Origin of the sequence: Shewanella sp., assembly GCF_048265805.1 — a bacterium.
Classification (GTDB): domain Bacteria; phylum Pseudomonadota; class Gammaproteobacteria; order Enterobacterales; family Shewanellaceae; genus Shewanella.
Map to the genome: position 1 here is coordinate 56,975 of NZ_JBLXAT010000020.1, position 41,016 is coordinate 97,990.

The 41,016-nt window shown below is 47.9% G+C and carries 39 protein-coding genes (1 of these 39 running past the window's edge); 23 read left to right on the top strand and 16 right to left on the bottom strand.

What is annotated here, in order from left to right; genetic code table 11:
• Window positions 1-1,183: the 3' portion of a dipeptidyl-peptidase 3 family protein gene (locus tag ACN0TT_RS14175; protein WP_417762803.1), read on the top strand. 473 nt of this gene lie to the left of the window's left edge; only the last 1,183 of its 1,656 coding nucleotides appear in the window; the start codon falls outside the window, past its left edge; the stop codon is at window positions 1,181-1,183.
• A gap of 161 nt (window positions 1,184-1,344) precedes the next feature.
• On the opposite strand, the gene ACN0TT_RS14180 is transcribed toward ACN0TT_RS14175, so the two are convergent.
• The 3 genes from ACN0TT_RS14180 to ACN0TT_RS14190 form a co-directional block, all read right to left on the bottom strand.
• The gene (locus ACN0TT_RS14180; RefSeq protein WP_417762804.1) at window positions 1,345-1,812 is read right to left on the bottom strand and encodes an EVE domain-containing protein; all 468 of its coding nucleotides are present in this window, start codon (window positions 1,810-1,812) and stop codon (window positions 1,345-1,347) included.
• 267 nt (window positions 1,813-2,079) lie between these two features.
• A complete protein-coding gene (locus ACN0TT_RS14185; RefSeq protein ID WP_417762805.1) occupies window positions 2,080-2,415 on the bottom strand; it encodes a hypothetical protein in 336 nt (111 codons plus the stop codon).
• A gap of 349 nt (window positions 2,416-2,764) precedes the next feature.
• Window positions 2,765-3,181, bottom strand: coding sequence for a YccF domain-containing protein (locus ACN0TT_RS14190; RefSeq protein WP_417762806.1), 417 nt, complete (start codon window positions 3,179-3,181; stop codon window positions 2,765-2,767).
• A gap of 402 nt (window positions 3,182-3,583) precedes the next feature.
• Here ACN0TT_RS14190 and ACN0TT_RS14195 point away from each other — a divergent pair, with 402 nt between their 5' ends.
• The gene (locus ACN0TT_RS14195; RefSeq protein ID WP_417762807.1) at window positions 3,584-4,501 is read left to right on the top strand and encodes a 1-aminocyclopropane-1-carboxylate deaminase/D-cysteine desulfhydrase; all 918 of its coding nucleotides are present in this window, start codon (window positions 3,584-3,586) and stop codon (window positions 4,499-4,501) included.
• Here the strand turns inward: ACN0TT_RS14195 and ACN0TT_RS14200 are convergent.
• The 5 genes from ACN0TT_RS14200 to ACN0TT_RS14220 form a co-directional block, all read right to left on the bottom strand.
• Window positions 4,491-4,766: a hypothetical protein gene (locus ACN0TT_RS14200; RefSeq protein ID WP_417762808.1), complete on the bottom strand. Its 276-nt coding sequence runs from the start codon at window positions 4,764-4,766 to the stop codon at window positions 4,491-4,493. The genes ACN0TT_RS14195 and ACN0TT_RS14200 overlap by 11 nt on opposite strands.
• Window positions 4,767-4,944: 178 nt before the next feature.
• Window positions 4,945-5,118: a hypothetical protein gene (locus tag ACN0TT_RS14205; protein WP_417762809.1), complete on the bottom strand. Its 174-nt coding sequence runs from the start codon at window positions 5,116-5,118 to the stop codon at window positions 4,945-4,947.
• 233 nt (window positions 5,119-5,351) lie between these two features.
• Window positions 5,352-6,008, bottom strand: a complete 657-nt coding sequence (locus ACN0TT_RS14210; protein ID WP_417762810.1) for a ChrR family anti-sigma-E factor — start codon at window positions 6,006-6,008, stop codon at window positions 5,352-5,354.
• Window positions 6,001-6,588 carry a sigma-70 family RNA polymerase sigma factor gene (locus ACN0TT_RS14215; protein ID WP_417762840.1) on the bottom strand — a complete coding sequence of 196 codons (588 nt, stop codon included), beginning with the start codon at window positions 6,586-6,588 and terminating at the stop codon, window positions 6,001-6,003. The genes ACN0TT_RS14210 and ACN0TT_RS14215 overlap by 8 nt, the downstream gene beginning before the upstream one ends.
• 117 nt (window positions 6,589-6,705) lie before the next feature.
• Window positions 6,706-7,248 carry an LON peptidase substrate-binding domain-containing protein gene (locus ACN0TT_RS14220; RefSeq protein WP_417762811.1) on the bottom strand — a complete coding sequence of 181 codons (543 nt, stop codon included), beginning with the start codon at window positions 7,246-7,248 and terminating at the stop codon, window positions 6,706-6,708.
• A 157-nt stretch (window positions 7,249-7,405) separates the two neighbouring features.
• Here ACN0TT_RS14220 and ACN0TT_RS14225 point away from each other — a divergent pair, with 157 nt between their 5' ends.
• Window positions 7,406-8,020, top strand: a complete 615-nt coding sequence (locus tag ACN0TT_RS14225) for a class I SAM-dependent methyltransferase (RefSeq protein WP_417762812.1) — start codon at window positions 7,406-7,408, stop codon at window positions 8,018-8,020.
• Here the strand turns inward: ACN0TT_RS14225 and ACN0TT_RS14230 are convergent.
• Window positions 8,017-8,586, bottom strand: a complete 570-nt coding sequence (locus ACN0TT_RS14230; RefSeq protein ID WP_417762813.1) for a lipocalin family protein — start codon at window positions 8,584-8,586, stop codon at window positions 8,017-8,019. The two genes, ACN0TT_RS14225 and ACN0TT_RS14230, sit on opposite strands and share 4 nt — an antisense overlap.
• A gap of 152 nt (window positions 8,587-8,738) precedes the next feature.
• Between ACN0TT_RS14230 and ACN0TT_RS14235 the strand changes: the two genes are divergently transcribed.
• Window positions 8,739-9,680, top strand: a complete 942-nt coding sequence (locus ACN0TT_RS14235) for a chemotaxis protein CheV (protein ID WP_417762814.1) — start codon at window positions 8,739-8,741, stop codon at window positions 9,678-9,680.
• Here ACN0TT_RS14235 and ACN0TT_RS14240 read toward each other — a convergent pair.
• Both ACN0TT_RS14240 and ACN0TT_RS14245 read right to left on the bottom strand, forming a co-directional pair.
• The gene (locus ACN0TT_RS14240; RefSeq protein WP_417762815.1) at window positions 9,665-10,309 is read right to left on the bottom strand and encodes a hypothetical protein; all 645 of its coding nucleotides are present in this window, start codon (window positions 10,307-10,309) and stop codon (window positions 9,665-9,667) included. The two genes, ACN0TT_RS14235 and ACN0TT_RS14240, sit on opposite strands and share 16 nt — an antisense overlap.
• A 9-nt stretch (window positions 10,310-10,318) precedes the next feature.
• On the bottom strand, window positions 10,319-10,678 hold the full coding sequence (locus ACN0TT_RS14245; protein WP_417762816.1) for a DUF2750 domain-containing protein: 360 nt from the start codon (window positions 10,676-10,678) through the stop codon (window positions 10,319-10,321).
• A gap of 208 nt (window positions 10,679-10,886) precedes the next feature.
• Here ACN0TT_RS14245 and ACN0TT_RS14250 point away from each other — a divergent pair, with 208 nt between their 5' ends.
• The 4 genes from ACN0TT_RS14250 (at window position 10,887) to ACN0TT_RS14265 (ending at window position 13,926) form a co-directional block, all read left to right on the top strand.
• Complete coding sequence (locus ACN0TT_RS14250; RefSeq protein ID WP_417762841.1) at window positions 10,887-12,092, top strand: lytic murein transglycosylase; 1,206 nt, start codon at window positions 10,887-10,889, stop codon at window positions 12,090-12,092.
• A 75-nt stretch (window positions 12,093-12,167) separates the two neighbouring features.
• The gene (locus ACN0TT_RS14255) at window positions 12,168-13,040 is read left to right on the top strand and encodes a WYL domain-containing protein (protein ID WP_417762817.1); all 873 of its coding nucleotides are present in this window, start codon (window positions 12,168-12,170) and stop codon (window positions 13,038-13,040) included.
• Window positions 13,041-13,127: 87 nt separating this feature from the next.
• Entirely contained in the window at window positions 13,128-13,610 is a 483-nt protein-coding gene (locus tag ACN0TT_RS14260) for an FKBP-type peptidyl-prolyl cis-trans isomerase (protein ID WP_417762818.1), read from the top strand.
• A gap of 82 nt (window positions 13,611-13,692) precedes the next feature.
• Window positions 13,693-13,926: a DUF3389 family protein gene (locus ACN0TT_RS14265; RefSeq protein WP_417762819.1), complete on the top strand. Its 234-nt coding sequence runs from the start codon at window positions 13,693-13,695 to the stop codon at window positions 13,924-13,926.
• A 4-nt stretch (window positions 13,927-13,930) separates the two neighbouring features.
• Here ACN0TT_RS14265 and ACN0TT_RS14270 read toward each other — a convergent pair whose 3' ends face one another.
• Complete coding sequence (locus ACN0TT_RS14270) at window positions 13,931-14,938, bottom strand: glutathione S-transferase family protein (RefSeq protein ID WP_417762820.1); 1,008 nt, start codon at window positions 14,936-14,938, stop codon at window positions 13,931-13,933.
• Between the two features lie 595 nt (window positions 14,939-15,533).
• Here ACN0TT_RS14270 and ACN0TT_RS14275 point away from each other — a divergent pair.
• Entirely contained in the window at window positions 15,534-15,986 is a 453-nt protein-coding gene (locus ACN0TT_RS14275; RefSeq protein WP_417762821.1) for an Hsp20 family protein, read from the top strand.
• A gap of 84 nt (window positions 15,987-16,070) precedes the next feature.
• Window positions 16,071-16,913, top strand: a complete 843-nt coding sequence (tehB, locus tag ACN0TT_RS14280) for a tellurite resistance methyltransferase TehB (protein ID WP_417762822.1) — start codon at window positions 16,071-16,073, stop codon at window positions 16,911-16,913.
• 76 nt (window positions 16,914-16,989) lie between these two features.
• Here tehB and cysK read toward each other — a convergent pair whose 3' ends face one another.
• Window positions 16,990-17,958 (bottom strand): cysteine synthase A, encoded by a 969-nt coding sequence (gene cysK, locus ACN0TT_RS14285; RefSeq protein WP_417762823.1) that lies wholly within the window; start codon window positions 17,956-17,958, stop codon window positions 16,990-16,992.
• A gap of 618 nt (window positions 17,959-18,576) precedes the next feature.
• Between cysK and ACN0TT_RS14290 the strand changes: the two genes are divergently transcribed.
• Window positions 18,577-21,147: an EAL domain-containing protein gene (locus tag ACN0TT_RS14290; RefSeq protein ID WP_417762824.1), complete on the top strand. Its 2,571-nt coding sequence runs from the start codon at window positions 18,577-18,579 to the stop codon at window positions 21,145-21,147.
• A 28-nt stretch (window positions 21,148-21,175) separates the two neighbouring features.
• Here ACN0TT_RS14290 and cysZ read toward each other — a convergent pair whose 3' ends face one another.
• The gene (gene cysZ, locus ACN0TT_RS14295; RefSeq protein ID WP_417762825.1) at window positions 21,176-21,946 is read right to left on the bottom strand and encodes a sulfate transporter CysZ; all 771 of its coding nucleotides are present in this window, start codon (window positions 21,944-21,946) and stop codon (window positions 21,176-21,178) included.
• Window positions 21,947-22,155: 209 nt separating this feature from the next.
• Here cysZ and ACN0TT_RS14300 point away from each other — a divergent pair, with 209 nt between their 5' ends.
• The 9 genes from ACN0TT_RS14300 (at window position 22,156) to ACN0TT_RS14340 (ending at window position 34,471) form a co-directional block, all read left to right on the top strand.
• Window positions 22,156-25,569 (top strand): AAA family ATPase, encoded by a 3,414-nt coding sequence (locus tag ACN0TT_RS14300; RefSeq protein WP_417762826.1) that lies wholly within the window; start codon window positions 22,156-22,158, stop codon window positions 25,567-25,569.
• 22 nt (window positions 25,570-25,591) lie between these two features.
• Window positions 25,592-26,506 carry a cell division protein ZipA gene (gene zipA / locus ACN0TT_RS14305; RefSeq protein WP_417762827.1) on the top strand — a complete coding sequence of 305 codons (915 nt, stop codon included), beginning with the start codon at window positions 25,592-25,594 and terminating at the stop codon, window positions 26,504-26,506.
• Window positions 26,507-26,568: 62 nt separating this feature from the next.
• Window positions 26,569-28,572, top strand: a complete 2,004-nt coding sequence (gene ligA, locus ACN0TT_RS14310; RefSeq protein WP_417762828.1) for an NAD-dependent DNA ligase LigA — start codon at window positions 26,569-26,571, stop codon at window positions 28,570-28,572.
• A gap of 87 nt (window positions 28,573-28,659) precedes the next feature.
• The gene (locus tag ACN0TT_RS14315) at window positions 28,660-29,130 is read left to right on the top strand and encodes a DUF2919 domain-containing protein (protein WP_417762829.1); all 471 of its coding nucleotides are present in this window, start codon (window positions 28,660-28,662) and stop codon (window positions 29,128-29,130) included.
• A gap of 132 nt (window positions 29,131-29,262) precedes the next feature.
• Window positions 29,263-30,459, top strand: a complete 1,197-nt coding sequence (locus tag ACN0TT_RS14320) for an HD-GYP domain-containing protein (protein WP_417762830.1) — start codon at window positions 29,263-29,265, stop codon at window positions 30,457-30,459.
• 221 nt (window positions 30,460-30,680) lie between these two features.
• The gene (locus ACN0TT_RS14325; protein WP_417762831.1) at window positions 30,681-31,505 is read left to right on the top strand and encodes an NAD(P)H-binding protein; all 825 of its coding nucleotides are present in this window, start codon (window positions 30,681-30,683) and stop codon (window positions 31,503-31,505) included.
• A 49-nt stretch (window positions 31,506-31,554) separates the two neighbouring features.
• On the top strand, window positions 31,555-32,196 hold the full coding sequence (locus ACN0TT_RS14330; protein WP_417762832.1) for a thiol:disulfide interchange protein DsbA/DsbL: 642 nt from the start codon (window positions 31,555-31,557) through the stop codon (window positions 32,194-32,196).
• A 262-nt stretch (window positions 32,197-32,458) separates the two neighbouring features.
• The gene (locus ACN0TT_RS14335) at window positions 32,459-32,725 is read left to right on the top strand and encodes a DUF4212 domain-containing protein (protein WP_417762833.1); all 267 of its coding nucleotides are present in this window, start codon (window positions 32,459-32,461) and stop codon (window positions 32,723-32,725) included.
• Window positions 32,726-32,737: 12 nt separating this feature from the next.
• Window positions 32,738-34,471 (top strand): sodium:solute symporter family protein, encoded by a 1,734-nt coding sequence (locus tag ACN0TT_RS14340; protein WP_417762834.1) that lies wholly within the window; start codon window positions 32,738-32,740, stop codon window positions 34,469-34,471.
• Between the two features lie 59 nt (window positions 34,472-34,530).
• On the opposite strand, the gene shiA is transcribed toward ACN0TT_RS14340, so the two are convergent.
• Window positions 34,531-35,925: a shikimate transporter gene (gene shiA, locus ACN0TT_RS14345; RefSeq protein ID WP_417762835.1), complete on the bottom strand. Its 1,395-nt coding sequence runs from the start codon at window positions 35,923-35,925 to the stop codon at window positions 34,531-34,533.
• Between the two features lie 306 nt (window positions 35,926-36,231).
• On the opposite strand from shiA, the gene ACN0TT_RS14350 reads away from it, so the two are divergent.
• Complete coding sequence (locus ACN0TT_RS14350; protein ID WP_417762836.1) at window positions 36,232-38,079, top strand: DUF294 nucleotidyltransferase-like domain-containing protein; 1,848 nt, start codon at window positions 36,232-36,234, stop codon at window positions 38,077-38,079.
• Complete coding sequence (locus ACN0TT_RS14355; protein ID WP_417762837.1) at window positions 38,079-38,762, top strand: exonuclease domain-containing protein; 684 nt, start codon at window positions 38,079-38,081, stop codon at window positions 38,760-38,762. The genes ACN0TT_RS14350 and ACN0TT_RS14355 overlap by 1 nt, the downstream gene beginning before the upstream one ends.
• Before the next feature lie 46 nt (window positions 38,763-38,808).
• Here ACN0TT_RS14355 and ACN0TT_RS14360 read toward each other — a convergent pair whose 3' ends face one another.
• A complete protein-coding gene (locus tag ACN0TT_RS14360) occupies window positions 38,809-39,885 on the bottom strand; it encodes a ketoacyl-ACP synthase III (protein WP_417762838.1) in 1,077 nt (358 codons plus the stop codon).
• A gap of 290 nt (window positions 39,886-40,175) precedes the next feature.
• On the opposite strand from ACN0TT_RS14360, the gene gmhB reads away from it, so the two are divergent.
• A complete protein-coding gene (gene gmhB / locus ACN0TT_RS14365; protein WP_417762839.1) occupies window positions 40,176-40,763 on the top strand; it encodes a D-glycero-beta-D-manno-heptose 1,7-bisphosphate 7-phosphatase in 588 nt (195 codons plus the stop codon).
• Window positions 40,764-41,016: the final 253 nt, after the last annotated feature.

Here is a 41,016-nt window from a genome sequence, read left to right on the forward strand (position 1 = left end):
ATATACAGTGATCCGTCGTGATGGCGATAAGCTGGTCGCTATTCCTTATTCTAAGTACTATGCCAAATGGTTAGAGCCGGCGGCTAAATTATTGGAAGACGCGGCAGCAATTACCACGAACCCAAGCCTGAAAAAGTTCTTAGTGTTACGTGCCCATGCGTTCCGCACCGATGATTACTTTGCGTCTGAAATCGCGTGGATGGATCTAAAAGACACACCTATCGAAGTGGCGATTGGCCCGTACGAAAACTACACCGATGGCTTATTTGGCTATAAAACCGCGTTCGAAGCCTTTGTGACTATCAAAGATCCAGAAGCGTCAGCCAAGCTTGACCGTTTCAAAAAGTATCTGCGTGATATGGAAGCGAACCTGCCAGTAGACGATAGTTACAAAAACTTTAAGCGTGGCTTCGAATCACCAATCGCAGTAGCGGATCAAATTCAAGGCGGTGGCGATAACGTTCCCGGTGTACAAACTATTGCGTTTAACTTGCCGAACGATGAAAAAGTGCGTGAAGCCAAAGGCGCTAAAAAGGTACTGTTAAACAATGTGATGGCGGCCAAATTTGAACGCATTATGAAACCAATGGCGCAACATATTCTGATCCCAGAGCAAGCGAAGTTACTCGATCAGCAATATTTTGGTTATGAAACGCTATTCCATGAGTTATCGCACTCGTTAGGCCCTGGTTCCATCGTTAAAGATGGCAAACCTACGACCGTAGCGGCTGAGTTACAGGAGTTGTACTCCGGCCTAGAAGAAGGCAAAGCCGATGTTATGGGCGCCTATAACATTCTGTTCTTGATGAAAAAAGGTGAACTGCCTGTTGCTGAGAAAAACAACTTGTTGGCAACCTATGCGGCTGGCTTGTTCCGCTCTATGCGCTTTGGTGTGCATGAAGCACATGGTATCGGCGCGGCATTCCAATATAGCTACTACGTCGATAAAGGTGCTTTGACTCGCCAAGCTGATGGTTTGTACAAAATTGACTTCAGTAAACTAGAGCAAGCGATTACTGACCTAGTACATGACGTAGTCGTGGTACAGGGTGACGGTAACTATGATGAAGCTAAAGCCTTCTTAGCAAAATATGGTCACATTGATGATGGCGTGCGTGCTGTTAACGCCAGCCTAGGTGATGTACCAGTGGACATCCAGCCAATCTATCCAGACAAGATCTAACGCTTGTTAGCTCGGCTAGAAACAAAGCGGCGTATCTCTGAGAGAACGCCGTTTTTTCATGTATAAACGTTGGCAACCCACTGAGTATTGATGAAGTCACACGGCAACGGCTGTCGCACCATCACTGTGTTAGCACCGAGTATATCTCGCCGCTCAGTTTGCTATTGTGCTCCGCCTAGCGTGAGAATTCGTTGCCATTCGTCCTCAGTGACAGGCTGAATGCTGAGCCGATTGCCTTTTTGCACTAAGTACATTCGCTGCAGTTGTTCATCTTGCTTAATAAATCGCAGTGTCACTGGCGTAGCAAATTTGCGCTGAAATTGGATATCGACCCCGAGCCAGCGTGGCTTACTCGGATCGGATTTCGCATCAAAGTAGGGTGACTGTGGATCAAATGCGGTGTTATCGGTTTGTGCTTCGCTCACCACTATCGCGGTACCCACCACGGCGGGGACTGCACAACTTGAGTGATAAAACAGAATCAGATCGTCAGGTTGCAGCTCATCACGGATGAAATTGCGCGCTTGATAGTTGCGAATGCCAAACCAAAACGTGGTTTGCTTATCACTGGCAGCCAGATCATCTATCGAAAAGTCATCCGGCTCAGATTTAAACAGCCAATATTTCACTGCATACCTCTATTTTGTCAGCTAATTACGATTAATAGCATACGGAGTTATTGGTTTTTCACAAGTAAATGGGCAAAGCAAGCGGCAAACCAACACTGAATAAATGAACAAAACTGTGCTGAAAGTTATTTATGTAATTATATTACAAAATGAGTTGGGTAAAATGACGGTTTTTAGCTGCGGCGATACTGGCTGATAGGAGGGTTATCTTTATGAAAAGCAATAAAAAAGGCTCCATATAGGAGCCTTTTCTGTGGTCAGCATTGCTTATTTGCCACAGGTGTCGCTAGCAACGTTCACTTTAGCAATTAAGTAACCAGCTTGGTTAAAGTAGTTGTAAGTAACACCTTTAGCCAGCGCTTCTGGAGCCAAGTTAGCGCATGCGCTAGCTGTGGTATTCTCGGTCAGCTCTTTCTGCTTAACGTCAGTAGTGATGTAGTATTCCACACCTTTTGGAGTATACTGAGCGCGAGTTAGAACGCCGGTGTCCAGGGTTAATGGGAGTTGCAGTGACTCAACGTTAGATTGCAGGGAATCAGCAACAACACTTGCTGAACCCAGAGCTGCTAACATGGCGATGCCTGCTACAGTTAATTTTTTCATGGTTTCTTCCCTCGGTAATTTTAATATTTGAATTCTTGTCCACGACCTGTTCTGTTTGGTCGTTTCTGAAAGTTAATTACATAATAAACTTGTTTTCGGCCTATGTGGTATGACCAGTTGGCTTATTAGACCTTTTTCTAGTGGAAAAGCTGTAAGTTACTGAAAATAATCTGATTAAAATTTGATCAATTTTTGGGGCGAAGTGATCGAAGATGGGTATTCTGCATTTGTGTGATAGTGGTCACGCGGGGATAATCTGAAATTTACTTACATTTTAACAAGTTAGATCTGCAAAGCATAAACAAAACAGTAATGAGGTATATAAGCTATACCTCATTAATTCGAGAAATTAAGCACTTGCGCGACTGTTTACGATAGTTTTACCAATCGGTGTCAGGCTCAGCAGCGCCAGTTTGATGTGTTGGATGCCAAACGGAATACCGATGATGGTGACGAAACATCCCACGGCGTGTACCAAGTGGCCGATAGCCAACCAAATACCAAACAGCAAGAACCACACTACATTACCCATAAAGCCTAATGGCCCTGTGCCGATATCTTCGCGGCCATAAAGTTCGTTGCGGCTCACGTGCTCTTGACCGAATGGCCAAAATGCGAGTTCGCCAATAACAAAACACGCGCGGCCGAACGGGATGCCGATAATACTGATAAAACATAGTAGGCCGACTAACCACCATGCAAGTCCCATCACTAAACCACCAAGTAAAAACCACGCAATATTGAATATAAGGCGTAAGGCTGACATGTAATGCTCCATCAAATAAATGTTTGATAGGACAATGCGGGATTTGTGCCAAAGTTAAAAATTATTATATATCAAGTGGATGGGGGGGGTTGAATGGCGAATCGTGCTTGAATTAGCATTTTTAGCCAATAGTTGAAGGATTACACCCCTTGCGAGGGATGATCATGGCGCCGCTATTTGTCGATATTCTGCGATGAAGCCTCTTCTTAACCATTCATTCCACTGTCGCCACATTCAAAGGACCGTTATCGCTATTGGTGGGTAACTGTGGCCAATCCTATGGCACACTAGCAACCTTTAGCGGCGTTATATAGCAGCAGCGTGTTATGAGAAACAGTGAATACTTGTTCGCATGGCACTTAGCTCGCTACAATCGGCGGCACCTTAACTGCTATGTATTGAATGATGAAGTTGTCGCAAACGCCTGTCGAATGCCATCAGATTGATAATGTGTCGCTATTTATAAAGCGGGATGATCTGTTGCATCCGGCTTTTTCTGGCAATAAAGCACGTAAGTTTGCCTATTACTTACAGCAGCCCTTTAGCCATATTAAGCGGGTGCTGGGACATGGCTCGGTACAAGCGAACTCTTTGTATTCGTTAGCAAGCTTGGCACAGCTACGAGGCTGGCAGCTTGATTATTACGTTAATCACATTCCTCAGAGTCTGCGTGACCAGCCATTGGGCAATTATGCGGCAGCATTAGCCGCTGGCGCGAATATTATTGATACCGCTGGTAAAAACGGCGAGGAAGTGGAGCCGATGTTGGCGCATCTGGCCGCACAGCATGAAGACACCTTGTTTATTCCAGAAGGTGGACGTGCACTTGAGGCGGAATTTGGCGTCCAGCAACTGGCGGCGGAGATTGCCACGTGGTGGCGTAGCCAGCAACTTGAGCAACTGGTGGTATTTTTACCCGCGGGAACGGGCACCACCGCACTGTTTTTACAAAAGTCATTTTGTGAGATGCAGCTACCGATCATCGTAATGACTTGCGCAGTAGTGGGCGGCGATGATTATCTGCGTAAGCAGTTCTATCAGTTATGCGCCAATGTTCGTTATCACCCGACGATAGTGACGCCAGCGAAGCGCTATCATTTCGGCAAATGCTACCGTGAGTTTTTGATAGCTTGGCAGCAAATGAATCAAACCGGGATTGAATTTGAATTGCTGTATGATCCGCTCGGTTGGCTCTGTCTCAAATCGGTTGTCGCAGAGATAAGCTCACCGATCGTCTATATACATCAAGGTGGGATATTGGGAAATCAGAGCATGTTGCCGCGTTATCGCCGCAAATATCCTGAGTTATTTACTGGGTAATCAAGCCGTTTTTACAAAATAATCGGTGGGTGCGTCGTGCCAGTTTTTCTAACTGTTTTAGGTCGTCAAACCCAGGTGTGATGTCTTGCACCGCCGAGCGCCAATAACTGAGCTCGCTATCGAGCATCTCTAGCATTTTCTTTGGACAACCACAGCATTTGCCATGGCACATTGCCGCTTCAGCAATATTGAGCGGGATCTGTTGCTCGATGGTGCTGATCAGCCGTTGCATAGCTTGTTGGGTATTCGGTTTACGTTCAGTCATGGAGTTTTGCTGCAGCTTGCGGCAATCTCGGGTTTTGCCTATTTGGTCAGGCTTACTCCCGCGAGGGAATACTGCCTGAACCAAATTAGGATGCCCGATTGCTGCTTATGCTAGTCCAATCTGTAGGGTGTTCGGTACGATGGTAATGGTTGGGAGTACCGAATGGGCACGTGGGTTGTTACTTGTTGGCACTTACCAGCCACTTCATAAAATTCAGGGCTTCGGTGCGTTGAGAGAAGGTTTGCATCTTTTTGCCTTTTTTGTCAGTAAAGGCAATTGAGTTTTTATTGATAGAAATTGAATCTACAGGGAAGTTCACTGTAATTTCATGTCCGTTATTTTTGTATGACATGAGCCACACTCCTTTTGTTATCGCGCTGTTTGGCGCACTTATTTTTAACTATAAGATATCCTTAGTTTTTCATGCTAAAGAAGCTTTTGGGTGAAAAGAAGCTATCACATTCATTTATTCCAAGCAAGCACTATATGCGTAACATGTGTATAAGCTGTATGCAATTGTTTCTTCACGGCGTACAGATCACCATAACTTTATGACATTGTTATTAATGTCTTGCGGTTATCATTTTAATAAATGGAATGTCCAAAAAGATTAAGCACTTGGCTCAAGCCTTTAGTGAAGTGTAACGGCGCATCGACGACCGTTAAACATAGGCAGCCTTGCTCGCTGTGAGGTGAGTGTTGATGTTGCCCATCGCGCAGTACAATGTCCCCTTGTTGGTAACGGCCATCTTCGTCAGCAAAGCTGCCTGCTAGCACCAATGTGAACTCTTGCCCTTGGTGGGTGTGGTGCTGGATTTTGCCACCTGCCTCCATATGTAACAAGCTGATTCTGGAGCCATCAACTTGTTCTAACTCAAAGCGCATGCGACTAATGGGGCCAAAGCGATGCCAAGGTTGTAACTTGGTATGTTGCAGTGCGCTGGGCAACCGATAGTTGCGGTTATTGATACAGACATAACGAGCGGTATGCTCTACAGCGGTAGCTGTTGGTGTCTGTTGAATGATGTCATGGCAGATATCATCAATTTTGGCGGGCGCCGTGTCAGTTGTGTGAGGCGCCGCAAACAGGGCAAAGGCTAACTCATCTTCCACATCCAGCAGTAATTGTTGGCAGTGGTCACAGAGCTCACAATGGGCGCTAATGGCGGTAGATAATGCGGCAGATAGCTCGCCAGCTGCATGTGCAGCGATCAGCTCAGCCGATGGATGGTGCTTAATCATGGTGCTTTTCCATATAACTGCGAAGTTTAGCTAAGGCAAGGCGTAAGCGCGATTTTACTGTACCTTCGGGAAGCCCCAACTCTTGTGCGAGTTGTTGATGGGTAAGTTCCCTGAGGTAGATGCCTTGGACTACTTGCTGTTGTTGTGTCGGCAAATTACCGAGATATTTCATTAACTGGTTTATCTGTTCGCGATTTGACAGCTGTTCAGTTACCGCTTCTCGGCTGTCTATCAGCGGCCAAATATCGTCACCTAAGCAATCTTCGCGGTTATGCTGCACCTTGCGTAGCATATCGAAGCATTGGTTGCGCATTACGGTGAACACCCAAGTGATTACTTGACCTTTGTCAGCATGGTATAGATGCGCTTTGGTCCAGACTGACGTCATGGTTTCTTGTAGCAAATCGCGGGCAAGACCGTGTGAGCGCAGTCGCTGTTGACCATAGGCGAGAATTTTAGGCGCAAACCAGTCGAACAGCTCAGTAAAGGCTGCTTTATCTTGATCTGTTGCCACCCGCTGCAGCAATTGATTCAGCCACTGCTGTTGCTGCGGTTCAACGCAGTCATTACTCGTCGTCATACTGTGGCCAGTGCGAATGCTCATGGAATAAGGTTAGTTCCTAGTTGAATACGTGGCAGTATTTCCGCCATATTTTCACAGCAATACATCCATATACGTAGTGGCAATATGTATCGATCACTGCAGCAGTTGTTTTAATAGCTCTCGGGTCATATTGGCATCCTTCTGACACATCAGTTGCTGTTTTGCTTGTAGGTTGATTGGCAGGATCTCCAACCAACGCTGGCAGATCCACGTCATGCTCTGCGACTTACTATTAGCCTGATAGGCTATCGGTAATAGCGGTGTCAGTAACTCCGCCAGTTGCTGTTCTTTGGGCGTGTGGATTGAGTGTTCCGGCCACGCTGGCAGCAATTCTACATTGCCACGCTTAAGACCGTCACTTTCCACGGTAAAACTCACTAATCGAAATCGCTGTTTTCCTTTAATCATGATGCCCAACAGACCATCATCGCGACGTTTAAAGTCGACAATTTCCGCAATGCAGCCGACATCAAACAGTTGTTGACTGGCTGCGTCAAAAGGCGACACGCCAAAGCCGAGGCCATTACGGCTTGCTTCGGTGACTAAGCGTTGATAGCGCGGTTCAAAAATGCGTAATTCAGCCAATCCTTCCGGCATCAAACAAATGGGTAACGGGAACAATGGTAGCGTCAGCATAGCGATGCAAATGGCCAAGCAAGTGAATGAGATGCTATTGATTACGAAGGCCACGTCAAGGCCGATCACCTATATTGCAATTATGACATTTACTCGTCATCGTTTTACCATATGCTGATATAGCGAAAGCCATTATCAACTAGCTGCAGGAGCCGTTATGAAGTTGAATAGATTGGAACGCATGGTTGTTAGACACCCCTTGAGACATTGGGTACAACGCTCGGTGGAACAGCCATTATTGCTGCGATTATTTGACAATAATATACCGCCCATCCATAGCGCATTAGAGATTGGTTGTGGTTTTGGTCAAGGGATTCAATTAATTCGTAATGGTTTTGGCGCCTCCAGAATTACCGCGATGGATCTCGATGAAGAGATGTTGACCTACACTGCGCAACGCTACTCGGATAGCCCTTGGTTGCAGGTAGTTCAAGCGGACGCCACCCGTTTACCGTTTGACGGTGCGGCGTTTGAATTGGTATGTGACTTTGCGGTATTCCACCATATTCCCGATTGGCAAGCTGCGGTAGCTGAAGTATTTCGAGTGCTTAAACCCGGTGGGGCGTTTGTGATTGAAGAGTTGTATCGCGCTGCTATTTGTAACCCTATCAGTAAGCGCTTATTCGAGCACCCACAGCAAAACCGCTTTAATCATGCCGAGTTAAAACAATGCCTAGAGGCGGTGGGCTTTAGAGTGAAGAAAGCGCAGCAACTGCCGGGATTGGCGGGCATTACTCTGGCAATAAAGCCCGCCGAACAACCGTTGGATTAATGTGTTTGTGGTGATTGGTCGACCCAAATCAGTTGTTGCGTATCGACACCTAGTGCTGCTGCCTTGGTGACCAATTGCTGCTTGATGGATTCATCAATATGCGGCGTGCGCGCTAAAATCCACATGTAGCTAGTGTCTGGGCCGATCACTAAGCTAACTTGGTATTGTTCATCAGCGGTTGGTTGCTGCGGAACAATGGCGTGAATTTGATAGGCACCATAGAACGGCCGGAAAAAACTCACTTTTAGTCGGCCGGTTTGCTCGCCATCGGTAAAGTAGGCGATACCTTCGGCACTTTGCCATTTTTTTTCCTCGGGGTCGTAGCCGCGGTTGATCACTTTGATGGCATCATCGTCCTGCTGATACTCGGCAGTGACTTGAGTAAGGCCACGTTCAAATGAGTGATCTAATCGAGCGATTTCATACCATTTGCCAAGATATTGATTGGCGTCAAAAGGTTGCACAACAGCCACTTTATTGTCGATTATGGTGCATCCCATCTGCCAAAATATTGCAGTAGTCAACAATGCACCACGTAAAAAAAGTGCTATATTTCTATTCATCATGTTGATTCTCCACGTGATTTAATACCTATTTTGCATTATGGTTAGTCGATTAGACACGAATAAATTTGCATTGGCTCAATATGCAACTCAGGCTAACGCACTATAATTAATGCAATAAAATACCCTAAGCAGTACGAAGGACTAGAACATTTATGGCAAATTTATTGGACTCAGTTGATTTACGTACCCAACTGGTTGGTGAAAACCGCTTGGAATTATTGCTGTTTCGAATTAGCTCAACTCAGCTCTATGCCATTAACGTGTTTAAAGTCAAAGAGGTGGTGAAAGTCCCACATCTTTCGGCGATGCCGGGTAGCCATCCTTGTATCTGCGGCGTGGCTAATATTCGCGGCACGTCAATTCCGGTGATCAATCTCCGTCAAGCTATCGGCTTTAGTGCGATGGATATGAACGAAGACTGTAATCTGATCATCACTGAATATAACCGTTCGGTGCAGGGATTTTTAGTGGGTAAGGTGGAGCACATCGTCAATATGACGTGGCAAGATATTATGCCACCGCCACGTAATGCTGGTCGCAATCACTATCTTACTGCGATTACGCGGATGGAGCATGAAGGCAGACAAACCTTAGTGTCGATTATTGACGTAGAAAAAGTGTTGGCCGAAATCATTAACTACGATATTCGCTTGTCAGAAGAGGTGCTGGATGAACAGTTAGTACCGTATATGCCAGGTCGGAAAATTCTGATTGCTGATGACTCCTCCACCGCACGCCGTCAGGTAAAAGATACCTTAGGTCAGCTTGGTATTGAGGTGTTAGAAACCAATGATGGTGCTGAAGCTTTGAATCTGCTTAAGAGCTGGGCGGATAGCGGTAAAACGGTGACGGATGAGATTCTGATGCTGATCACTGACGCGGAGATGCCATCAATGGATGGTTATCGTCTGACGCACGAAATCCGTCAAGATAAGCGGATGTCCAAACTGTTTATTACCCTGAATACTTCGCTCAGCGGCAGTTTCAACAATGCCATGGTGGAAAAGGTGGGGTGTGATCGGTTTATCTCTAAATTCCAACCCGATCTACTGGTGCAAGTAGTGCAAGAGCGCTTACGTCAGATTGTCGACTGATCATCGAGCAGCTCTTGAATCACTGTACGTTTGACTTTGGCGTTGGAGACAATATGGATCCGCGCCAGTCTCACGGCATAGCCAAAACGGGCTTTGCCCACCACCGCGACCACTCCGCTAAGAAAGTCTTTATCTAACGCCAGTTGACGGCAGTAATGCTCGATGGCGGCAAATACTGAACTGTACTGTACCCCGTCAAACTGAAACTCGGTATCGTTGATGCTGATTGGTTGCGGTACGCCGTTAACGCTGATCGGCCAACCAGCAAAATTGATGCGGTCACGCGCTACTTCGTACATAAACCATGCACTTTGCTGAAAGCTTTGTAAGGTTCGGCAGGTGAAGTCCGCTTCTTCTAACTCCTCTTTGGTCCAGTTAAGGCCAATAGCAAGATGCTTGGCGTAGCGTTTCATCAACGCATCTTTGACAGCAACGCGGCATTCAGCATAAGAGGTAAGTAGTTGTTGGCGGGCAAGCAGGCGGCATTCTTTACAGCTGGGAATATCAATGGTGCGGTATTCTGCTACCGCAAAGGGATACTCCAGCTGCTGATTGCAAGGTTCACCGCAAAACCAGCAGATGTGGCGATGCTCAAACGGAATGTCAATCAGCACACTAGAGTCAGACAAAACAGCAAGTTACTCGGCTTCGATATCGGCTAACGCTTTCGCGAATTCGATAGGTTCCAGCTCTTCACAGTTTTCATCACCTTGCCAGTCAATACCGATGGTGACGCCATCTTCGTTCAGGTCTTCAACCCAGAATTCTAAGAACTCTTCAATGCTGATTGGGGTTGGCGTAAATTCTTGCCATTCATCGTTACATTGGGCCGCCGCCAGCTCTTGTGATGACCACAATGGCATAACGTCAGTATCTTCATACATGGTTGAATCGCAGACAACCCAACCTTCACCAGCTTCGTCTTGCAGAGCCCACAACGTTTGGTATTCCTGCGCGTTTTTAATAAAGCCAGCCAGTACCGCGGAGATTTCACTCATGTTAATGATTCCTTAATAGGTTATTGCCGCCATTATACGGAATGCGGCGATGTGACCAAGTAAATCTTACGTAGATTTTCTATCTGCTCAAAAAAACACTGATCGTTAACGCAAACACGAATTTGCAGTTAAAAATTCAGTAGGCAATGTTAGGATGATGGCCGATACGACGCTGAACTTTTACAGGAGGCTGTCAGTGTTCAAAAAGATGACTTTGGTCGTGGCCATGCTCGCCGCGCCCACCTGGGCTAATGCCGCAGATACCGATGTGACACAAGAGATTGCACAGGTCACGGCGGACTTTCCGCAATGTTTGCAATCCTTTGCCGAGCAAGCCAAAGCGCAGGGCGTTACCGACGCCACTCTCAACACTCATCTGAAAAACCTCAAAGTGGTTAATCGCGTGATTGAACTCGACCGCAAACAGCCTGAGTTCACTTCAACCTTTGCTGGTTATTTTAATCAGCGGGTGACCGATTGGCGCGTCCAGAAGGGCCGTGAGTATTTGGCAGAGCATCGAGCCTTGTTGGACAAGCTGTCACAGCAATATGGCGTGCCTGCGCAATACCTGCTGGCGTTTTGGGGCATGGAAACCAACTTCGGCGGTTATAAAGGTAAAATGCCGGTATTGGACTCGTTAGCCACTTTGGCGTGTGACCACCGCCGCAGTAGTTTCTTTACCAAAGAGTTGATCACTGCGTTACAGCTGAGCCAGAAATACGATTTCCCCGCGGAAAAAATGCAAGGTTCTTGGGCGGGCGCCATGGGGCATACTCAGTTCATGCCTAGCGCTTATGCCAGTTATGCGGTCGATGCTGATGGTGACGGTAAAGCTGACTTATGGAACAGCACCGAAGATGCCTTAGCCTCTGCCGCGAACTTTTTGCAGCACCTAGGTTGGCAGCGTAATCAGCGTTGGGGCAGGGAGGTGCTACTGCCACAAGCGTTCGACTTTAATTTAATTGGTCAGACGAAGTCACTCAGCGAGTGGCAAAAGCTTGGGCTGAAAGAAGCCAATGGCAGTGTACTGCCGGTGGCTGATATGACCGCTACGCTGTATCTGCCGGCAGGACATCAGGGACCAGCGTTTATTGGCTACGACAATTTTGAAGTGATTAAACGTTGGAACCGTTCTGATTTCTACGCTATCAGCGTAGGGCATCTCGCCGACCGTATTGTTGGTGCGGGCAAACTCGCCAAGGCACCGCCAGAGCAACAACGGCGTAGCCGCGAGCAGATAAAAACCTTGCAGCAAAAGCTCAATGAATTGGGCTTTGATGCGGGTAAACCCGACGGTATTCTCGGTAGCAATTCGCGCCAGAGTTTACGGGCGTTTCAAGCAAGTAAAGGTTTGATACCCGATGGATTTCCTGACGATGATACCTTTGCAGCTTTAGGTATCACGAGTTCTTGATAATCAAAATGATTGCCAGATGATGGGCTTTTAGTTAAGGTTGCACCATTGTTAACACCTTAAGGAAGCCCGTTAATGTCTCGTCTGGACGAACTCAATCACGCGCAAAAGCAGCGCCTCGCCTTTATCGACTTCTGTTTGCAGTACTTCGGCCAGATCAGTCGGCAAGATTTAATTACCAAATTTGCTACGGGTTTAGCCGCCGCCACCCGTGATCTCGCCTTGTATCGTGAATTGGCGCCTAACAACCTCAAATTGGTGCACCCGACACGGCATTATCAGCGGCAAGCGCAATTCAGTGCACTGTTTGAGCATAACCCGCAGGCCATCCTCAGTGGCTTAGCCAGTGGTTTTGGTGATGGCTTATCGCAACCATTAGTGCCGAGCCAAGTGTGTATTGATGCACAGCAACTTATTCATCCGCAGCCAGATATTATTGCAGCCGTAATGCGCGCGATTCAGCAAGGCGTAGCGTTGCAGATTAGCTATGTCTCGACCTCATCGGGTGAAAATGTGCGAGAGATTGTGCCTCATCGATTGATTAACAATGGGCAGCGTTGGCATGTGAGAGCCTATGACCGCACACACCAGCAGTTTACGGATTTTGTGGTAACAAGGATTAAGCAAGTACGCAAAGAACAACTTGAAGTGGCGGCGCATGAGCAGCCAGCCGCCGATACCGCGTGGTTTACGCCAGTCGAGCTAGTGGTGGTACCACATCCCAGTTTGCGTCACCCAGAAGCTATTGCGCTGGACTACGGTATGCGTGATGGTCAGTTGATTTTGCAATCTAATGCCGCACTTGCTGCCTACCTGCTGCGCAGTTGGAGTGTCGATTGTTCACAAGCGCATAAAATCACTTCAGGTGTGTGCCAGTTGGCGCTAAAAAATCATGCAGTGCTGCAACAACTCGAGCATCTGTCGATTGTGCCGGGCGCTGGCCAATAGTTTAGTTTGTATTTCGCATCTTCTCGCACCTACGGTGGACCTTTGCTAAACTAGCGCGAAATTTTTTGCTGGCTTAAAGGAACAACCATGACTATTGCTAAAGGCAAAGTGGTACAACTGAACTATACCCTGCGTGATGAACAAGGTGACGTGCTGGAAACCAACGAAGGTAGCGCTCCAATCGCTTATCTGCATGGTTACAACGGTATGATGGTAGGTATTGAGAAAGCGCTGGAAGGTAAGGCCGAAGGTGATAGCTTTTCTGTAACGCTGCCAGCCAGTGAAACCTATGGTGAACGTCAAGCCGATGCTGAACAACGTGTTTCGGTAAAACACCTGCAAGGCGCTAAAGTGTGGAAGCCCGGCATGGTGGCAGTGGTTAATACTGACCAAGGCCAACGTCAAGTGACCGTACTGAAAGCGGGTAAATTTATGGTGACTGTGGATACTAACCATCCATTAGCTGGCCGTGAGTTGACCTTTGACCTAAGTGTTGCTGGCGTGCGTGATGCGTCAGAAGAAGAGATTGCACATGGTCACGTCCATGGCGCGGGTGGTCATCACCACTAAGCACAGCAGTGCGAATGGTTTGATAAAAAGCCCGTATTTACGGGCTTTTTTAATCGGTTGATTGCCACACAAAGGAGCAACTATGTTGCTGAATCTTAGCCACGCCAAATTGATCTTAACGCCGCAGCAACTGCAAGTGCGCTTGCAGCCATCCGGTGCGGTGTTAGGTGTGTTTGCTGACGATCTGCGGCTGATTGGCACTGCCAATCTCATCGTTGCCAATGTCGGCTCAGTCAGTTGGCAGTTGCCATTGGAAAATGACGAGCAACTACAGCAAGTGGCCGATTTTTATGGCATTGCTGTAGAAACTCGATAAACGGTTACTTCAGACTATCCCGGTGGTGCGGCGCGGTGAAATCCAGCGCTGGCCCCTTCGGTACTACCCGCGTCGGATTGATACTATCGTGGCTGTAATAGTAGTGCTGTTTGATGTGCTCAATATCCACGGTGCTGGCGATACCAGGCTGTTGATACAGCTCGCGCACATAAGCGGATATGGCGGGATAGTCGGCGATACGGCGCAAGTTCGTTTTGAAATGACCAAAATACACCGCATCAAAACGGATCAACGTCGTAAATAAGCGCCAATCCGCCTCAGTGAGCTGGCTGCCGACTAAGTAGCGCTGTTGGCTCAGGTGCTGCTCAAGTTTGTCCAAGGCGGCGAACACATCATCAAACGCTTGTTCATACGCGGTTTGCTGCGTGGCGAAGCCCGCGCGATAAACGCCATTATTGATATTAGGGTAAATCAGCGCATTCCATTCATCGATTGCTGTTTGCAATGCCGCGGGATAGTAATCCGTGGTGTTGCCGGTCAGTTCATTAAATGCGCTATTGAACATGCGGATGATATCGGCAGATTCATTGCTAACGATAGTATTTTGCTGTTTATCCCATAACACCGGTACGGTCACACGGCCGCTGTATTCACTGTCGGCTTCAAGATACAGCTGATACAAAAACGACTTATCAAAGAGTGGATCGGCCTCCGCCCCCGCAATGTGATGAGCGTTCTCTGATTGGTTCGGGCCGGCAAATTCCCAGCCGTTGGCCAGCATATGCGGTTCCACCACTGTGACGGGAATTAGCTGCTGTAACTGCTTCAATTCGCGAAAGATCAGCGTGCGATGCGCCCAAGGGCAGGCTAACGATACATAAAGATGATAGCGGTTGGCTTCCGCTTTAAAGCCTGCTTTGCCCGTGGCTCCGGCGCTGCCATCGGCGGTGATCCAATTTCTGAATTGGGCATTCTCTCTGACAAACTTGCCATCGGTTTTCTCGGTGTCGTACCACTGATCGACCCACTTGCCTGCTTGTAGTAATCCCATAACATCACCTTTGTAGCTGTAAGAGTGACTAGTGTATAAACGATTTATGCATATAAAAAGCCGCTAATATGGGCTGTTGAGTTCGATTAATTAGAACTATTTGGTGATATCTAGGGGCTGTTTATCTTTAGTGTTTAATTGTTGTTCAAGTTAAACGCATTATGAGCAAGGCGCAGCCAGTGACGCTTTTTCAACTAAGCAAACTGGAGGCAACAAAGTTCAGGATGCGTTTAAATGAACCCTTCGGGCAGTGACAGAGCGCCATTTTTTCAGCGTTAGGTGATATTTGTGGAGAATAACTCCACGGCACATCACCTGCCTTGCCTAAATCACGCTCTGTCTACTGCAAAAACAACCAGCAAAGATAAACAGCCCCTAGCTTTAAGGCTGTCAGTATAAAAAGTGTTTGGTTAAAAAGTGTTCAAACAAAAAATAAATGACTTGAAAAGGTTTTGAGCCACCCCATTTATTCATTGTCGGCAGCGAAGAGCGCTACGACAAACCCAAAAGACCGTGCCATTGGGCGGTCGTGAACAGTCAGGGCGCGAACTATCGGCCCGTTATTTTGAACATATTGCTTACGAGGATATGAATTATGCGTAACTATGATTTAACCCCACTTTACCGCAGCGCCATTGGTTTTGATCGTCTGGCTCGTATGGCAGAAAACGCTGCCGCCAACAATGGTAATGCTGGCTATCCCCCATATAACATTGAACTGTTAGGTGACAACCAATACCGTATCACTATGGCTGTAGCAGGGTTTGCTATGGATGAGTTGGAAATCACCAGTGAAGGGGAAAAACTGCTGGTAAAAGGCACTAAAGCCGAGCAGCAAACAGAGCGTCAATATCTGTATCAAGGCATTGCCGAACGCGGCTTTGAACGGACATTCCAGTTGGCTGATTACGTCACTGTTGCTGGTGCCCATTTAGAAAATGGTTTGCTGAATATCGATTTAGTGCGAGAAATTCCAGAAGCGATGAAACCTCGCAAAATTGAGATCGGTTCCGGCAAAGTATTGGAAGCTGAACAACAAAGCGAATAAGCTAAGCTGATTCATTCGCGTAGTACAAAGCCAGTCTTCGTGACTGGCTTTGTCGTTGTTATGCCATTCTATTTTGAGGTTGCCATGTCCCAAGCATCGTTAGTTCCTTATCTCACCACTAGGGTTTCTGCCACTGAGTTACCTGCAAAACTGATTGATCTCGCCCTGACGACTGCAGCAAGTTGGCTAACATTTGAGATCAGTGCGGGATACATTGATGCGACTGTCGCGGGTAAACCGCAAAGACTCACCGTCGCCAGCCAACAAACACCGCTAGCGTTAGCGGAACTTAGCGATGTTGTGCCATCGGCCGATGCACAACTACAACTGACGCAATGGTGCAGTACTGAAGATTACTATGCCTACAAGCATCAATTGACACGCACTCATTCTGAAGTGATTGCAGCCATGCCGTATTTACAGGGTGGCAAAGCGTTGGATTTGGGGTGTGGTAACGGCCGTAATAGCTTGTATTTGAACCTTAAAGGGTTTGATGTACAGGGTTATGACCGTAATAGTTTGAGCATCGCCAATCTCAACCGCATTATCGACGCGGAGCAACTCAGTAACATTGCCGCTGCGGAGCAAGATTTGTCTAGCCTCGTTATTGAAGGCGACTATGATTTTATGCTCTCAACCGTTGTCATGATGTTTTTACCGCCAGCAACGGTGCCAAATTTAATTAGCCAGATGCAGCAACATACTAAAGTGGGTGGGTTGAACTTAATTGTGTCGGCTATGGACAGCGCCGATTACCCCTGTACAGTCGGCTTTCCTTTCTGTTTCAAAGAGAACGAATTACTCAACTATTATGCTGGTTGGGATATTGTGAAATACAATGAAAACGTCGGTGAGCTGCATAAACTGGACGAGCAGGGGAATCGTATCAAGCTCAGATTCGCCACTATGTTGGCGCGTAAACTGTAGCCAAACGTTAGCCATTAAAAAACCCGCATTACTTATTGAGTAGCGCGGGTTTTTTGTCAGCAAATCAACTCACTGCTTATTGCACGTTTTCCATATCGCCGAATTGACCGACGAACAGTGGAGAAGTCAGGTAGCGTTCTGCGGCAGATGGCAGAATAACCACGACTTGCTTACCAGCAAACTCTGGCAGTTCAGCAATGCGGTTAGCTGCTACAACGGCGGCACCTGAAGAGATACCCACTAAGATACCTTCTTCTTTCATCAAACGATGTGCCATTGCAATTGCGTCATCGCTGGTCACAGGTTCTACGCGGTCGATCAATTCCAAATCTAAGTTGCCAGGGATAAAGCCAGCGCCAATACCTTGGATTTTGTGTGGACCAGGTTGCACTGGTTGGCCTGCCAAAGTTTGAGCAATCACAGGTGATTCGGCTGGCTCAACCGCTACAGAGGTGATCGCTTTACCTTGGGTTTTCTTGATGTAGCGGCTAATACCAGTGATAGTACCGCCAGTACCTACCCCCGCCACGACCACATCTACTTTACCATCGGTGTCATTCCAGATTTCTGGACCGGTAGTTTTTTCGTGGATTTCTGGGTTAGCAGGGTTAGAGAACTGCTGCAGGATAATGTATTTGCTTGGATCGGCTTGGCGAAGTTCTTCTGCCTTTTCGATCGCGCCTTTCATTCCCTTAGCGCCTTCAGTTAACACTAAGTTTGCGCCAAGTGCTTTTAGCAATTTACGGCGTTCAAGGCTCATAGTGTTTGGCATGGTCAGGGTAAGTTTATAACCGCGGGCGGCTGCTACATAGGCAAGCGCAATACCGGTATTGCCAGAGGTTGGCTCAATCAGTTCCTTGTCTTTAGTGAGCAGGCCTTTCTTCTCAGCGTCCCAAATCATGTTGGCACCGATACGGCATTTAACGCTAAAGCTTGGGTTACGGGATTCAACTTTGGCTAGCACATTGCCGTTGCTAACACGATTTAAACGAACCAGCGGTGTGTTACCAATGGTATACGAGTTGTCATCGAAGATTTTGCTCATAGCTCAATAGCTCCTTTAATTAACACCTTTAGGATAATGCCCAAAGCGATGAAGAGAAGTGAATCTTTGTTCTTCTATATTCGATTTGGTTATTAGATTTACACTATTTATTTCTGAACTCACACGCAGCATTATAAATTAAGTAAAGATTAATATTTTCAATACCCTTAACTTGGCGCATGCATCATCTGGTTAAGCTTTTGCTTTAATGAATAAAGCTGCGTGGACACATAGCTTTCAGATGCAAGAACCCGTTTCCGCTAATGGTGAGCCCTTTGCAAAAACTGTTAGCCGCAGATGAATAGGTTTGCCTACCTACAACGAACGGGGATGAGAAACGCCCCGTATTACTGCATGAGCTAACTTGGTCACGCTCTAACATGCCCACTGTTGCTGATATCTGCGCTCAACTGCTGCTTACCATTCAGCGTGTCGCGCAGACGCGTCACACCTTGCTTAAATATTGTGAGAATTATTAATGAAAATGCACGTTTTTTAGGATACTTTGGCGTTCAAACACTAATCAAAAAAACAGCAGTTGCTTGAATGTTAGTGGTAACTTTCCTCATGTCCATTGTGGGGGCGGGTAAGACGGAAGTGGTCGACAAGGACGGACCAATGTCGCTGAGAACAAAGTTGTTGCTTACCGTATTTTCGGTGTTTGTTGGTGGTTTTGTTGTGATGCAAATTTTTATGTATCACACCATCAAACAGCAAGCCGAACATGAATTATTAGACTCTGCCAAACGGCTGCAGTCGGTATTAATGGCAACCCGCAGTGTCTATCAGCAGCAATTTGTTGCCAGTGGTCTGGCGGTAAATGAGCAAACACTAGGTTTTCTACCGGCACATGCGCTCAGTAAAATCTCAGCTGAGATCGGCCATTGGGAGGACGCTGGTTTTTCTTTCGATAATGTGTCCGATAATCCGCGGAACAGTGCTCACCAAGCCGATGCGGTTGAGCTGTCAGCCATCCAATCCTTTCGCCAACATCCTGAGCAGCGACAGCGTTTTTTGTCATTTGATAATAGCGCCGGACAACCTTATTACCTGTATGCACAGCCCATTCGTGCCGAAGCAAGCTGCTTAGAGTGCCATGGGGCTCAAGCAGATGCGCCAGCCTTTATTCGTGAACATTACACCAACGGCTATGACTATAAGCTCGGGGATTTGATGGGCATCGTCAGTATTAAGCTGCCTGCCGATATGCTGCGTCAACGCCTAGAGGAATTTTTCGTCAGCCAATTTGTGTGGCTGGCGATTGCGGGCTGTATTCTCGCATGGCTGTTGTTATATCTAAGCCAGCGCAATGTGATTAAACCGCTCAATATGCTTAATGATGCCATTCGACGCATGGAGCATGGCGTCACCGCCGATACATTGGTGCTGGAAGCGCTGCCCGGCGAATTTGAGCCCATCAGCCGCGCCTTTAATCAAATGGTGGAACATCTTAATACCAAGGATAACGCGCTAAAAGAGAGCGAGATGCGCTACCGCACCTTAGTCACTACTGCGCAAGAAGGGGTGATTCAAACCGATCAAACAGGCCGTATCACCTTTTGGAACCGCGGTGCGGAAGCCATTTTTGGTTATAAAGAGCAGGAGATCCTTGGTCGTTCGATTTCAACGCTGGTGCCACATGCGCAACGGGCAAAACATCAACAGGGTATGGAGCAGGTTCTGCGCGGTAAGGAACTACCATTTACTAAGAGCGTGATTGAGCTAGCAGCGCTATGCAAAGATGGTTCAGAGCGGCGGGTCGAACTATCGATGAATAGTTGGATGATGAAATACCAAGCGGTTTTTGTCGCCGTGGTGCGTGATGTAACCGAGCGTAAACAAGCTGAAGAGCAGATCCGTCAACTTGCATATTACGATCCGCTAACTGAACTGCCTAATCGGCGCATGTTAATGGAGCAATTTCGACAAGAGCTCAGCGCGAGCAGCAACAGTGGTCAGTATGGCGCGATATTGATGGCCGATTTAGATAACTTCAAAAACCTTAACGACACCTTCGGCCATGGTATGGGCGATAAGTTACTGGTCGAAGTTGCTAAACGCATTCGCGGGGTAATAGGTCCGAACGATACGGTATCGCGCCTCGGTGGCGATGAGTTCATCGTGCTACTTGGTCAGCTCGGTAAAGATCCGACACTCGCGCAGCAACGGGCGATGGACATGGCGCGAGAGATCAAATATCGCATCATACGGCCGTACCGCTTAGCGAGTGAACTGAAAGACTACAGCTGCACCGTTAGTATTGGCGGAGCCTTGTTCCTGGGGGCGCAAACGTCCATTGATACGCTGTTAACACATGTCGATATGGCATTGTATAAAGCCAAAGATGCTGGACGGGATGGCATTAAGTTTTTTGATGCCAGCATTCAACAGGAGTTGGCTCATCGTAATGTTATTGAAGGGGCGTTAAAACGCGCCGAAGCCTTGCAGCAGTTTCATTTGTTCTATCAACCGCAGGTGGATGCGCATGGCAAATTAATTGGCGCTGAAGCCTTACTACGCTGGACGAAAGAGGATGGCAGTGCGGTACCACCATCAGAGTTTATTCCCGTGGCTGAAGATAGCGGTTTGATTGAGTCGATCGGCGCGTGGGTCATCAAGGCCGCATGCGCTCAGTTAGTTCAGTGGCAGATGCTGCAACTACCGCACGATATCCATATAGCGATCAATGTCAGTGCCAAACAGTTTACCCATGTGAATTTTGTCTCGGAGTTGTTGATGACCCTATCGGTCACAGGCGCCGACCCGTATCGGCTCAAAATCGAGTTAACCGAGAGCGCTATTTTGCAGGATGTTCACGCCGCAAGAGAGAAAATTCTGCGACTCAAAGCGGCGGGCATACAATTCTCGCTAGATGACTTTGGTACCGGATATTCATCACTGGCGTACCTGAAACAGTTGCCCGTTGACCAACTGAAAATTGATCAATCATTTGTGCGCGATATTCTCAGTGATGAAAGCGATGCTGCCATTGTGCAGGCGATGCTCGCCATTTGCGAGTCGATGAATATTGAGGCGATTGCAGAAGGAGTAGAAACGCGCGAGCAACTGCAGTTCTTACTTAAACACGGTTGTCGTCGCTTCCAAGGTTATCTGTTAGGTAAGCCGATGAATGCGGAGCAGTTTGCTGAGCGTTATCTGTTGCCAAAGCGTAAAAAAAACGCCCACTAATAGTGAGCGTTGTTGTACTTAACGTGTGTTATTCCGGCGCGATGCGGTTATTGCGGTAGACTTCACGATATTTATCAACCCACATCGCCGTGGCACCACAAATCGCTACTGGCATCACGATAAAGTTCACAATCGGCACCATAGAGAACAGCGTGACGGCCACGCCAAAACTCATGCTGCTGCCACGTGTGCGTAATAACGCCTGCTTCATGTCGGCGAAAGTGACTTTGTGGTTATCAAATGGATAGTCGCAGTATTGAATCGCCATCATCCATGCGCTGAAGATAAACCACACCACTGGAAACACCGTTTGCCCGACCACCGGAATAAAAAACAGGATCAATACCAGCAGCGCCCGTGGCAGGTAGTATTTGAGTTTCTGCCACTCGCGGCCAAACACACGGGGTAGATCTTTGACCGCGTCCATCGCGCCACCAGTATAGAGTGGTTTGCCGGTGAGTAACTGCTCTACCTTTTCGGCTAACAAGCCATTAAATGGGGCGGCTATCCAGTTCATGATGGCGCTAAAGATAAATGAGAACACAATCAGAATCGCAATAATCAGCAGTGGCCAGAGCAGAAAACTGATCCAATCCAACCAGCTGGGCACTGAGGCATCAACCGATTGCATCAACTGTGAAAGGTAGTTAATTGCCAACATTAGCGCCCCAGCAAACAGCACCAAATTGCATAGCAATGGCACCACTACAAAGCGTCGTAGCCCTGGTTGTTTAATCAAACTAAATCCATCCATAAAATACTGAATGCCGCTTTTGGCGGGGGGAGCTGACACGTTCATAATTTATCCTTTCCATACAACATGGTGATATCTACCGATTTTGAGTAACCAAGCGTGCGAAAACAAGCAAAAAACGCCCAGTTAAACTAAAAAAAGGTTACAAAATACAGATGCTTTGTTAAAGTGATTTGCAAATAAAAATCGGCGCTAACAGGCTTTGATTAGCGTTAATATCAAGTAATTTCCTCTAAGCGGCACTTCGGCAACCCATGAGACTAAAACAGATAAAACTTGCTGGATTTAAGTCATTTGTCGATGCCACCAAAATTCCTTTTCTAAATTCTCTCACCGCTATTATCGGCCCGAACGGTTGCGGTAAATCGAATGTGATTGATGCCGTGCGCTGGGTATTAGGTGAAAGCTCGGCTAAAAATCTACGCGGTGATTCTTGGGCCGATGTGATTTTTAACGGTTCCCATGGCCGTAAGCCCGTATCGGTCGCCAGTGTCGAATTAGTCTTTGATAACAGCGAAGGCCGTATTGGTGGTCAGTATGCCAACTATAACGAGATTGCGCTAAAACGGCAGGTGTTGCGAGATGGCGATAATAGCTATTTTCTCAACGGCCAAAAGTGCCGCAAAAAAGATATTACCGATATTTTTATGGGTACCGGTTTGGGGCCTCGGAGTTATGCCATTATCGGGCAGGGCACCATCTCGCGGCTGATTGAGTGCAAGCCGCAAGAGCTGAGAGTGTTCATTGAGGAAGCTGCGGGTATTTCGCGCTACAAAGAGCGCCGCCGCGATACCGAAAACCGCATCCGCCATACCCGTGATAATCTCGATCGGTTAGGGGATATCCGCGCCGAATTAGGCAAACAGCTAGACAAACTCACCACCCAAGCCAATGCTGCGCGCCGCTATCGCGAGCTTAAACAGCAAGAGCGCCAGTTGCACGCACAGTTGCTAGTGATGCGTTACCTCGAGCTGCAACAGTTAGCAGAAGCAGAAAGTGCTGAAATTAGCCGCTTGGACACCTTGCTAGCCCAAGTACAGGCGCAGGCGGAGCAATTGGCACTGCAACTGACTGAGCTAAAATTGCAGCAAGATGACGTTGAAGATCTCGAAAGCCGCCAAGTGGCGCAGTTCTATCAAAGCAATACCGAGATAGCCAAGGTCGAGCAGCAAATTAGCTTTTTGCAAGAGCGTGATCAGCAATTAGCCAAAGAGCAGGCACGGCTACAGCAACAATTAACGGATAACGAAACACAACAGCAAACTGCTTCCGCGCAGCTCACTCGCTTGGCGGAGCGGCAGGCCGAGCTTTCACCGTTGGCTGAGCAAGCGGAAGAGATATACAGCGAGTTGACGTTGCAGCAGCAAACGCTGGATGAACAACTGGAGCAGTTGGCGGAGCAAGTGCGGCGAGCACGTACTGTGGCCAGCGAAGCGAAACATCGCCAAGAGTTAGCTTCCACTAAAGAGCAGCATTTCAAACAGCAGTTGGGGCGCGAGCAGCAGCAACTACAGCGGTTGCAGCAACAACTGGCCGCATCGAGCGAACAGTCTGATAGTGAAGTGAATGCGCTGCAGCAGCAACTGCAGCAAGTGCAGCAGAGTTTAGCCACTGTTACTGAACAGCTAGAGCAAGCTGACGCCGAGTTACAGCAGGTACAAACCGACGAGCAGGCACAACGTCATCAATGCGATGAGGCCAAGCAGCAAGTTAGTCAATTACAGCAGCGCCAGCAGTTGCTGGCCAATTGGCTTGCGGCGCAGCAGACCGAGCAGGCTGCTGACCTACCGCAACTGTGGCAGAAAGTGACGATTGCCCCCGGTTGGGAAGCGGCGGTAGAACATTGGTTAAAACCTCTATTACAGCAAGCATGGCTCGCTGATGCTAATAGCCAGCAGTCGGGCTTTGTAGCGACATCTACTCAGCAATGGGGGCCAATTGCTGTGCCAGCCAACTTTGCCCCTTGGTTGGCGCATTGGCAGTTTGCCGCAGATGAACAGGCGGCGCAGTCATTGTTGGCTGAGCTAACACCTCAGCAATTAATCTTGTGCCAAAGTGGTCGGCTGTTGGGGCAGGGAATTCAACTCACTGCCAATACGGCCAGTGGTGATTCGTTGGTACAGATGAACGCCGAGCTGGCGGAAATTGAGCACGCTCTGCCCAGCGCTGAAGCCTTGTTGCTGCAAAGCCAGCAAACGTGGCAACAGACACAATCGCAAAGTCGTGAGCTGACTGAACAGCTCAAGCGTTTACAGGCTGCGATGCAGCAAGCGCAAATACAGCAATCAAAAACAGCTGTTGAGCTAACAGCCGCGGAACGGCGCGTTACCGATGCCCAGCAGCAGCGTCAGCAATTACAAGCGGAGATTTCCGCCACTCAAGCGCGGATAACTGATGTTGAAATGGCGCTAGAGGCGTTAATTGAAGCGCAGTTTGCTGGAGACGATGAGCTGTATGAGCAACAACAACATGCGCAACGGCTTGAAGCGCAATTGCAAACGGCGCAGCAACAACGGCAAACTTTTAGAGGGCAGCTAAGTGACGCTGAGCGTAAAAGCCGTGAACTGGCGCGCCAAGCAAATGAGGTGCATACCGCGCACGCGTTGGCGCAGCAGCAAGTAACACAACTTAATGCGCAACATCAGGCGCTTACCGTGCAACTGCAGCAGTTGGTGCCCGTTAACTTTACCGATAATGCGCCGCAGCAAGTGGCCGAATTACAGCTAAAGTTACAGCAGTTACTCGCTACCCAAACGGCGCAACAACAGCAACTTGAACAAACGCGTGCCAAGCAAGCGGATTTACAAAATCAATACGATGCGATAGCAATCAAGCAAAAACAACAGCTTGGCGAGGCTGAGCACTTGACTCAGTCGATCAGCACGTTAAAGTTACGTCGCGAAGGTTTAAAAGGTCAGGCTGAAACCCAGTTGCAGTTGCTCACAGAGCAACAGTTGCGCGTTGATGAAGTCGCGCAACAAATTACGGCCGACGTGACCGTTGAACAACGGCAGCGAGATTTAGAAGGTATCCGTAATAATATCAGCCGATTAGGTGCTATTAACCTCGCGGCTATTGACGAATATGAGCAGCAGAAGCAGCGTAAAACTTATCTTGATGAGCAAGATCATGATTTAACGCAAGCGCTGACCAGCTTGGAAGAAGCGATTCGTCGTATCGACCGGGAAACTCGCAGTCGTTTTAAAGCGACGTATGAACAAGTCAATCAGGGGCTTGGCGAGCTGTTTCCTAAAGTATTTGGCGGTGGAAGTGCCTACTTAGCGTTAACCGATGATGACCTGTTAGACACAGGTGTGACCATCATGGCGCGGCCACCGGGTAAAAAGAACAGTACTATCCACTTACTTTCAGGTGGAGAAAAGGCGTTGACCGCTTTATCATTGGTGTTTGCTATTTTTAGGCTAAACCCCGCTCCATTCTGTATGTTGGATGAAGTAGATGCGCCATTAGATGACGCGAACGTAGATCGTTTTTGTCGATTACTGCAAGAGATGTCCAGTAGCGTTCAGTTTATCTATATTAGTCATAACAAAATTACTATGGAAATGGCCGATCAATTGATTGGTGTGACCATGCATGAACCGGGTGTTTCGCGGATTGTGGCGGTGAATATTGAACAAGCCGTCGCAATGGCAGATGCCGGATAATTACAGGAATTACAGGTTAGCAATGGAAGATTTACAGCCAGTTTTAATCGTGTTGAGTGCCGTGGCCATTATTGCAGTACTTGTTCACGGCTTTTGGTCTATCCGCAAACAACAGCCTAAGGGACTTAAAGATTCACCACTGACAGGTCGCAACCGCGAGGCCAGTCAAAACCGTGATCGCGAAGGCTTTGATGCCGATGGTATTGGTGAAGTGCGCGTGCGCAAAATGACCGCTGATGACCGTCCACCAAAACTGAAAACTACCAAGCGCCCTAAAATGGTCGCTGAACCTGCTGATGCCGATCCAGATCCGTTTGACACTGCAGAAGAAATGCCAGAAGACGTTGCGTTTGAATTATCTAGTGAACATAACGCTACTCGTGCGCCCAAAGCTAATCGTCATGAACCTCAGCTGAGCATTGAAGAGGAAGCCGTGGCGGAAGAAGAACCACAACTAGAGCTTGGTTTGGCCGAAGAAACGCCGGAAGACGTGGTGGAAGAGGTTGCAGATGATGAACCGCTACCTGCGCCACGCGATGTTTTGGCGCTGCATGTAGTGGCTCGTTCAGGGCAACAACTGAATGGTGCTGAGCTATTGCCAGCCTTATTAGCGCTTAACTTCAAATATGGCGAAATGCAGATTTTTCACCGTCATGAGGACAATGCCGGACACGGTAAAGTGTTATTTTCACTGGCTAACATGGTTAAGCCTGGGGTATTTGACCCAGACAACATGGAACAATTTACCACGCAAGGGATCGTGCTGTTTATGACACTGCCATGTTACGGCGATGCCTTGTTTAACTTCTCCAACATGCTCAATTCGGCCCAACAATTGGCTGATGATCTCGATGCACTACTGCTAGATGGCGAACGCAACATCTGGAGTAACGAGAGCAAAGCGGCTTATTTAGAGCGCATTCGAGCAAACGCCTAATTTCAGGCTTCTCCACATAGCTTAAGGCCGCAACAGCGGCCTTTTATTTATCGGATAGAGATATGGCAACCGTAGAACAACAGCTAGACGCACTCACGCAACAGATCAACGAACACAACATCCGCTACTACGTTGATGACAATCCGACCATTCCTGATGCTGAATACGATCGTTTGATGCAGCAGCTCAAAGCATTAGAAACTGAGCACCCGCATCTGCAACGCCCAGATTCACCTACATTGCGCGTTGGTGGTGCCGCGTTAGCTAAGTTCGAGCAAGTTGAACACTTACGGTCAATGCTGAGTTTGGATAACGTCTTCAGCGAAGAGGAGTTTACTGCGTTTCATCGCCGTGTGACCGAACGAGCAGGGCAAGTGCAGTACTGTTGTGAACCTAAGTTGGATGGCTTAGCGGTGAGTTTAGTGTATCGCGACGGCATGCTTGAGCGCGCGGCCACACGCGGTGATGGTGCAGTGGGAGAGAACATTACTGAGAACGTCCGCACTATTCGCTCGATCCCGTTAAAACTGCGTGGTGAAGGCTATCCGCCGTTGCTCGAGGTTCGCGGTGAAGTGTTTATGCCGCGTGCCGCGTTCGAAGCGTTAAATGAGCGTGCTCGCGCGCGCAATGAAAAAGTGTTTGTTAACCCGCGTAACGCGGCAGCGGGCAGTTTGCGTCAGCTAGATAGCAAAATTACCGCATCACGTTCTCTGGCATTTTATGCATACGCGCTTGGCGTTGTTGAACCGGAATCATTTGCCATGGCCGATAGCCATTATGGTCAGCTGCAACAGCTCAAAACCTGGGGTTTACCAGTCAGCAGTGAAACTAAGTTAGCGGACGATTTGGCCGGCGTGCAGCAGTATTACCAAGATATTCTCGAAAAGCGTCCGAGCTTAGCATTTGATATTGATGGTGTGGTGTTTAAAGTCAATGCAATTGCTGCTCAGCAGCAGTTGGGATTTGTCGCGCGAGCACCGCGCTGGGCGACAGCTTATAAGTTCCCAGCACAGGAAGAGTTGACCGTATTGGAAGGCGTTGACTTCCAAGTGGGCCGTACTGGTGCTGTGACTCCCGTCGCGCGTTTAAAACCGGTGTTTGTTGGTGGTGTAACCGTATCCAACGCTACTTTGCATAACGCCGATGAGATTGACCGCTTGGGCGTTAAAGTGGGTGACACCGTGATTGTACGGCGTGCTGGCGATGTTATCCCACAAATTGTGGCGATAGTGGCAGAGAAGCGCCCAGAAGACGCCAGCGATATTGTGTTCCCGAGCAGCTGCCCAGTCTGTAGTTCCTTGGTTGAGCGTGTTGAAGGCGAAGCCGTCGCACGTTGTACCGGTGGGTTGTTCTGTGCTGCGCAACGCAAAGAGGCGATCAAGCATTTTGCTTCTCGTAAAGCGTTAGATGTTGATGGGTTAGGTGACAAAATTGTCGAACAGTTGGTGGATCGCGAGCTGATCAAAAGCCCTGCCGATCTGTTCCGGCTTAGCGCTTCCACACTGACAACATTAGAACGTATGGGGCTGAAATCAGCCAATAATCTGGTTGCCGCACTGCAGGCGGCAAAAACGACCACGTTACCTAAGTTTCTCTACGCTCTAGGCATTCGAGAAGTGGGGGAGGCGACGGCAGCGAATTTAGCAAACCACTTTAAAACACTGGAACAGTTACAAAACGCCAGCGTTGAGCAACTGATTGAAGTGGAAGATGTGGGCACTGTGGTAGCGCAGCATGTTAAGCACTTCTTTGAACAAACCCATAACCTTGAAGTCATCGCCCAGCTGATCGACGCTGGAGTGAACTGGCCTGCTATCGAGTTGCCATCAGCAGACGAACAGCCGCTTAAAGGGCAAACTTGGGTGTTAACCGGTAGCTTAACTTCGTTAGGACGCACCGAAGCCAAAGCGAAATTGGAAGCGCTCGGTGCGAAAGTTGCGGGCAGCGTATCGAAGAATACCGATTGCGTGGTGGCTGGCGAAGCCGCTGGTTCTAAGCTGGCTAAAGCTACTGAGCTGGGCATCCGCGTGATAGATGAAGCCGAATTAATCTCAATTCTGGCGTGATAGGGGGATTTAGTGGGTATTATTCAGTTGAAAATGATGCCGATGATGCCCATTTAATAGGTTCCTGTTTCCGAATGAAACGCAGTTATGTATAGCTTTGAAGATGTTCGCTGGCTAGATGATAAAGGGCATGTGCGCCCGCCATTACTGCTCTATTTGCTGTTGTTATTTCTTGCTCGCGGTTGGTGCATCTTTGCTATGTCATTAAGTGACGGCAACGACCGCGCTAGCTTAGTCCGCCTATTTTTCCCTGAACGTATCGATTTCATGGTGTCATTGGCTGCTGGCGTCGGGGCGGTATTCCTGTTGTTCTTGGTGACCTGTGAGCGCCGACGTGACCCATCGTGGCTACAGCCACTATTTTCAAAGCTGCGACCGATGCTGTGCGGTTTGTTGCTGGTGGACGCCGTGTTGCTGTGGTTTCGACTTAAACATAATGGCTTTATGTTTGAATGGTCGATGGCATTAGACGGCTTACTGCTGTTTTGGTCGGCGTTATATGTGCAGGCTTCAAGACATTTGCGACTCTATGTGCGAGATTGGCAGGTGCATGAGTAGATATCGTTAGCATCGGTTAAGCGTTTATTTCTAATCGTTTTCGACTTTCACTTTCATATCAATGAACTATATTTTGGATTATCCATAGAGTTCGAACGTCCTGTTCGAATGTCGCCAATGTTGGGGGCATGATTGGCTAAATCCAAATACTTACGACTGCCGGTTAACAAGTTGCAGGTTGGACTGAAAGTAAAACTGCCACTTTCTTGGACGGAACATCCGTTCTTATTTAACAGAGTGGCGCTTGATTCAGAGGCACAGATAGAGATGATCAAAAATCTCGGTGTGCCCTATGTCTATGTCGTTTCTGGTGCAGAATTGCTTGAAGATAGCGAACCAGAGGTTGATGTGGTGCCTACACCATCAAAAACGGCTTCGCCGCAACAAGCAGCGCTCAGGCAAGCGCGTAAGGCATTACGTCATAGCCAGAATCAATTTATCGATGCCATGAATCAAAGCCGAACCTTGATGGGTAAGTTGGTCAGTGACCCTGAGGGCGCGGTACGTGAAGCCGCGCTATTAGTCGAAATGATGCTCGAGCAGCTTTATGCCTCAGAGCAACCGCGCTTGGCGTTAGTGAGTTCGGGAGAAAACCGCACCAGTATTACACAGCACGGTATTTCAGTGGCCACGTTGGCGCTAGTGATGGGGCATCATCTTGACTTAGAAAAAACGCTGCTACGCGCAATTGCGACCGGGGCCATATTGCATGACGTCGGTAAAATGCGGGTGCCGGAAGATATTCGTACTAAGCGCAGCGGCTTGTCGGCGTCGGAAAAGAACTTTCTCGCCATGCATCCCAATTTTGGCTATGACCTGCTAAAAAAAAGCGGCATGTTTAGCGATGACGTCTTGAATATTGTGCTGCATCACCATGAATTTTTTGATGGTTCAGGTTATCCCGATGGTTTGAAAGGCGATAAGATTGCGTTGCCAATTCAGTTGGTTTCATTGGCTAATGATTTTGATAGTCAGCTTTGGCGTGACGATATTATCTCACCGCAAATCGCACTGGGGCACTTGTTTAAAAACCGTGCGGGGATGCATCAACAGACGTTAATCCAAACCTTGGTCAAAGTGTTGGAGATCTATCCTCCCGGAACCATTGTACAGTTGAGTGATGGTGCAGTGGCCAAAGTGATGTTAACCACCAGTGAAACCACTAAGCCACAGGTGTGGTCGTGCACTGTTGACGGTGCCGATGCGGAATATCGTTTTTTAATGGATGAGGATGTGGTGGTTGAGGCCGCCATTAAGCCATCAGATCTTAGCCACGGTGCGAGTAAGACGCTGCAGGCTGAGGATGGCATAAGTTTTTATATTTGTTAGGGAAGATTTGACCTGTACGGGGAGTGTTTAACAATGCCGGAATGGCGTCAGGCAGTATTGTTGAGTGGCAACATTATATCGCTCTGCAAAACCGAGCCCTTCCATCATCGATAATTGTTGTGCCCGTTGGGACATCGAGCATAGGCAGATAGTTTGCTTGGCGTGCCAGTTAAATACTCAAGGTCAATTCCCAGAACGCACAGCGAATAAGGGTAGCGTGAATGAAACGAGTTGCGGTAATTGGTTGCGGTTGGTTTGGGTTTCCTTTAGCGAAAGCCTTAATTGCCAGCGGTACTGATGTGATTGGTACAAAAACAACTGAGGAAGGATTACAGCAGTTGCGCGATGCGGGTATCGACGCCGTGTTATTAAATTTAGGGCATGAGGATGCCACCGCGCAGTTGCACAGTATTTTGGCCGATGTGTCCGCCTTGGTAGTGAACATTCCGCCCGGATTGCGGCGTGGCGAGAATGACTACTTAGATAAACTCAAGCTGCTGCTAGAGCCGATCAAACAGAGTCAACTTAAAAAATTGGTCTACATTAGCAGTACGGGGGCCTATCCACAGACGCAAGGTTGGCTAACAGAAGCGGATTTAGCTGCTGCTGAACCCGGCAGCTCAAGTTGGGTGCTGCAACAAGCGGAGCAACTGATGCAGTCTTTGCGTCACGATAACTTAGCCGTGACCACGGTAAGGTTTGCCGGACTTGTCGGCGCAGGGCGGAATCCAGGTCGCTTTTTAGCGGGAAAAACTGATTTGCCCAACGGCGATAATCTGGTGAATTTGGTGCATTTAGAGGACTGCATCACGGCGGTACGGAAAATTTTGCACAGCCAACAGCGCAGCACTACCTACAACTTAGTATCTCCAGCACATGTGCGTAGAGATCAATTTTACACTCAAGCAGCAGCTTCTTTAGGACTGCCACCACCGCAGTTTCTCGCATCAAATCAAGGCGACGGCAAAGTAGTTGTCGGCGATCTTATCTGCTCTGAACTTGACTTCAGTTATCAATACCGTGACGCTAAAGCGTTGCTGAATTAGTGTCGTCAGTTTTCTCCCTTTCCCACATACATGAAGAGGTACTAATTACATGTTGTTGAAACGACTCATTACCACCACCTTATCGATATTGCTGCTAAGCACCGCGTTTGCTCAAGTACAGGCCGCTGCAGTCTCCCAATCCCAAGCGGGAGAGTACCAAGAGGGAAGAGACTACAAAGTAGTCAGTGGTATACCGGAAGCTGAAGGCCCCGTGGTTCGTGAGTTTTTCTCTTATAACTGTCCACATTGTTACCATCAAGATCCGCAAATTAACGCTACAGCTGAGTTACTTAAAGGTAAAGTGGCTTTTGAGCGCACTCCTGTTGGCGCTGGCCGAACACAGTGGATCATGAGCCAAAAAGCCTATTTCATTGCCAACAAGTTTAAAGTGGTGAATCAGGTTCATAGCGAAATTTTTCAGCGAATTCACGAGCAACATCTGCCGTTTCAGCATGACGAAGATCTGGTAAGTTTTTTTACTCAGCAAGGGTTAGCCAAAGCGGATATCGAAAAAACACTGGCATCAGCGGATATCTCACTAGCCTTGGCAAATTATGATTCGCAAACCCAGTTGTCAGGTATTACTGGCGTGCCATCATTGTTGGTCAAGGGTAAGTATCTAATTGTGAATAAACCGAAAGATGCACAAGGTTTAGCAAAGTTAGTCGTTTATCTAGCTGAATTACCTTAACGGATAAATAGCAGCGCAAAGTCGGTGACATCACCGGCTTTTTTGTATCTTTTTCAATAAATTTCTATCGACATTGGTCTAATTTCCATCAAGCGCCTTTCTTGACCCTATTGTATTACTTAAACGTTAACTAACTAATTAATATGACAAATGACAAAATCTTACGTTTACGTAAACTTTTTCATAGACTAAGGTCGCGATTGTGACCCACTTCGCTATTGCTAGATTAAATGTGACTTAATTGTAAAAAGGGGAAGTCATTATGGGCTTTGATAGCAACGAGAAGGCACTGAGTTACTGGCGCGAAAACCTGCGTCTAGTGTTAGGACTTTTGGCAGTCTGGTTCGCCGTGTCCTATGGCTGTGGCATCGTGTTTGCCGACGCTTTAAACGAAATACATTTCATGGGTTTTAAACTGGGTTTTTGGTTTGCTCAGCAGGGCTCTATTTATGTGTTCGTCGCGCTGATTTTTATCTACGCATATAAAGCGAACGCCTTAGATAAAAAATATAACGTACACGAAGACTAAGGGGACATCGACATGAGCGTTCAAGCATTAACCTTTCTGATCGTAGGGCTGTCGTTCGCGCTCTACATCGGTATTGCGATCTGGTCTCGTGCCGGCTCGACTAAAGATTTCTACGTCGCTGGTGGTGGTGTACCTCCAGTAATGAATGGTATGGCGACTGCTGCTGACTGGATGTCAGCTGCGTCCTTTATCTCTATGGCCGGGATCATCTCGTTCGTTGGCTATGACGGCAGCGTGTACTTGATGGGCTGGACTGGCGGTTATGTATTGTTAGCGCTCTGTATGGCTCCTTACTTGCGTAAGTTTGGCAAGTTCACCGTGCCAGATTTTATTGGTGAACGTTACTACTCGCAAACTGCGCGTGTTGTGGCGGTGATATGTGCCATTTTCATCTGCTTTACTTATATTGCTGGGCAGATGCGTGGCGTTGGGGTGGTGTTCTCGCGCTTTCTTGAGGTTGAAGTGAATACTGGTGTGTACATCGGTATGGCTGTAGTGTTCTTCTATGCCGTGCTCGGCGGTATGAAAGGGATTACCTATACCCAGGTGGCCCAATACTGCGTACTGATCTTCGCCTTTATGGTGCCGGCAATCTTTATCTCGGTAATGATGACTGGTCATGTCATCCCGCAAATTGGCTTCGGTTCAACCGTGGTCGATGCTGCGGGTAATGATACTGGGGTCTATCTGCTTGAAAAGCTCGATGGACTATCCACCCAGCTTGGGTTTAGTGAATATACCGAAGGCAATAAGAGTACCATCGACGTGTTTGCAATTACTGCTGCGCTGATGGTGGGGACTGCGGGTTTACCACACGTGATCGTGCGTTTCTTTACCGTGCCTCGCGTGAAAGACGCACGTACTAGTGCGGGTTGGGCGCTAGTGTTTATTGCTGCGTTGTATACCACTGTACCTGCGGTTTCTGTGTTTTCTCGGGTCAACATGATCGAGACCATCAACGGTGTCGACGGCAAAGGCGTAGCGCATGAAGCCGCTCCCGATTGGATTAAAAACTGGGAACGTACTGGTCTGATAAAGTGGAATGACAAAAATGGTGATGGCTTGATGTATTACGCCAAAGGAACTTTGGATGATGCATCAGCAAATGAGATGAGTATTGACCGTGACATTATGGTGTTAGCTACACCTGAAATTGCAAGTTTGCCAGCTTGGGTTATCGCTTTGGTAGCGGCAGGGGGCTTGGCAGCAGCGTTATCAACATCCGCAGGGCTGCTGCTGGTTATCTCAACGTCGGTGTCACATGACTTGCTGAAGAAGAATTTCATGCCGGATATTTCCGATAAGAAAGAGCTGATGTTTGCGCGAACAGCGGCTGCTGTAGGGATTGTCATTGCCGGTTACTTCGGTATTAATCCTCCAGGCTTTGTGGCGGCGGTGGTGGCATTCGCCTTCGGTTTAGCGGCTTCGTCCTTGTTCCCAGCTATCGTGATGGGCATCTTCTCTAAGCGTATGAATAAGGAAGGGGCAATTGCGGGGATGGTGCTAGGTCTCGGTTTCACTGCGGCTTACATTGTCTACTTCAAGTTCGTTAATCCAGCAGCGAACGTACCTGATAACTGGTTGTTTGGTATTTCGCCAGAAGGGATTGGCATGGTGGGGATGATCATCAACTTTGTGGTTGCCATAGTGGTCAGTAAGATGACAGCCGAGGTACCTGCTGAAGTGCAAGAGATGGTCGAATCTATCCGTTTCCCTAAAGGTGCGGGTGAAGCTTCGGGTCACTAATCACAACGTAAAAAGCAGAAAGGCGCTAAATGCGCCTTTCTTTTTGCTTGCGATCTTAATCAGGCTTTTTCGAGCTGCGTTGGCAAAGTGGCTAGTTCAGCTGAACTGTCTTCATTGATATGAGATGGTTTGCTGGTAACGGTGTGGAGTTTCATGGTCGCAGCCACAATAGCGGATAGCAAGCAACCGCCCATCAGATAGGCTGCCACGCTATGCCAGCTGCCATTTGATACCGTGACTAATGCGGTGGCGATAAATGGAGTAAAGCCGCCGCCAATAACACTCGCCACTTGATAACCCACTCCTGCGCCGCTATAGCGATAACTTGCGCCAAACAGTTCCGTAAATACCGGCTGTTGTACGCACACCACCATATCATGCGCCAGATTGGCCAGCAGTAACGAGCAGGTAATAATGCCCACGACCGAACGCGCTTCAAGCGCCATAAAGAATGGTAAAGCACTTAATGCGCCAATGAGCGCGCCTGTAATGTAAATGCGCTTGCAACCGTACTTATCTGCCAGCAACGCAAAACAGGGGATAGAAAGACAACTCATTGCGCCGACACATAATCCGATATTAAGAAATAGCTCGCGTGATAGACCAAGATTATGGGTTGAATAGTTTAGGGCAAACGTGGTGACGATATACATCGTCAGTAGCTCACACAGCCGTAAGCCGATAATTTGTAGAAATGCCGCTGGATGACGACACAACGCTTCCAATACCGGTAGTGTCTTTGGCTGCGTTGTGTGCTCGGATAACGCTTGCACTTGCGCAAACTCTACCGATTCATCCATGCCACGGCGGATATACCATGCGGCAATCACTAGCAACACACTTAATAGAAAGGGGATTCGCCAGCCCCACTGCAGAAATTGCTGCTCAGTGGTGAAATGGCTAATGAGTGACACGAGCCCAGTGGATAGCAGTAACCCCACACCATAACCCACTTGCACGCCACTACTGTAAAAGGCTTTCTTATGCTTGGGCGCATTTTCTACCGCAAGTAGCGCCGCGCCGCCCCATTCACCGCCTACGGCAAAACCTTGGATTGCACGAAGTGTCACCAACAACGCCGGCGCCCACCATCCAATCGTGGCAAATGAGGGGAGCAGTCCGATGCACGCGGTGGATATTCCCATCAGCCAAACGGTTAGCATTAACATGCGTTTACGGCCGAGACGATCACCAAAATGCCCAAAAATAACGCCCCCAAGGGGCCGAAACAGAAAGCCAACACCAAATGTAGCAAAGGCCGCTAATGTGCCCATGGTGGGGCTAACTTGTGGAAAAAATTGGCTATTGAATACCAAGGCAGCGGTAATACCGTAAAGTAAAAAGTCGTACCAATCGACGACGGCTCCAGCAAAACTGCCTAGGGCAGCCCGCCTAGCGCGAGCACCTTGAGTATTATCCCCCGTTGGAGAAGCTAAATCCTGAGTTATATCCATAGTTATGCGGTACTGCGATTGTATAATGTTAGCGGTATTGAAAAATTTCGCGGGTGTTGCTGTAAAGTATGCGAAAAACAGGAGCAGACTAGCGCGACTTTTACGATTAGGAAACCCTTAAATTGAGTATTCTCTTAAAAAATTGCGTGATAATTGTGTGAACAACAACATAGGCAGGTAGATTTTGGGAAATTCTTAATCGGTTTGCTTTGGTTGAGCCGTAGACATTAGACCAAAGACAAGTGGTTGGTTTATGGTTCAGCAGCCATTATTAAGCGACTGATAATAAAGCTAACGATAACGGCTATGGATGAATCTGAACTGTTACCCATTCGCAGTTTTCTCGAGCAGTTGGTGCCATTTAATGAGCTACCGCTAGATACCTTAGAGCAGTGTTGTCGCACCTTATCCATTGGCTATTACAGCAAAGCTTCGGTGGCGGTACCGCTTGATGAAAATAACCCCATGCTTTATATCGTTCGCAGTGGCGCTTTCGAAGTACGTGACGCTGATGGTGAGTTGGTCGATCGCTTAGGCGAGGGGGACTACTTTGGCTTTCCTTCATTATTGTCGGGAGAGGGGGCCAGCAACCAAGTGCTTATTCTCGAAGATGGCTTGGTTTACCATCTGCCGCCTGCCGAATTTGATCGACTGCGGTTACAACATCGTCACTTCGATCGCTTTTTTAATCGCGCCTACGCTAAACGCTTACGTCATGAACGCCGTTTCAAAAACCGTGATTCGGTCACCACCAATCGTATTTCCAGCTTGATTTCGGCTGAGTTGCTCAGTGTTGCCAGCCACGACACAGTGACCCACGCGGCTGGGCAGATGCGCAATCAACATGTGTCGTCAGCATTAGTGCTGGATAACGGCAAGCTAGTTGGCATTCTGACTGACCGTGATTTACGCAATCGAGTACTGGCAGAAGGTTTGACTGGTGAGGTTACCGTTAAACAAGCCATGACCCAAATGCCGGTGTCTATTGACGCTAAAGCGCTAGTGTTTGAGGCAATGTTGTTGATGAGTGAGCACAACATTCACCATCTCCCCGTGCTTGAGAATGGTCTGCCCATCGGCATGGTGACGTCCACCGACATTATTAGAAGTCAGTCATCGCAACCATTATTGCTGATTCGCGAAATTGAACGACAGCAGCAGTTACCCGATTTGATTACCGTGAGCCGACAAATTCCACAACTGTTACAGAACCTCATCAGTGCCGATGCGCGAGCGGAAGAGATTGGGCGGATCCTCACCAGTGTGACGGATGCGTTGACCCGTAAACTTATCATGTTACACCAGGCGATACTTGGTGAGCCGCCGATGGCATTTTGTTGGTTAGCGTTTGGCTCGCAAGGTCGGCAAGATCAAGTCGCATGTTCAGATCAAGATAATGGCTTGCTGTTAGCGCAGGAGCCAGACGAGCAAGCTCGAGACTATTTTCAAGCGCTGGCCGCCGGAGTGTGCAGTGGCTTAAACGAATGTGGTTATATGTTTTGCCCCGGTAACATTATGGCGCAAAATCCCACATGGATGTTGTCTCACGATGCTTGGCAGCAAAAGTTCTTCGACTGGGTCGAGAGTCCAGCCCCTAAAGCTTTGATGCACGCGAGCATCTTTTTCGATATGCGTGCGGTATGTGGCCCAAGTAGTTTGTTTGAGAGCCTGCAGCAATCCGTATTAAAGCGAACGAAAGATAACGATATCTTTCTCGCTGCATTAACTGGCAATGCGTTAACGGAATCACCTCCGTTAGGCTTCTTTCGCAAATTTGTATTGGAACGTGATGGTAGCGAAGTCAAAGGTATCGACTTAAAGCACCGTGGTAGTGCTTTAATTAACGATATTGCGCGTGTATACGCGTTATCGGCGGGTATATCGGAAGTGAATACCGCCAAGCGCATCAAGCGTTGTATTGATGCGGGTGTGCTGAACCGTAAAGACGGGCTTAATTTAGCCGATGCCTTGGAGTTTATTGCGCACATGCGCTTAGCTAACCAAGGAGAGCAGTTCGAACAACAACAACCGCTGACAAACTTTCTTAAACCACAAGCGCTGTCGTCGTTGATGCGGCATCAACTGCGGGATGCATTTAAAGTGGTACACGATAGTCAATCCGCGTTGCGGCTTAAATTTATGCGGAGCTTTTGATGGCAGGCTGGTGGAATCGCTGGCGTTTGCAGTATCAACTGTGGCGCGCGGATGATGGTTTAGCTGACTACTTGTCGGCGCTGCAGCTATTACTGCAACAACCATCATTGGAACATATCCCATTAGTTGCTGTTGACTTAGAAATGACCGGGTTAAATGCGCAGCAAGATCAGATAATCTCTGTCGGTTTGATCCCTATCGAACACGGCCGCTTATTATTGGGAAAAGCGCAACATCGCTTAGTCAATATTGCTGGCAGTGTAGGGCAGAGTGCGGCGATCCACGGCATTGTCGACCGGCAATTGCAGGAAACAACGCTGACGCAACAAGAAATGCTAATTTGGTTACTGCAAATGACTTACGGCAAATTGATGATTTTTCATCACGGTATGTTGGATATCGCGTTTTTGTCGAAACTCAGTCAACAGGTGTATCAGCGGCCGCTTCATTTACCCGTGATTGACACTTTGCAGATAGAACAGCGTCGTTTGATGCGGGATCGTCACGTGATTGAGCAAGGCAGCTTACGCTTACATGCTTGTCGACGTCGCTACCGTTTACCCGCCTATGCCGCGCATAATGCGCTCATCGATGCCACCGCTTGTGGTGAACTATTCTTGGCACAAACGTCCTTCAGCCACTGGTCACGCCAGCCACTAGATGACTATCTATTTTGGTTTTAGTCAAAAAAAGCGTCCTTTTTGGACGCTTTAGTTTTCGCCACTCAGGTTAGCTATTCTGGTGACGATAGAAGTAATCTACCGCGCGTTTGATCAGCTCAAGCCCAGTTTGATCACAAGGTGGCAGCTCGGCATCACTCTCATTAATTGGGGTGATACGTTCACCCCATTTCAATAATATCGCCGCACTCGTTAACCCAGCGCCGAAAGCACATGACAGGATATGCTGGCCTGGCTTAATCAGGTCTTGTTCCAGAGCATCACAGATAGCAATTGGAATTGTCGCCGCAGAAGTGTTGCCATAGTTGGCAATGTTCACAAAAGCTTTTGTTGGGTCGATCTTCATCTTGTGTACTAGCGTATCGATAATGCGCTCGTTGGCTTGGTGTGGGATCACTAAGTCAACTTGATCTTTATCCATATCGCAGTTTTCTAACACTTTGGCACTAAGATTGGCCATGCCTTGAATCGCACGTTTGAAGATTTCGCGGCCATCAAATTGGATAAAGAAATCCAATGAGTCGGCGGAGTAGCGATCCATTCCAGAGCCGAAGCTGGCTTTAAGGATCTCACGGCCTTCTGGGTCGTTGTTGAGTTCATAACTCAGCACGCCTTCAACTTTATCTGTGGCTTCAACGACCACTGCGCCTGCTCCATCACCAAACAGTACTGCTGTTTCTCGACGTGACCAATCAATGAAAAAGCTCAAGCGTTCAGCACCGATCACCAATACTTTGCGCGCTGAACCACTTCTGATTTGGCCAGTCGCCAAACTCAGAGCATATAAAAAACCACTACATGCGGCGTTGATATCAAATGCTGCACAGTTCGCCCCAATGTTCGCTTGAACGGTGGAGGCGATATTCGGAATCAAGGTATCTGGAGTGGCAGTTGCCAGAATGATCATGTCGATATCACTGCCTTCTAAGCCCGCAGCAGCTAAGGCGCGCTTAGCTGCCACAGAGGCAAGTTCAGAGGTATCAACGTGGCTAATGTGACGTTGGCTAATCCCTGTGCGAGGTTTAATCCACTCGTCAGAGGTTTCCATAAAGGTAGCTAAATCGTCGTTAGTTAAAGTAGCGGGCGGAACACATTTACCCCAGCCAGTAATCGTGGCGTACTGCATATAAAAATACTCTCATTGTCGACGCTAGACGTCGCGGCTAACTAATATTCGATGTGGATCGAACATACTCGCACGTGTATATCGCTAAACCTAGGTTCTGAACTGAACAAGCAGGATATGGTGTGTTATTGAGGATCTGTTCAATGCGCCTAGGTTACCCCGTCATTTGCCATAAATAAAGTTTGATAAACATAGGTTGATTAATTCAGCATGAAACCAACTAAAAAAGTTTCGATAAATCACTTCTTTTATGGCGGATAGTGGCTGCATTTTATTGGCAACTACCTATAATGCCCACAGATAAATTTGGGAGATACAGCGTGAAAAAAGCGGTGTTTTTGGATCGAGACGGTGTCATCAACGTCGACTCTGGTTATGTACATACGGTTGATGAGTTCGAATATATTGAAGGCGTATTCGATGCTTGTCGTGAGTTAAAGCAGCAAGGCTACCTATTAGTAGTGGTAACTAATCAAGCTGGTATTGCACGCGGCTACTATAGCGAAGATGAATTTGAGCATCTAACTGAATGGATGGATTGGAACTTCGCTGATAAAGGTGTCGACTTTGATGGTATCTACTATTGTCCACATCACCCAGAAGAAGGTATCGGTGAATATAAGCAGGATTGTGATTGTCGTAAACCCAAGCCGGGCATGTTAGTCAGCGCACAACGCTTTCTCAAAATCGATATGGAGCAGAGTGTGATGGTTGGTGATAAAGCTGACGACATGCGTGCTGCGTTAGCGGCGGGTGTGACAACATGTATTCTGGTGCGTACAGGTAAAGCGATAGACGAAGCGAGTGAACAACTGGCAACAGTTGTACTTGATTCCATTGCTGATGTGCCTCGTTACCTGCAACAACAGCAAAAATAATACTGTTAAGCACAATTTATAGACCAAATAATGGGGTTCGGATTAAAAACTGAGCGGTTGTGCTTAAAGTTGCAAATTATCGGTTATTTGCACTTGCACAAATAAATCCAGTCCCTATAATTCGCTTCCACTGACTCGCGATAAGACGCGGCAGCCTCTAACAGTTATCTGTTGGAATGCTCTTTAACAAATTATCAAGCAATCTGTGTGGGCACTCTCAGAGTGATATATCGACAAACGATTTATCGACTTT

Coding starts and splice junctions, on each gene's coding strand:
- ACN0TT_RS14185 (WP_417762805.1), bottom strand. CDS start 2,415: ATGAAAAAATTAACTGTAGCAGGCATCGCCATGTTAGCAGCTCTGGGT.
- ACN0TT_RS14190 (WP_417762806.1), bottom strand. CDS start 3,181: ATGTCAGCCTTACGCCTTATATTCAATATTGCGTGGTTTTTACTTGGT.
- ACN0TT_RS14195 (WP_417762807.1), top strand. CDS start 3,584: ATGATGAAGTTGTCGCAAACGCCTGTCGAATGCCATCAGATTGATAAT.
- ACN0TT_RS14200 (WP_417762808.1), bottom strand. CDS start 4,766: ATGACTGAACGTAAACCGAATACCCAACAAGCTATGCAACGGCTGATC.
- ACN0TT_RS14205 (WP_417762809.1), bottom strand. CDS start 5,118: ATGTCATACAAAAATAACGGACATGAAATTACAGTGAACTTCCCTGTA.
- ACN0TT_RS14210 (WP_417762810.1), bottom strand. CDS start 6,008: ATGATTAAGCACCATCCATCGGCTGAGCTGATCGCTGCACATGCAGCT.
- ACN0TT_RS14215 (WP_417762840.1), bottom strand. CDS start 6,588: ATGACGACGAGTAATGACTGCGTTGAACCGCAGCAACAGCAGTGGCTG.
- ACN0TT_RS14220 (WP_417762811.1), bottom strand. CDS start 7,248: ATGCTGACGCTACCATTGTTCCCGTTACCCATTTGTTTGATGCCGGAA.
- ACN0TT_RS14225 (WP_417762812.1), top strand. CDS start 7,406: ATGAAGTTGAATAGATTGGAACGCATGGTTGTTAGACACCCCTTGAGA.
- ACN0TT_RS14230 (WP_417762813.1), bottom strand. CDS start 8,586: ATGATGAATAGAAATATAGCACTTTTTTTACGTGGTGCATTGTTGACT.
- ACN0TT_RS14235 (WP_417762814.1), top strand. CDS start 8,739: ATGGCAAATTTATTGGACTCAGTTGATTTACGTACCCAACTGGTTGGT.
- ACN0TT_RS14245 (WP_417762816.1), bottom strand. CDS start 10,678: ATGAGTGAAATCTCCGCGGTACTGGCTGGCTTTATTAAAAACGCGCAG.
- ACN0TT_RS14250 (WP_417762841.1), top strand. CDS start 10,887: ATGACTTTGGTCGTGGCCATGCTCGCCGCGCCCACCTGGGCTAATGCC.
- ACN0TT_RS14255 (WP_417762817.1), top strand. CDS start 12,168: ATGTCTCGTCTGGACGAACTCAATCACGCGCAAAAGCAGCGCCTCGCC.
- ACN0TT_RS14260 (WP_417762818.1), top strand. CDS start 13,128: ATGACTATTGCTAAAGGCAAAGTGGTACAACTGAACTATACCCTGCGT.
- ACN0TT_RS14265 (WP_417762819.1), top strand. CDS start 13,693: ATGTTGCTGAATCTTAGCCACGCCAAATTGATCTTAACGCCGCAGCAA.
- ACN0TT_RS14270 (WP_417762820.1), bottom strand. CDS start 14,938: ATGGGATTACTACAAGCAGGCAAGTGGGTCGATCAGTGGTACGACACC.
- ACN0TT_RS14275 (WP_417762821.1), top strand. CDS start 15,534: ATGCGTAACTATGATTTAACCCCACTTTACCGCAGCGCCATTGGTTTT.
- tehB (WP_417762822.1), top strand. CDS start 16,071: ATGTCCCAAGCATCGTTAGTTCCTTATCTCACCACTAGGGTTTCTGCC.
- cysK (WP_417762823.1), bottom strand. CDS start 17,958: ATGAGCAAAATCTTCGATGACAACTCGTATACCATTGGTAACACACCG.
- ACN0TT_RS14290 (WP_417762824.1), top strand. CDS start 18,577: ATGTCGCTGAGAACAAAGTTGTTGCTTACCGTATTTTCGGTGTTTGTT.
- cysZ (WP_417762825.1), bottom strand. CDS start 21,946: ATGAACGTGTCAGCTCCCCCCGCCAAAAGCGGCATTCAGTATTTTATG.
- ACN0TT_RS14300 (WP_417762826.1), top strand. CDS start 22,156: ATGAGACTAAAACAGATAAAACTTGCTGGATTTAAGTCATTTGTCGAT.
- zipA (WP_417762827.1), top strand. CDS start 25,592: ATGGAAGATTTACAGCCAGTTTTAATCGTGTTGAGTGCCGTGGCCATT.
- ligA (WP_417762828.1), top strand. CDS start 26,569: ATGGCAACCGTAGAACAACAGCTAGACGCACTCACGCAACAGATCAAC.
- ACN0TT_RS14315 (WP_417762829.1), top strand. CDS start 28,660: ATGTATAGCTTTGAAGATGTTCGCTGGCTAGATGATAAAGGGCATGTG.
- ACN0TT_RS14325 (WP_417762831.1), top strand. CDS start 30,681: ATGAAACGAGTTGCGGTAATTGGTTGCGGTTGGTTTGGGTTTCCTTTA.
- ACN0TT_RS14330 (WP_417762832.1), top strand. CDS start 31,555: ATGTTGTTGAAACGACTCATTACCACCACCTTATCGATATTGCTGCTA.
- ACN0TT_RS14335 (WP_417762833.1), top strand. CDS start 32,459: ATGGGCTTTGATAGCAACGAGAAGGCACTGAGTTACTGGCGCGAAAAC.
- ACN0TT_RS14340 (WP_417762834.1), top strand. CDS start 32,738: ATGAGCGTTCAAGCATTAACCTTTCTGATCGTAGGGCTGTCGTTCGCG.
- shiA (WP_417762835.1), bottom strand. CDS start 35,925: ATGGATATAACTCAGGATTTAGCTTCTCCAACGGGGGATAATACTCAA.
- ACN0TT_RS14350 (WP_417762836.1), top strand. CDS start 36,232: ATGGATGAATCTGAACTGTTACCCATTCGCAGTTTTCTCGAGCAGTTG.
- ACN0TT_RS14355 (WP_417762837.1), top strand. CDS start 38,079: ATGGCAGGCTGGTGGAATCGCTGGCGTTTGCAGTATCAACTGTGGCGC.
- ACN0TT_RS14360 (WP_417762838.1), bottom strand. CDS start 39,885: ATGCAGTACGCCACGATTACTGGCTGGGGTAAATGTGTTCCGCCCGCT.
- gmhB (WP_417762839.1), top strand. CDS start 40,176: ATGCCCACAGATAAATTTGGGAGATACAGCGTGAAAAAAGCGGTGTTT.